The 54,561-nt window shown below is 63.9% G+C and carries 62 protein-coding genes and 1 tRNA gene (2 of these 63 running past the window's edge); 34 read left to right on the top strand and 29 right to left on the bottom strand.

From position 1 onward, the window contains the following. Positions 1-735: the 3' portion of a sugar ABC transporter permease gene (locus GN330_RS02795; RefSeq protein WP_156711146.1), read on the top strand. The gene continues 576 nt to the left of window position 1, outside the view; 735 of the gene's 1,311 nt are visible here — the last part of the coding sequence; its start codon lies beyond the left edge, outside the window; it ends in the stop codon at positions 733-735. A gap of 10 nt (positions 736-745) precedes the next feature. Next, positions 746-1,534: an ATP-binding cassette domain-containing protein gene (locus GN330_RS02790; RefSeq protein WP_156711145.1), complete on the top strand. Its 789-nt coding sequence runs from the start codon at positions 746-748 to the stop codon at positions 1,532-1,534. Positions 1,535-1,631: 97 nt separating this feature from the next. Here GN330_RS02790 and GN330_RS02785 read toward each other — a convergent pair whose 3' ends face one another. Together GN330_RS02785 and GN330_RS02780 are read right to left on the bottom strand one after the other, a co-directional pair. After that, positions 1,632-1,889 (bottom strand): glycine zipper domain-containing protein, encoded by a 258-nt coding sequence (locus GN330_RS02785; protein ID WP_156711144.1) that lies wholly within the window; start codon positions 1,887-1,889, stop codon positions 1,632-1,634. Positions 1,890-1,965: 76 nt separating this feature from the next. Then, a complete protein-coding gene (locus GN330_RS02780) occupies positions 1,966-2,298 on the bottom strand; it encodes a hypothetical protein (protein ID WP_156711143.1) in 333 nt (110 codons plus the stop codon). A gap of 259 nt (positions 2,299-2,557) precedes the next feature. Between GN330_RS02780 and GN330_RS02775 the strand changes: the two genes are divergently transcribed. The 3 genes from GN330_RS02775 (at position 2,558) to GN330_RS23370 (ending at position 3,681) form a co-directional block, all read left to right on the top strand. Next, positions 2,558-2,899, top strand: coding sequence for a DUF883 family protein (locus GN330_RS02775; RefSeq protein WP_156711142.1), 342 nt, complete (start codon positions 2,558-2,560; stop codon positions 2,897-2,899). Between the two features lie 17 nt (positions 2,900-2,916). Next, entirely contained in the window at positions 2,917-3,375 is a 459-nt protein-coding gene (locus GN330_RS02770) for a hypothetical protein (protein ID WP_156711141.1), read from the top strand. Between the two features lie 129 nt (positions 3,376-3,504). Continuing rightward, positions 3,505-3,681, top strand: a complete 177-nt coding sequence (locus GN330_RS23370; RefSeq protein WP_197435002.1) for a hypothetical protein — start codon at positions 3,505-3,507, stop codon at positions 3,679-3,681. Positions 3,682-3,728: 47 nt separating this feature from the next. On the opposite strand, the gene GN330_RS02765 is transcribed toward GN330_RS23370, so the two are convergent. Further along, positions 3,729-4,646: a diacylglycerol/lipid kinase family protein gene (locus GN330_RS02765; protein WP_156711140.1), complete on the bottom strand. Its 918-nt coding sequence runs from the start codon at positions 4,644-4,646 to the stop codon at positions 3,729-3,731. A 244-nt stretch (positions 4,647-4,890) separates the two neighbouring features. On the opposite strand from GN330_RS02765, the gene GN330_RS02760 reads away from it, so the two are divergent. Together GN330_RS02760 and GN330_RS02755 are read left to right on the top strand one after the other, a co-directional pair. Continuing rightward, entirely contained in the window at positions 4,891-5,196 is a 306-nt protein-coding gene (locus GN330_RS02760) for a GNAT family N-acetyltransferase (RefSeq protein ID WP_156711139.1), read from the top strand. Then, positions 5,196-5,498 carry a GNAT family N-acetyltransferase gene (locus GN330_RS02755; RefSeq protein ID WP_156711138.1) on the top strand — a complete coding sequence of 101 codons (303 nt, stop codon included), beginning with the start codon at positions 5,196-5,198 and terminating at the stop codon, positions 5,496-5,498. The genes GN330_RS02760 and GN330_RS02755 overlap by 1 nt, the downstream gene beginning before the upstream one ends. Positions 5,499-5,532: 34 nt before the next feature. On the opposite strand, the gene GN330_RS02750 is transcribed toward GN330_RS02755, so the two are convergent. The 5 genes from GN330_RS02750 to GN330_RS02730 form a co-directional block, all read right to left on the bottom strand. Continuing rightward, positions 5,533-7,047, bottom strand: coding sequence for a malonate--CoA ligase (locus GN330_RS02750; protein WP_156711137.1), 1,515 nt, complete (start codon positions 7,045-7,047; stop codon positions 5,533-5,535). Between the two features lie 76 nt (positions 7,048-7,123). Next, positions 7,124-8,230 carry a sn-glycerol-3-phosphate ABC transporter ATP-binding protein UgpC gene (gene ugpC, locus GN330_RS02745; RefSeq protein ID WP_156711136.1) on the bottom strand — a complete coding sequence of 369 codons (1,107 nt, stop codon included), beginning with the start codon at positions 8,228-8,230 and terminating at the stop codon, positions 7,124-7,126. Between the two features lie 11 nt (positions 8,231-8,241). Then, positions 8,242-9,141 carry a sn-glycerol-3-phosphate ABC transporter permease UgpE gene (gene ugpE / locus GN330_RS02740; RefSeq protein WP_156711135.1) on the bottom strand — a complete coding sequence of 300 codons (900 nt, stop codon included), beginning with the start codon at positions 9,139-9,141 and terminating at the stop codon, positions 8,242-8,244. A gap of 7 nt (positions 9,142-9,148) precedes the next feature. Then, the gene (locus GN330_RS02735; RefSeq protein ID WP_156711134.1) at positions 9,149-10,030 is read right to left on the bottom strand and encodes an ABC transporter permease subunit; all 882 of its coding nucleotides are present in this window, start codon (positions 10,028-10,030) and stop codon (positions 9,149-9,151) included. A gap of 79 nt (positions 10,031-10,109) precedes the next feature. Next, positions 10,110-11,420 carry an extracellular solute-binding protein gene (locus GN330_RS02730; RefSeq protein ID WP_156711133.1) on the bottom strand — a complete coding sequence of 437 codons (1,311 nt, stop codon included), beginning with the start codon at positions 11,418-11,420 and terminating at the stop codon, positions 10,110-10,112. Positions 11,421-11,654: 234 nt separating this feature from the next. Here GN330_RS02730 and GN330_RS02725 point away from each other — a divergent pair, with 234 nt between their 5' ends. After that, positions 11,655-11,846 (top strand): hypothetical protein, encoded by a 192-nt coding sequence (locus GN330_RS02725; RefSeq protein WP_156711132.1) that lies wholly within the window; start codon positions 11,655-11,657, stop codon positions 11,844-11,846. Between the two features lie 79 nt (positions 11,847-11,925). Here the strand turns inward: GN330_RS02725 and GN330_RS02720 are convergent. Further along, positions 11,926-12,002, bottom strand: a tRNA-Arg gene (locus GN330_RS02720). Between the two features lie 180 nt (positions 12,003-12,182). Next, positions 12,183-13,346, bottom strand: a complete 1,164-nt coding sequence (locus GN330_RS02715; RefSeq protein WP_156711131.1) for a M20 aminoacylase family protein — start codon at positions 13,344-13,346, stop codon at positions 12,183-12,185. A gap of 208 nt (positions 13,347-13,554) precedes the next feature. On the opposite strand from GN330_RS02715, the gene GN330_RS02710 reads away from it, so the two are divergent. Together GN330_RS02710 and GN330_RS02705 are read left to right on the top strand one after the other, a co-directional pair. After that, positions 13,555-14,652, top strand: a complete 1,098-nt coding sequence (locus tag GN330_RS02710) for a D-alanyl-D-alanine carboxypeptidase family protein (protein ID WP_156711913.1) — start codon at positions 13,555-13,557, stop codon at positions 14,650-14,652. A 10-nt stretch (positions 14,653-14,662) separates the two neighbouring features. Then, positions 14,663-15,775 (top strand): CobW family GTP-binding protein, encoded by a 1,113-nt coding sequence (locus tag GN330_RS02705; protein ID WP_156711129.1) that lies wholly within the window; start codon positions 14,663-14,665, stop codon positions 15,773-15,775. A 31-nt stretch (positions 15,776-15,806) separates the two neighbouring features. Here GN330_RS02705 and GN330_RS02700 read toward each other — a convergent pair whose 3' ends face one another. The 5 genes from GN330_RS02700 to GN330_RS02680 form a co-directional block, all read right to left on the bottom strand. Continuing rightward, complete coding sequence (locus GN330_RS02700; RefSeq protein ID WP_156711127.1) at positions 15,807-16,043, bottom strand: sulfurtransferase TusA family protein; 237 nt, start codon at positions 16,041-16,043, stop codon at positions 15,807-15,809. Positions 16,044-16,053: 10 nt separating this feature from the next. Then, a complete protein-coding gene (locus GN330_RS02695; protein ID WP_156711125.1) occupies positions 16,054-17,313 on the bottom strand; it encodes a L,D-transpeptidase family protein in 1,260 nt (419 codons plus the stop codon). Positions 17,314-17,566: 253 nt separating this feature from the next. Further along, complete coding sequence (locus GN330_RS02690) at positions 17,567-18,517, bottom strand: acetyl-CoA carboxylase carboxyltransferase subunit alpha (RefSeq protein ID WP_156711123.1); 951 nt, start codon at positions 18,515-18,517, stop codon at positions 17,567-17,569. Positions 18,518-18,622: 105 nt separating this feature from the next. Then, positions 18,623-19,543, bottom strand: coding sequence for a site-specific tyrosine recombinase XerD (locus GN330_RS02685; RefSeq protein WP_156711121.1), 921 nt, complete (start codon positions 19,541-19,543; stop codon positions 18,623-18,625). A gap of 145 nt (positions 19,544-19,688) precedes the next feature. Beyond that, on the bottom strand, positions 19,689-19,832 hold the full coding sequence (locus tag GN330_RS02680) for a histidine kinase (protein ID WP_106573260.1): 144 nt from the start codon (positions 19,830-19,832) through the stop codon (positions 19,689-19,691). 144 nt (positions 19,833-19,976) lie between these two features. Between GN330_RS02680 and GN330_RS02675 the strand changes: the two genes are divergently transcribed. Genes GN330_RS02675 through GN330_RS02665 form a run of 3 tightly spaced genes read left to right on the top strand, consistent with a single transcriptional unit; the run spans position 19,977 to position 22,962 of the window. Then, the gene (locus tag GN330_RS02675) at positions 19,977-20,567 is read left to right on the top strand and encodes a shikimate kinase (RefSeq protein WP_156711119.1); all 591 of its coding nucleotides are present in this window, start codon (positions 19,977-19,979) and stop codon (positions 20,565-20,567) included. Continuing rightward, positions 20,567-21,697 carry a 3-dehydroquinate synthase gene (gene aroB, locus GN330_RS02670; protein WP_156711912.1) on the top strand — a complete coding sequence of 377 codons (1,131 nt, stop codon included), beginning with the start codon at positions 20,567-20,569 and terminating at the stop codon, positions 21,695-21,697. Before GN330_RS02675 ends, aroB begins: the two co-directional genes overlap by 1 nt. Beyond that, a complete protein-coding gene (locus GN330_RS02665; RefSeq protein WP_156711117.1) occupies positions 21,694-22,962 on the top strand; it encodes an HlyC/CorC family transporter in 1,269 nt (422 codons plus the stop codon). The genes aroB and GN330_RS02665 overlap by 4 nt, the downstream gene beginning before the upstream one ends. A 12-nt stretch (positions 22,963-22,974) precedes the next feature. On the opposite strand, the gene GN330_RS02660 is transcribed toward GN330_RS02665, so the two are convergent. Further along, positions 22,975-23,277 (bottom strand): BolA family protein, encoded by a 303-nt coding sequence (locus tag GN330_RS02660; RefSeq protein ID WP_156711115.1) that lies wholly within the window; start codon positions 23,275-23,277, stop codon positions 22,975-22,977. A gap of 118 nt (positions 23,278-23,395) precedes the next feature. Here GN330_RS02660 and GN330_RS02655 point away from each other — a divergent pair, with 118 nt between their 5' ends. The 5 genes from GN330_RS02655 to GN330_RS02635 all read left to right on the top strand — a co-directional run bounded on the left by GN330_RS02655 (position 23,396) and on the right by GN330_RS02635 (position 28,383). Then, positions 23,396-24,010, top strand: coding sequence for a J domain-containing protein (locus GN330_RS02655; protein ID WP_156711113.1), 615 nt, complete (start codon positions 23,396-23,398; stop codon positions 24,008-24,010). 83 nt (positions 24,011-24,093) lie between these two features. Continuing rightward, on the top strand, positions 24,094-25,080 hold the full coding sequence (gene cobS, locus GN330_RS02650) for a cobaltochelatase subunit CobS (protein ID WP_156711111.1): 987 nt from the start codon (positions 24,094-24,096) through the stop codon (positions 25,078-25,080). Between the two features lie 11 nt (positions 25,081-25,091). Next, positions 25,092-25,439, top strand: a complete 348-nt coding sequence (locus tag GN330_RS02645) for a GFA family protein (protein WP_156711109.1) — start codon at positions 25,092-25,094, stop codon at positions 25,437-25,439. Then, positions 25,436-27,355 carry a cobaltochelatase subunit CobT gene (gene cobT, locus GN330_RS02640; protein ID WP_246188537.1) on the top strand — a complete coding sequence of 640 codons (1,920 nt, stop codon included), beginning with the start codon at positions 25,436-25,438 and terminating at the stop codon, positions 27,353-27,355. Before GN330_RS02645 ends, cobT begins: the two co-directional genes overlap by 4 nt. 62 nt (positions 27,356-27,417) lie before the next feature. Continuing rightward, a complete protein-coding gene (locus GN330_RS02635; protein WP_246188473.1) occupies positions 27,418-28,383 on the top strand; it encodes an esterase-like activity of phytase family protein in 966 nt (321 codons plus the stop codon). A 13-nt stretch (positions 28,384-28,396) separates the two neighbouring features. Here GN330_RS02635 and GN330_RS02630 read toward each other — a convergent pair whose 3' ends face one another. Together GN330_RS02630 and rpmB are read right to left on the bottom strand one after the other, a co-directional pair. Then, positions 28,397-29,017, bottom strand: coding sequence for a VUT family protein (locus GN330_RS02630; RefSeq protein ID WP_156711104.1), 621 nt, complete (start codon positions 29,015-29,017; stop codon positions 28,397-28,399). Positions 29,018-29,111: 94 nt separating this feature from the next. Next, entirely contained in the window at positions 29,112-29,411 is a 300-nt protein-coding gene (gene rpmB, locus GN330_RS02625) for a 50S ribosomal protein L28 (RefSeq protein WP_156711102.1), read from the bottom strand. Between the two features lie 269 nt (positions 29,412-29,680). Here rpmB and GN330_RS02620 point away from each other — a divergent pair, with 269 nt between their 5' ends. Further along, entirely contained in the window at positions 29,681-30,469 is a 789-nt protein-coding gene (locus GN330_RS02620; RefSeq protein ID WP_156711101.1) for a DUF3108 domain-containing protein, read from the top strand. 374 nt (positions 30,470-30,843) lie between these two features. After that, positions 30,844-31,617, top strand: coding sequence for a histidine utilization transcriptional repressor HutC (gene hutC, locus GN330_RS02615; protein WP_343040198.1), 774 nt, complete (start codon positions 30,844-30,846; stop codon positions 31,615-31,617). 109 nt (positions 31,618-31,726) lie between these two features. Here the strand turns inward: hutC and GN330_RS02610 are convergent, their stop codons facing one another. From GN330_RS02610 to GN330_RS02580, 7 genes are all read right to left on the bottom strand, one after another. Next, a complete protein-coding gene (locus GN330_RS02610) occupies positions 31,727-32,107 on the bottom strand; it encodes a Rid family hydrolase (RefSeq protein WP_156711098.1) in 381 nt (126 codons plus the stop codon). 88 nt (positions 32,108-32,195) lie between these two features. Further along, the gene (locus GN330_RS02605; RefSeq protein ID WP_343040196.1) at positions 32,196-32,990 is read right to left on the bottom strand and encodes an ABC transporter permease; all 795 of its coding nucleotides are present in this window, start codon (positions 32,988-32,990) and stop codon (positions 32,196-32,198) included. Then, complete coding sequence (locus GN330_RS02600) at positions 32,987-33,844, bottom strand: ABC transporter permease (RefSeq protein WP_156711097.1); 858 nt, start codon at positions 33,842-33,844, stop codon at positions 32,987-32,989. The genes GN330_RS02605 and GN330_RS02600 overlap by 4 nt, the downstream gene beginning before the upstream one ends. A 4-nt stretch (positions 33,845-33,848) precedes the next feature. Continuing rightward, positions 33,849-34,934, bottom strand: a complete 1,086-nt coding sequence (locus GN330_RS02595) for an ABC transporter ATP-binding protein (RefSeq protein WP_156711095.1) — start codon at positions 34,932-34,934, stop codon at positions 33,849-33,851. Between the two features lie 97 nt (positions 34,935-35,031). Further along, on the bottom strand, positions 35,032-36,054 hold the full coding sequence (locus GN330_RS02590; RefSeq protein ID WP_156711093.1) for an ABC transporter substrate-binding protein: 1,023 nt from the start codon (positions 36,052-36,054) through the stop codon (positions 35,032-35,034). A gap of 106 nt (positions 36,055-36,160) precedes the next feature. Continuing rightward, entirely contained in the window at positions 36,161-37,867 is a 1,707-nt protein-coding gene (locus GN330_RS02585; protein WP_156711091.1) for a thiamine pyrophosphate-binding protein, read from the bottom strand. A gap of 15 nt (positions 37,868-37,882) precedes the next feature. After that, positions 37,883-39,373: an aldehyde dehydrogenase gene (locus GN330_RS02580; protein ID WP_156711089.1), complete on the bottom strand. Its 1,491-nt coding sequence runs from the start codon at positions 39,371-39,373 to the stop codon at positions 37,883-37,885. Between the two features lie 338 nt (positions 39,374-39,711). On the opposite strand from GN330_RS02580, the gene GN330_RS02575 reads away from it, so the two are divergent. The 8 genes from GN330_RS02575 to GN330_RS02540 all read left to right on the top strand — a co-directional run bounded on the left by GN330_RS02575 (position 39,712) and on the right by GN330_RS02540 (position 46,563). Next, positions 39,712-40,458 (top strand): histidine utilization transcriptional repressor HutC, encoded by a 747-nt coding sequence (locus GN330_RS02575; protein ID WP_343040354.1) that lies wholly within the window; start codon positions 39,712-39,714, stop codon positions 40,456-40,458. A 21-nt stretch (positions 40,459-40,479) separates the two neighbouring features. After that, positions 40,480-41,805: a UbiD family decarboxylase gene (locus GN330_RS02570; protein WP_156711087.1), complete on the top strand. Its 1,326-nt coding sequence runs from the start codon at positions 40,480-40,482 to the stop codon at positions 41,803-41,805. A gap of 2 nt (positions 41,806-41,807) precedes the next feature. Beyond that, entirely contained in the window at positions 41,808-42,401 is a 594-nt protein-coding gene (locus GN330_RS02565; RefSeq protein ID WP_156711086.1) for a UbiX family flavin prenyltransferase, read from the top strand. Further along, a complete protein-coding gene (locus tag GN330_RS02560) occupies positions 42,398-43,120 on the top strand; it encodes an aspartate/glutamate racemase family protein (RefSeq protein WP_156711084.1) in 723 nt (240 codons plus the stop codon). Before GN330_RS02565 ends, GN330_RS02560 begins: the two co-directional genes overlap by 4 nt. Then, positions 43,117-44,232, top strand: coding sequence for an NAD(P)/FAD-dependent oxidoreductase (locus GN330_RS02555; RefSeq protein WP_156711081.1), 1,116 nt, complete (start codon positions 43,117-43,119; stop codon positions 44,230-44,232). Before GN330_RS02560 ends, GN330_RS02555 begins: the two co-directional genes overlap by 4 nt. Then, positions 44,117-44,530: a (2Fe-2S)-binding protein gene (locus GN330_RS02550; protein WP_425487154.1), complete on the top strand. Its 414-nt coding sequence runs from the start codon at positions 44,117-44,119 to the stop codon at positions 44,528-44,530. Before GN330_RS02555 ends, GN330_RS02550 begins: the two co-directional genes overlap by 116 nt. Further along, a complete protein-coding gene (locus GN330_RS02545) occupies positions 44,527-45,903 on the top strand; it encodes an FAD/NAD(P)-dependent oxidoreductase (RefSeq protein ID WP_156711079.1) in 1,377 nt (458 codons plus the stop codon). The genes GN330_RS02550 and GN330_RS02545 overlap by 4 nt, the downstream gene beginning before the upstream one ends. A 132-nt stretch (positions 45,904-46,035) precedes the next feature. Further along, positions 46,036-46,563, top strand: a complete 528-nt coding sequence (locus GN330_RS02540; protein WP_156711077.1) for a TIGR02444 family protein — start codon at positions 46,036-46,038, stop codon at positions 46,561-46,563. A gap of 61 nt (positions 46,564-46,624) precedes the next feature. Here GN330_RS02540 and GN330_RS02535 read toward each other — a convergent pair whose 3' ends face one another. Continuing rightward, positions 46,625-46,819, bottom strand: a complete 195-nt coding sequence (locus GN330_RS02535; RefSeq protein WP_343040351.1) for a hypothetical protein — start codon at positions 46,817-46,819, stop codon at positions 46,625-46,627. Between the two features lie 191 nt (positions 46,820-47,010). Here GN330_RS02535 and yddG point away from each other — a divergent pair, with 191 nt between their 5' ends. After that, positions 47,011-47,904, top strand: a complete 894-nt coding sequence (gene yddG, locus GN330_RS02530; protein ID WP_156711075.1) for an aromatic amino acid exporter YddG — start codon at positions 47,011-47,013, stop codon at positions 47,902-47,904. Then, entirely contained in the window at positions 47,904-48,572 is a 669-nt protein-coding gene (locus GN330_RS02525) for a lysoplasmalogenase family protein (protein ID WP_156711073.1), read from the top strand. Before yddG ends, GN330_RS02525 begins: the two co-directional genes overlap by 1 nt. A 9-nt stretch (positions 48,573-48,581) precedes the next feature. Here GN330_RS02525 and gloB read toward each other — a convergent pair whose 3' ends face one another. Then, positions 48,582-49,349 carry a hydroxyacylglutathione hydrolase gene (gloB, locus tag GN330_RS02520; protein WP_156711908.1) on the bottom strand — a complete coding sequence of 256 codons (768 nt, stop codon included), beginning with the start codon at positions 49,347-49,349 and terminating at the stop codon, positions 48,582-48,584. Between the two features lie 107 nt (positions 49,350-49,456). On the opposite strand from gloB, the gene GN330_RS02515 reads away from it, so the two are divergent. From GN330_RS02515 to GN330_RS02500, 4 genes are all read left to right on the top strand, one after another. Continuing rightward, positions 49,457-50,257: a class I SAM-dependent methyltransferase gene (locus GN330_RS02515; protein WP_156711071.1), complete on the top strand. Its 801-nt coding sequence runs from the start codon at positions 49,457-49,459 to the stop codon at positions 50,255-50,257. Beyond that, entirely contained in the window at positions 50,244-51,326 is a 1,083-nt protein-coding gene (locus tag GN330_RS02510; RefSeq protein ID WP_156711069.1) for an NAD(P)H-dependent flavin oxidoreductase, read from the top strand. The genes GN330_RS02515 and GN330_RS02510 overlap by 14 nt, the downstream gene beginning before the upstream one ends. A gap of 205 nt (positions 51,327-51,531) precedes the next feature. Then, complete coding sequence (locus GN330_RS02505) at positions 51,532-52,620, top strand: multicopper oxidase domain-containing protein (protein WP_156711068.1); 1,089 nt, start codon at positions 51,532-51,534, stop codon at positions 52,618-52,620. After that, positions 52,620-53,759 (top strand): ZIP family metal transporter, encoded by a 1,140-nt coding sequence (locus GN330_RS02500; protein WP_156711066.1) that lies wholly within the window; start codon positions 52,620-52,622, stop codon positions 53,757-53,759. The genes GN330_RS02505 and GN330_RS02500 overlap by 1 nt, the downstream gene beginning before the upstream one ends. Positions 53,760-53,762: 3 nt before the next feature. On the opposite strand, the gene metW is transcribed toward GN330_RS02500, so the two are convergent. Next, positions 53,763-54,377, bottom strand: coding sequence for a methionine biosynthesis protein MetW (gene metW / locus GN330_RS02495; RefSeq protein WP_343040190.1), 615 nt, complete (start codon positions 54,375-54,377; stop codon positions 53,763-53,765). Then, a protein-coding gene (gene metX / locus GN330_RS02490; protein ID WP_156711064.1) for a homoserine O-acetyltransferase MetX crosses the window boundary here: on the bottom strand, positions 54,374-54,561 show its 3' end. 994 nt of this gene lie beyond the right edge of the window; 188 of the gene's 1,182 nt are visible here — the last part of the coding sequence; its start codon lies off the right edge, out of view; its stop codon occupies positions 54,374-54,376. Before metX ends, metW begins: the two co-directional genes overlap by 4 nt.

The raw sequence follows: 54,561 nt of genomic DNA, 5'->3' as shown, positions 1-54,561 counted from the left end.
TCGATCGGGGCGACCTGGAGCTGGATCATCGGCATAGTTGGCTGTGTCGCCGTGATGCTTGTGCTGGTCAACGGCCGTATCCAGCGCAAACGTTTCGCGTTTCCGCTGCGTCCGGTCTGGGCCGAGATTTTCCTCGGTGTCGTCGCCTCGGCGCTGATCCTCGGCGCGGTCTGGATCGTCAATTCCTACCCGTGGCCGATCGGTATCGTGCGCCGCCATTTCGAGGGGCTGGGTCTGCCGGTTCCCGAGGACGTCTTCATCGCCCACGGTATCGCCATACCGGTGCTGATCGCGCTCGGCGCCGGACTGGCTATGACCTTCATCGCGACGCGAACCCGCTTCGGCCGCTATGTCTTCGCCATTGGCGGCAATCCCGAGGCGGCGGAACTGGCGGGCATCAATACGCGCTGGGTTGTGATGAAGATCTTCATCCTGATGGGCGCTCTGGCCGCGGTCGGCTCGGCTATCTCGACCGCACGCCTCAACGCCGCGACCAACGCCCAGGGCACGCTCGACGAACTCCTGGTGATCGCGGCGGCGGTGATCGGCGGCACGTCGCTCGCCGGTGGGGCCGGCACGGTGGCCGGCGCCATGCTCGGCGCGGTTTTGATGCAGTCGCTCCAGTCCGGCATGGTGCTGCTCGGCGTCGACACCCCACTGCAGAACATCGTGGTCGGGCTCGTGCTGGTCGTCGCGGTGTGGGTCGACACGATCTATCGCCGCCGGGTTCAGTAGGGAGGAGACGATGAGCGTTACGCAAACGCCGCTGGTCGAGATGAACAATGTCTCGATTGCCTTCGGTGGCATCCGCGCCGTCGACGACGCGTCGGTCGATCTCTATCCGGGCGAGGTGATGGCGCTGCTCGGGCACAACGGCGCGGGTAAGTCGACGCTGATCAAGATCCTGTCCGGTGCCTACAAGCGCGACGCGGGCGAGATCCGCGTCGACGGCAAGCCGGTCGCGATCAACAATCCGCGCGATGCCAAGCATTACGGCATCGAAACGATCTACCAGACGCTGGCGCTGGCCGACAATGTCGACGCCGCCGCCAACCTGTTTCTGGGTCGCGAGCGCCTGACGCCTTGGGGCACGCTCGACGATGTCGCCATGGAGGCGGAAGCGCGCGAGGTGATGGGACGGCTCAATCCGCGTTTCGAACGGTTCAAGGACCCGGTCAAGGCGCTCTCGGGCGGTCAGCGCCAGTCGGTCGCCATCGCGCGGGCGATCCTGTTCAACGCGCGCATCCTGATCATGGACGAGCCGACCGCAGCACTCGGCCCGCAGGAAACTGCCCAGGTGGCCGAACTGGTCAAACAGCTCAAATCCGAGGGGATCGGCATTTTCCTGATCAGCCACGACATCCATGACGTGTTCGATCTCGCCGACCGCGTCTGCGTGATGAAGAACGGACAAGTCGTGGGGACCGCCGGCACCGGCGATGTCACCGAGGACGAGGTGCTGGGCATGATCATCCTGGGAAAATGCCCGGCCGGCGCCACGCCGGGACCCGGTGCGCTGAGCGCTGTGGCCTGAACCGTTCGGGCTATGGTGTTGAAAGGCGGTTTATGGACGAAAAAACCGGCCGCGCGTCACCACGCGGCCGGTTCGCGAATGTTGTGCCGGGTAGGTCTTAGAGGCCGCGACAGCGGGCTTCGTAGAGACGGCCGCGACGATCGCGATAGACGCACCAGCCGCGCCGCGTCGCCTTGCCGATCAACACGCCGCTCGCCGCTCCGACGACACCGCCGATGACCGCACCGGACGCAGTTCCAGAGGCCAGTCCGCCGATCGCGGCACCCGCCGCCCCGCCCAGCGTGGCGTCGCGCTCGGCCGTGGTGCAGCCGGCAAGCGTCACGACAGCCGCCGCGACTAGCAACAATTTCCTCATTCCATTCTCTCCATTCTTCGGTGAAGTCCCTTCAAACCCTTACCCTCGCATCGGGGGCGATGCCAGCGCGATTGCTTCAGAATTCCTTTGCGATTGCAAGCCCCTCGCTCGCGCGATGGGTATTAAACGCCGTCAGGACGTCGGCTCGCTCCAGGGCGGCTTCGAGGCGGCCGTCGGCAGCAACATGCCAGACCAGCTCTGCGTCGTCGTAAACCAGGGCGGGATCGACATTCACGCATGTCGCCATGATCCGAGGCGTTTCCTGATTGCCCTCTTCGGGAACCTCGCGCAAAGCATCACGGCATTCCTCCCGCGTTTCGAAAATCGGTACGTCCACCGGGATTTCACGGCAGTCGCCAAGATCACCGGAACATCCGATAACGAGAAGTAAGGCGGCAATGTGTTCCATGGTGCGTTCCTTTCGCCTATGGAAACGATGCTAGCGCCCTTCAGTTCCGACATATGTCAAATAGCGCACTCAGGCCGGCACCGCATCGCGGTTCCGGTGCCCGTTGGACGGGTGCGTTGCCGGTCGGCGTCATGGCGACGAGATTGCGGCTGGACTCGGCCGGCGAAACCGATTTTCATGGCTCTCACGATTTTGGGGAACGACCGTCGGCTGTATGCGTTCGGTCCATGCCATGCATGAACAAGACAGGGAGCCAAACATGAACGCTGCACGGACCGCAACCGCCAAATCGGCCGCCGCCGGGAAGACTGAGGCACAGGCGGAATTCGAGGCGCAGATCGAGGCGCTGAAAGAGGAACTGGCGGCCGTCAAGGCACAGCTTGCCGGCTCGGGCGAGCGCTCGGCGAAAGCGGCACGCAAGGCGGCGGCTAGCGGCCGTGATCATCTGCGCGAGCAGGGCGAGGCCGCGCTCGAGGAATTGCGCGCCAACGCCAAGGATATCGAAACCCAGCTGGTGGAGAATGTCCGCCGCAAGCCGGTTACGTCGCTGGCGATCGCCGCCGGCGTCGGTTTCCTGTTCGCCCTGATCGCACGACGCTAAGGTTCGGGCTGCATCACATGCTCAAATCGGCAATCGAACTGCTCGCCGGCCTCGATGCCAAGCGGGCGGCGCGGCGGTTTCGCCGGGCCGTGATCGATTTCGCGCTTGCCGGCGCGGCGCTGCTGCTCGGCCTGGGCTTTCTGGTCGCCGCCGCCTTCATCTTCGTGTCCGAGCGCTACGGCGCGCTCTACACCACGACCGCTTTCGGCGTCGGCTTCATCGTGCTCGCCGGGCTGATCCTGATCGTGCATCGCATGATCGTGGGGTTGCGGATACGGCGGCGTGCGGAAGAAAAACGGGCCGAACAGGTCAAGTCTTTCGCCGTGACTGCAGCGCTTGCAGCGCTGCCGTCGATCATTCGGTCGCGTAGCCTCGTTGGACAGATCGCCATTCCGCTAGCGGCGATCGCAGCCTATGCGATCTATCGCGAAAACCTCGATGACGACGACGAGCCGCTTTCCGACGACGAGTTATAGCGTCACGAACAGGTGCTTTTTGGAACGATGCCGGTTCGGAGCCGTTAGGCTCGGGAGCGCGGTTGCTGTGAGTGCAGATGCCGTCGCCGCCAAACGTGACAAAATTCCTGAAGGACAGCGTTCGAGCCCATGCCCACTCCGCTTGATCCCGAAAAGGCTCGTCAGGGCCGTCGCGGCCTTCCGGTGCTGATCGTTCTCGTCGTCGCCCTCATCCTGGCCAGCGCCGTATGGATCGGTGCGGAATGGTGGGGCGAGATTACCGACGCAGACGTCGACACCGGTGCTCGGATCGAGCAAACCGACTGAGTATTCAGGGGACCTGCTTGGGCGAAGCGTCCCGGCTGTGTCGGTCGTCAGCTTTTGCTGCCGGCCGCTGCTGCGGGCACCATGACACGCAGCGCCTTCGGGTGGATGCGCAGGGTGGTTTCGTTGCCGACGGGCACCAGTTCGCCGTCGATCACGCAGGCCTGGTTGCGGCGACGCGAACGGATGCGCAGCACCACCTCTTTTGACTGGTGGATGTCGACGGTTTCGAACTCCTTCCAGCGGCCGAGCGTCATGGCCAGAAACAGAATGGCGATCTCCAGGCGCCGCGCGGTGCGGAAGACATAGATGCCGAGCAGCCCGCCGTCCGGTTTTTCGGCGATCGGCAGCGGACCGTCGCCGAACAGATTGTTGGAAATGCCGATGCCCGGCGTCCTGGCGCGCACCACCGTCTCGCCCATGACCAGTTCGGCCTCGATGGTCGAGGGTTTGGCGAGCGCGGCGAATGCCGCGCGCAGCGAGGCAAGCATCTTTCCCAGTCGGGAGGTGTATTCGAAGCGCGAGCGCATCAGTACCATGCGCGCGTGCAGACCGACCGAGAACTGGTGAACGAAAGGCCGTCCGTCGGCGGTGGCGATATCGACCTCTCGCTCGACGCCGCCCGACAGCGCGTCAACGGCCTTGTGGAGGTCCATCGGCAGGCCGAGCGCGCGGGCGAAGAGATTCATCGTGCCGGCCGGCAGCACCAGCAGGGTCTTGCCGGACCCCATCAGCGCCGCGGCCGCGGCCGATACCGTGCCGTCCCCGCCGCCGGCCAGAACCGCGTCATGGTCCGGGCTCCCGGCGGCCGCTTCGAGTTCGCGGCCGACCGCCTCGCCGTCGATGAAGCGAATGTCGATCGTGTGTCCGGCCGCCCGCATCGTTTCGCGCAGATGAGCCTCCAGCGCGTCGAGGTCGGCGGTGCGGAGCGTGCCGCCGCCACGGTTCAGGAGGGCTAATATGCGCATGATCGTCCGATGCCGGTGAAACCAGAGAAGAGAACGGCAAACGCATGTCAAGCCGATTCGATCCGTTTCGACGTTCCAACCCGCTCTGTCTGCCGGTGCGGATCAACCGATCGGAAAGCCGTTTGCAGACGGCCTGCGGTGATGTCACCATGTATCGCCGTGAGGGCGGCTATCAGTCCGTCCTTTGGAGCTTGAGACCAGAAAGCCTGTTAACCAGCCCATTCGTTGCCAGGGAGCCCCGTTCATGACCGAGCCGTCGCAAGACATCGAAATCGAGGAGACGGACTCAAAAGGGCGCTATGTCCTGCGCGGTGAGAGCGGGGACGAGGCGGAACTGACCTTCTCCAAGATCGGGACGCGCCAGATCATCATTGATCATACCGGCGTTCCCGACAGTTTTCGCGGCCAGGGCGCGGGCGCGCGCCTCGTTGCGCGGGCGGTTGAGGACGCGCGCGCCGCGGGCAAGACGATCATTCCGTTGTGCCCGTTCGCCGCGTCGCAGTTTCGCCGGCACCCGGAATGGGCGGATGTTTTGAAAAAGGCCAAGTGATGGGCGAAACACAACCGCAAATCCGCGAGGCGGAAACGCAGGCTGGCGGACACTATGTCGTCGCCATGCCCAATGGCGAGGACTCGCGCCTGACCTGGCGTCATCTCGGCGACGGGGTGATCGAGGCCAACCACACCTTCGTCCCGGTTCCCTATCGCGAGCAGGGCATCGCCGAGGCGCTGGTCGAACGGCTGGTCGCCGACGCGCGGGCGGCGGGCCGGACGATCGTGCCGAGCTGCTGGTTCGTTGCCGACGAGTTCAAGCGCCATCAACCCGATTGGGACGACGTTCTGGCCCGGTAACGGCGACGCAGGGCGCCGTGGTTCCGTACCCGGATCAGACCGCGAAAATCGTCGCGTAACGCTCGCGCAGCACGTTCTTTTGAACCTTGCCCATGGTGTTGCGCGGCAGTTCGTCGACGATGACGATCCGGCGCGGCTGCTTGAAGCGGGCAAGCCTGTCGCCCAGGCCGGCAAGCAGGGCTTGCTCGTCTATGGCGATACCCGCCCTGGCGGTGACGACGCCGACGACGCCTTCGCCGAGATCGGGATGCGGCACGCCGATCACGGCCGATTCGGCCACGCCCTTCTGCTCGTCGAGCACAAGCTCGATTTCCTTCGGATAGATGTTGTAGCCGCCGGAGATGATCAGGTCCTTGGCGCGCCCGACAATGGTGACGTAGCCGTCGGCGTCGATCGTTCCGAGATCGCCGGTGATGAAGAAGCCGTCGTCGCGGAATTCCGCGCGGGTCTTTTCCGGCATGTTCCAATAGCCCTTGAAGACATTGGGTCCGCGCACCTCGATGACGCCGATCTCGCCTTGCGCCAGCGCCTTGCCGGTTTCCGGATCACAGACGCGCAGTTGCGTGCCGGGCAAGGGAAACCCGACCGTGCCGGCGCGGCGCTCGCCGTCATAGGGGTTGGAGGTGCCCATATTGATTTCGGTCATGCCGTAGCGTTCGAGAATGCGCTTGCCGGTGCGGGCCTCGAACGCGGTATGGGTTTCGGCAAGGAGCGGCGCGCTGCCGGAGATGAACAGCCGCATATGGGCGACCAGATCCCGCGTCAGGCGCGGATCGGCGAGCAGGCGGGTGTAGAATGTCGGCACGCCCATCATCGCCGTCGCGCCCGGCAGGCCGGCGATCAGGTCGTCGACGTCGAGCCGGGGCAAAAAGATCATCGCGCCGCCCGAAAGAAGCATGACGTTGGTGGCAACGAACAGGCCGTGGGTGTGAAAGATCGGCAAAGCGTGCAGCAGCACGTCGTCGGCCGAAAAGCGCCAATAGTCGACCAGGACCTGTGCGTTGGACAATAGATTGTCCTGGGTCAGCATCGCCCCCTTGGAGCGGCCGGTGGTGCCTGACGTATAGAGAAAGGCGGCCAGATCGTCCGGCCCGCGCTCGGCTGGATCGAAGTGCCCGGGCTTGCCGTCGGCGGCGGCCGCGAAGCTGCCGCCTCCGGCGGCATCGAGCGTCGCCAGTGCCGCGCCGGCGGCTTTGGCGACCGGCGCCAGCGTTGCCGCGGCCACCGGGTCGCAGATCAGGAGCTTTGCCTGCGCGTCGGTGACGAAATACTCCACCTCGGACGCCGTGTAGGCGGTGTTGAGCGGCAGGAAGACCGCGCCGGCAGCCACACAGGCGGCATAGATCGCGAGCGCCTGTGGTGATTTCGCCGCTTGCAGCGCGACGCGGTCGCCGACCTCGATGCCGGCCGCGCGCAGCGCATGGGCGAAGCGTGCCGTCATTGCCAGAAAATCGCCGTAGCTCAACCGCTCGCCGGTCTTGAGGATCAGGAACGGCCGGTCGCTGCCCTGATGCGGGTGGAGGAGAGCGTCGTAGAGCGGGTTGGGCATGGCGGTCTCGAAACGGAAGGAGTCTGACGGATCCTTCCGTTTCCCTACCTTATGCGCGCCGCTTCCGCGACCCCTCTCATGTGGCGCGGGTCTTGCGCATGGCGGTGCCGGCGTCGCCGACTGCGTCCGGCGTGCGCCAGCCTTCCAGCCGGCGGCCGTCGGCGTCGAAGGCGTGCAGCCGTTCGGACGGCACGGCGATGCCGATCCTGTCGCCTTCGCGATGCGGCGCCCGGCCGTCGATGCGCACGACAACGCGTTCGGCGCCAACCTTGCCGTGCAGATAGCTTTCCGAGCCGACCGGCTCGACGGCATCGACGACAAAGCGCAACGACAGGCCGTCGCCGTCCTCATTGTCGTTGGCGACCTCGATGATGTCCTGCGGGCGAAAGCCGATCGTTGCGACCGTGGCGTCGCGCAGGCCCAGCCGGCCGTCGTCGCCGAGGGCTGAGAAGGGGATGAGGTTCATCGCCGGCGCGCCGATGAAGCTGGCCACGAACGTGCTGGCCGGGCGTTCATAGACGTCGAGCGGCGCGCCGATCTGCTCGACCTTGCCGGCGTTCATGACCACCAGCTTGTCGGCCAGCGTCATCGCCTCGAGCTGGTCGTGGGTGACGTAGACCGAGGTGATGCCGAGCGAGCGCTGCAGATGCTTGATCTCGACGCGCATGTGGCTGCGCAGCTTGGCGTCGAGATTGGACAGCGGCTCGTCGAACAGGAAGGCGGCCGGGTTGCGCACGATCGCCCGGCCCATGGCCACGCGCTGGCGCTGTCCGCCCGACAATTCGCGCGGCTTGCGTTCCAGGAGCGGGCCCAGTTCGAGCGTGGTCGCGGCCTCGCGCACGCGCCTGTCGATCTCGTCCCTGGCGATGCCGCGGTTGCGCAGCCCGTAGGCCATGTTGTCGTAGACCTTCATATGCGGGTAGAGCGCATAGTTCTGGAACACCATGGCGATGTCGCGCGCGGCCGGGTCGAGGTCGTTGACGACGCGCTCGCCGATGGTGATCGCCCCCTCGGTGATCGCCTCGAGCCCGGCGATCATGCGCAAAAGCGTGGACTTGCCGCAGCCGGACGGACCGACGAGCACGAGGAATTCGCCGTCGTCGACGTCGATCGATACCGCGTCGACGGCGCGTTGTGTGCCGGTATAGATCTTGGAAACCTGGTCGATATGCAGCCGGGCCATCTGTGTTGCTCCTATTTGTCGCTCTCGGTCAGGCCCTTGATGAACCAGCTTTGAAACACCACCACGACGATGACGGGTGGCAGCATGGCGAGGACGGCGAGCGCCATCGCCTGACCGTATTCGGGAATTTGCGATCCGACCCAGACCTGGATGATCTGCTTGATGCCGCGCACGAGGGTGAAATAATCCTCGTTGGTGGTGATCAGGGTCGGCCACAGATATTGGTTCCAGCCGTAGACGAACATGATGATGAAGATGGCGGCGATCATCGTGCGGCTGAGCGGAAGCAGAATGTCGAGGAAGAACTTCAGCGGTCCCGCGCCGTCGATGCGCGCCGCCTCGATCAGCTCGTCGGGCACGGATTTGAAGAACTGGCGAAAAAAGAACGTTCCGGTCGCCGAGGCCACCAGCGGCACGATCAGGCCGGTATAGGTGTTGATCAGCCCCATCGACTGCACGATCTCGTAGGAGGGCAGGATGCGCACCTCGAGCGGCAGGAGCAGGGTGACGAAGATCGCCCAGAAGGCGAATTCGGCCAGGGGGAAACGGAAATAGACGATCGCGTAGGCGGCCATCATCGAGAGCACGATCTTGCCGACGGCGAAACCCAGGCCGAGGATCAGCGAGTTGAGCATCATCGTGGTGCCGTTGACTGCGCCGGAAAAGCCGAGACCGTCGAACATCACGGTCGCGTAATTGTCGACCAGACTGCCGCCGGGCAACGCCTGGACGCCGCCGGTGTGAACCGTCACGGCGTCGTGGGTCGAGGTCATGAAGGCGAGGTAGACCGGCACGAGCATGAAGGCCGAACCGGCGATCAGGATGGCGTGGTCGAAGACCGGGCCCCATTTGAAGGTCGGCCTGCGGGTGACTGGCGCAAGCGGTCGGGCGGCGGAGACGGCGTTGCTCATCTGGGCCTCACGCATAATGCACGCGGCGTTCCATGAAGCGGAACTGCACGAGGGTGAGTGCGAAGACGACGATCATCAAAATGACGGACTGCGCCGAGGAGCCGCCGAGATCGTTGCCGCGGAACCCGTCCAGGAACACCTTGTAGACCAGTGTTACGGGGTTGTTGCCCGGCTCGTTCTTGGTCATCAGGTCGATCAGCCCGAACGTGTCGAACAGCGCGTAGGTGACGTTGATCACCAGAAGGAAAAAGGCGGTCGGGGTCAGTAGCGGCAGCGTCACGGTGAAAAACCGCCGCAGGCCGGACCGACAGTCGATCAGGGCGGCCTCGCGCACCGCGCGCGGGATCGACTGCAGGCCGGACAGGAAGAAGATGAAGTTGACCGCCACCTGGTACCAGACCGCGGTCGCGATCATGGCGAAGGCGGTGTCGTAATAGTTGACGCCGATGCGCAGGTTCCAGCCGAACCAGGACGCGATGTCGACGAACGGGCCGACATGCTGGTCGAACAACAAGATGCCGAGCAGCCCGGCCACCGGGGGCGCGATGGCGTAGACCCACATCAACAGCGTTCGGTAGGTCTTGGCGCCGCGCAGCACCGTGTCGGCCTTGACGGCGAGCAGCAGCGCGATGGCGAGCGCGAACAAGGCGACCAGAACGGTGAACCAGACGGTGAAGATCGCCACACGGCGATACTCCGTGCTCGACAGCACATCGGCGTAGTTGTCCAGACCGACAAAGGTGGAGCTGAACCCGAACGGATCCTCCAGGAAGAAGGACGAGCGCACCGCCTCGCCGGCGGGCAGGTAGAAAAACACCGCAACGACGGCCATCTGCGGCAGCAGAAACAGATAGGGGACGATCGAATGGCCGAACCGGACCTTGTCCATGGCGCGGGGCTCCGTTGCCGGGAAGGGTAGGGGCGCAGCCGTTGCCGGATGCGCCCCGCTGTCGGGAAGGAAACCGTGCCTAGCTGCCGGTCTTGGCGAAACGCTCGAGAAGCTGGTTGCCTTCGGCCTCAATCGTCTTGAACGCCTCGTCCACGGTGGTCTCGCCGGTGAACAGCTTGCCGTACTCGCGGTTCATCACGTCGCGGATCTGGACGTAGAAACCCATGCGGTAGCCCCTGGTCCACTCGCCGGCTTTCATGTTGAGCTGCTGGATGCCGATTTCGGCCTGCGGCGTCTCCTCGTAGTAGCCCTGCTGCTTGGCGAGCTCATAGGCGGCGTTGGTGACCGGCACGTAGCCGGTGCTCTTGTGCCACATCAACTGCACGTCCGGCGATGTCAGGTATTCGAAGAACTTGGCGGTGGCCTTGTTTTCCTCCTCGGATTTTCCGGCCATGGCAAACAGCGCCGCGCCGCCGATGAAGGACTGGTAGCCGTCCTCGCCGGCGATCGCTTCCCAGTAGGGCAAGGGCACGGCGCCGAAGGGCATGGTGGCCGATTTGGTCAGGCCGCCGAAGGAACCCGACGAACCGACCCAGAGCGCGACCTTGCCCTGCTCGAACGGGGTCTGGTTGTCGCCCCAGCCGGTGCCGTACCATTCGAAATGGCCGTCCTCTTTCCACGCGGCGAGCTTGGCGAACATCATCTTCAGCCCGTCGGTGTTGACGAGCAGCTTGGTGCCTTCGGCGCCGTCATAGCCGTTATTGTTGGTGGCGAACGGCAAATTGTGGCGGGAGAAGAAATTCTCGGTGAATTCCCATGTCAGATGCGACTGCACCAGCGGGATGTAGCCGGCTTGCTTGAGCTTTGGCGCGATCTGCTCGAACTCTTCCCAGGTCTTGGGCGCTTCGACGCCGGCCTTTTCGAGGGCCTCTTCGTTGTAATACATGATCGGCGCGGACGAATTGAACGGCATGCCGATCATCTTGCCGTGGCTGTCGGCGTAGAAATAGCGCACGCCGGAGATGTAGTCCTCGATATCGAAGGACGCGCCGGCGTCCTCGAGCAGATCCTGCACCGGCTTGACCGCGCCCTTGGCGCCGATGACGGTGGCCGCGCCGGCGTCGAAGACCTGAAGGATGTTGGGCTGTTCGCCGGCGCGGAAGGCGGCGATGCCCGCGGTCAGCGTTTCCTCGTAGGTGCCCTTGAAGACCGGGGTCAGGACGATCTCGTCCTGCGAGGCGTTGAAATTGGTGGCGATCTCGTTGACGGTCTCGCCGAGCGCGCCGCCCATCGCGTGCCACCACGAAATCTCGGTGACGGCGAAGGCTGAATTGACGGAAAGGAGCGACAGTCCGGCCGCGAGACCGGCTGCTATACCATAGGGCTTCATGATGCTCTCCCTGGATTGGGTTGGCGAAAGTTCCTGCACTTTCAGCCAATCGCCTATCGGCAGCGCATGACAGTCCGGCTACGGTTTTGTTGCGGCGTGATGAAATCCACCGTCGACGCGGCAGGACGTTGGTGCCGAAAGGACGCCTGCCGAGCCCGTGTTCACGAAAAATTAGTGTCTGTCAGATTTCGGCCAATTTCTGGGTCTTCAATGCCGGGCAAGGAGGAGGTTTCGATGCAGGCCCAGTCTCGGAATATTCCCTACAGCGCCTTTCTGGCCGCCAAGGCGGCCTGCGAACGGCCGGGCGAGATCAAGCGCTTCCTGGAAAACAAGCGGCTTCCGGCGGCATGGCATCTGGATTTTGACCCGGTCGCGCGAGCGACCGAAGACGACGACGATGACGCTGTCGTCATGACGATCAACTGAGCGCGATGACCCCCCAAGACTAGCGGCGCTGTCGCGCCGTTCCGGATCCGGCATGATCCTGGAATGGACCTTGAGAAAATGGTGATCCCGGCAGGATTCGAACCTGCGACCCTCAGATTAGGAATCTGATGCTCTATCCTGCTGAGCTACGGGACCCCGTCGCCCTCATAGCGGTTTCGCGCCGCTTCGCCAACCGCGTTTTGGCCATGCCGGCATCGGCCATAGCGTCGCCGTCATCGCCGCTGCCGGGCTTCCGGTTTTGCGATGGAGCCGGCGGCGTCGACGTATGCGCCGTGGCGTCAGCGGCAGCCCGCGCCGGCCGGCGCGGATCCCGGTTCAGGCGGCGAGCGCCTTTTCCGTCAGCCGCACCCAATAGGAAATGCCGTGCGGGATCGCCTCGTCGTTGAAGTCGTAGGCGGGGTGGTGAAGATTGGCGGTGTCGCCATTGCCGACGAAGACGAACGATCCGGGACGGGCCTCCAGCATGTAGGAAAAATCCTCGCCGCCCATCATTGCGGGCATCTGCGGATCGACCTTGGCGTCGCCGGCGATGTCGCGCGCCACGTCGACGGCGAAATCGGTCTCTTCGGCATGGTTGAAGGTGACGGGATAGTTGCGGTCGTAGTGGATATTCGCCTCCGCCCCGCTCGCCACCGCGATGCCGGTCACCAGCGCGCGGATGCGCTCCTCGGCCAGGTCCGCGGTCTCGCGGCGCAGCGTGCGCACCGTGCCGGCGATCTCGGCCGTCTCGGGAATGACGTTATAGGCGTCGCCGGCGTGGAATTTCGTCACCGACACGACCAGCGGGTCGACCGGGTCGGCGCTGCGCGAGGCGATCGACTGCATGGCGCCGACGATCCGGCTGGTGATGACGATCGGGTCCACCGTCTGGTGCGGAAAGGCCGCGTGCCCGCCCTTGCCCTTGATCGTGATGGTGAATTCGGCGGTCGAGGCCATGATCGCGCCGGGCCGGGTCGCGAACTGGCCGACCGGCAGGCCGGGCGCATTGTGCATGCCGAAGACGCGCTCGATACCGAAGCGCTCCATCAGCCCTTCCTTGACCATGACGCGGCCGCCGCCGCCGCCTTCCTCCGCCGGCTGGAAGATGACCGCCACGGTGCCGTGGAAATTACGGGTCTCGGTCAGATATTTGGCCGCGCCGAGCAACATGGCGGTGTGGCCGTCATGGCCGCAGGCGTGCATCTTGCCGGGATTTTCCGACGCATGCGGAACGCCGCTCGCCTCGTTGATCGGCAGCGCGTCCATGTCGGAGCGCAGCCCGATCGTCGGCCCGTCGCCCAGCCGCCCGCGGATGAGGCCGACGACGCCGGTCTTGGCGATCCCGGTGGCGACCTCGTCGCAACCGAACTCACGCAGCTTGTCGGCGACGAAGGTCGATGTTTCGAACAGGTCGAAGTTCAGTTCGGGCTTGCGATGCAGATGGCGGCGCCACCCACTCACTTCCTCCTGCAGTTCGGCCGCCCGATTGAGAATTGGCATTCCTTTGGCTCCCACTCCACATCAAGGCGCAAATCCGCTCTGTCGCGCCGGTTTCGGTCGGCTTTGCCATCATGGCGTCACATGCGCTAAATAAAACCCGCCGACGCTCGGCCAGGCGCCCCGATCCGCCTTCCGGGCCAGTTGGGGCCGGGCGAAGGTAGCGCAAATCCCTGGAGAGGCCATAGTGAAATCGACACGGAACTGGGCGATGCGTCTCTGGAAGCCGGCGTGGCTGGTGGCGGTGGCGATCGTGTGTGCGGTATCGCCGGCGGAGGCCGGCCCGTCGATCGTCGTCGACCTGAAATCCGGCAAGGTTCTGTCCCAGGAGGAGGCGTTCCGGCGCTGGTATCCGGCATCGCTGTCGAAGCTGATGACGGCCTATGTCGCCTTTCGCGCCCTCAAGGCCGGCGAAGTGACGTTGAAATCGCCGGTGACGATCTCCAGGAACGCGGCCAAGGAGCCGCCGAGCAAGATGGGCTACAAGCCCGGCTCGGTGCTGACCCTGGACAATGCGATCAAGATCATCATGGTCAAGTCGGCCAACGATGTCGCCACGGCGATCGCCGAAAGCATCGCCGGGTCCGAAAAGGCGTTCGCGGCGCGCATGAACGCGGAATCGCGGCGCCTGGGCATGAGCGGCTCGCACTGGGTCAACGCGCACGGACTGCACGACGACGAGCAGTACACGACGGCGCGCGACATGGCGCTGCTGGCGATGACGATCCGCGGAGAGTTTCCCGAACATGTCGGTTATTTCGGGATCGAGGGCCTGGCGGCCGGCAAGGTGAAACTGCCCAACCATAATACGCTGATCGGCCGGTTCGACGGCGCCGACGGCATGAAGACCGGCTTTACCTGCCCGGCCGGCTTCAATCTCGTGGCCTCCGCCACCCGCAAGGGACGCACGATTATCGCCGTGCTGGTGGGCGAACCGTCCGTCTCGCAACGGGCCGAAAAGGCCGCGCAGTTGCTGGAGGACGGGTTCCAACGCAATCAGTCCTTCGCCTCCTCGCTCGCCATGCTGCCGGTCGGTGGCGGCATGCTCGCCGAGGCGACGAATATGCGCCCGGTGATCTGCAACGAGGAAGCGCGCAAGGAACGGGCCGAAAACCGCGACGAGGACGGCCGCATGATCATCCGTTCGCCCCACATCCGCGATCTCGATCGCGAGCCGCGTCTGGTCACCGTCGGCCTCGGCGGCGCGACGGGGCCGAAATCGCCGGCGGCGGCGGTCGAATACGCCAACGTGCCCATTCCGACGCCGCGTCCGGATTACAGGCCGGCCAAGCAGACGGCGGTGCAATAGCGGCTTGGACATGGCCTTTCAGACCGCTCCCCGCCAGCCCGTTCCGGTCAGCGTTCTCACCGGATTTCTCGGTGCGGGCAAGACGACGTTGCTCAACCGGCTCCTGAAGGCGCCGGACATGGCAGGAACCGCTGTCATCATCAACGAGTTCGGCGACGTGCCGATCGACCATCTTCTGGTCGAGCAGGCCTCCGACGGCATTATCGAGCTGTCCGACGGCTGCCTGTGCTGCACTGTGCGCGGGGAACTGGTCGACACGCTGGCCGATCTCGCCGACCGGGTGCAGACCGGCCGGCTCGCCCCGCTGGCCCGGGTCGTCGTCGAGACCACCGGTCTGGCCGACCCCTGTCCGGTGCTGCAGTCGATCATGGCGCACCCGGCGCTGTTGGCCGCCTATCGGCTGGACGGCGTGATCGCGGTCGCCGACGCCCTCAACGGCGAGGCCACGCTCGACGCGCATGAGGAGGCGGTGCGCCAGATCGCCGTGGCTGACCGGATCGTGCTGACCAAGTCGGATCTGGCTTCCGCCGAAGCGGTGGCGTCCTTGCGCGCGCGTCTGGCGCGGCTCAATCCCGGCGCGCCGATCCTTGATGCGGCTGGCGGGAAGGCGGATGTCGGGTCATTGTTTGATTGCGGGCTCTACGATCCGTCGACCAAGAGCGTCGATGTCGAACGATGGCTGCGCGCGGTCGCGGCAGATGATCACCACCACCACGACCACGATCATGCCAACCACGGGCACCGGCATGACCATCGTTTCGAGACGTTTTCGCTGACGTTGGACCGGCCGATCGCCTTCGCGGCGGTGGCGAATTTTCTCGACCTTCTGCGCTCAACGCATGGCGAGGGCCTGCTGCGCATGAAGGGCATCGTCGAGACGGTCGAGGAGCCGGAACGGCCTTTGGTGATCCACGGCGTGCGGCGTTTTCTGCATCCGCCGGTGCGACTTGCCGCCTGGCCCGACGGCAGGCGTGGGACGCGGCTGGTGCTGATCACCAAGGATGTGCCGCAGGATTATGTCCGCCGCCTGTTCGACGCGTTCGCGGGCCGGCCGGGGATCGATACGCCCGATCGCACCGCGCTGGAGGACAATCCGCTTGCGATCGGCGGATACCGGCCCTGAGCCGAACGGCGGCCGTCACCGGCGCCCCGTCTTATCGTCGCCGTTCGATCAGGAAACGATGGCCGCCGCCTTCGGCCGCCTCGCTCGACATTAACCGGTGGCCGACCTCGGCGCAGAAGGCGGGAATGTCGATCACGGCGAGCGGGTCGGTCGTCTCGACCCACAGATGCGCGCCGGGGTGCATTGCCTCCAGCCGCTTGCGGGTGCGCAGAACGGGCAGGGGGCATTGCAACCCCCTCAAATCGTAGAGGTCCGTGGTGGCGGGCATGGCCGCGGTATCAGCTTCCGAAAAGATTGGTGAAGCGCTTGCGCACCGAGCCGAGCATGCCGGGGTCGTCCTCGGGCTTGACCTCGACCGGGGCTTCGGCGGCGCGCGTGGCCGCTTCTTCCTCCGCCTTCTTGGCGGCTTCGGCGGCGACCTTGGCCTCGGCGGCGCGGCGCACGGCGGCGGCCTTATCCTCTTCGGCCTTGCGCTTGGCGGCCTTTTCGGCGTCGATCGCGGCCTGGCGACGCCCGGCGGGCGAATCGATGCGTCCCATCACCGAGGTGCTGACGACCGTGCCGTCTTGCGACAGCGATGGCGGCTCGACCGGTACGCGTTCGCCGCGGGCGCGGCGACGGGTCCAGTCGGCAACGAGATCGGCCTCCTTGAGACCGGCGATCGAGGGTTTCGGCGCTTCGCCGCCGCCGCGGGCGGCATGGGTGGCGAACGCGGCGTCGAAATCCGAACGATAGCTCTGAAAAGCCGTCATCAGCGCTTCTGGCTGGGCGCTCGGCGGGCACGAGCCGGTGGGCGAGAAGGCGGCGCCATCCTCGGTGGTGCGGTTGAATACGTAACGCTTCTCGCACACGTCGACCTTGGGCGGCACCTTGGTGATCTCGAAATGATCGTAACCTTCCTTCAGCATCTTCCAGAACGCGTAGTTCGGGTCGTCGCGATAGCGCGCCATGTTGCGGGCGGTCATGCGGAACGGGAAAGCCTGGATCTGGAATTCGCGCTGTCCGCCACGGAAGGCGTCCCGTGCGAGCGCATAGATCTCCTCCATCTCCTTGTCGTTCATCGAATAGCAGCCAGCCGACGAACAGGCGCCGTGCACCATCAAATGCGACCCGGTGCGGCCATTGGCGCGGTCATAGGTGTTCGGGTAGCCCATGTTGAAGGCGAGATGATAGTTCGAGCGCGGGTTCATCTGCGCCGGCTTGACGGTGTAGAACCCTTCCGGCGCCTGCCGGTCGCCCTCGGTGAATTTCGGCCCGAGCTTGCCGGACCATTTGCAGATCTCGTAGGTGGCGAGCAGATCGTAGCGGCCGTTGGATTTCTGCTTCCAGACCTCGAGCTCGCCTTCTTCCTTGAAGACGCGGGCCATGACCGGCGAATTGCGGTTCATGCCCTTGGTCCTCATTTCGGAGACGAGGCGGGCCGGCACCGGTCTTTCGGCCTTGCCGCTCGCCGATTGCAGGGTCGATTCCGTGCAGCCGGCCAAGGCCAGCGCCATCGCCGCGACCAGCAGTCCCCCACGCATCAGGTTCGAGATCATCGGTGTTCGGCTACCTACAAGCATCGCTTCGGGTGTGGCCGCGCCCGGCGCGGCTCCGCATTCGGCGTACGTTATGGTCGTTAACCTTGAAAAAACCTTACCACAAGGTTCGTCCCGCTTGCCTCACGCGCTTGTCATTGACGGCCAAGACTTGGCGATTTTGTGGCGAACGAGGTCCAAATCGCGTCGTTGGCGGTTCCGGATGGCCCGATTGCCGGTCCGTCCGCGGTCTCGGCTTGCCGCCGACCAACGGTCAGATCGACCGGCCGATGGCCAGGAACTTTTCGCGCCGGTGTTCGCGGCAGTCCATATTGGCGCCTGCCAGTTCCTCCAGCGCGGCGGCGATCTGCTTTCCGGCCGCTGCGATGACGGTCTCGGGGCCGCGATGCGCGCCGCCCACCGGCTCTTGGATGATACCGTCGATGATCTTCATTTCGAGTAGGTTCTGCGCGGTGATCTTCATCGAGGTGGCCGCATCCTTGGCGCGAGTGGAATCGTGCCACAGGATCGAGGCCGCGCCCTCGGGCGAGATCACAGAATAGATCGAATGCTCCAGCATGTAGACCTTGTTGGCCGTCGCGATCGCGATCGCGCCGCCCGACCCGCCTTCGCCGATCACGACCGACACGACCGGCACACGCAGCGCCAGCGAGGCGGAAATCGAACGTGCGATCGCCTCGGCCTGGCCGCGCTCCTCCGCGCCGACGCCCGGATAGGCGCCGGCCGTGTCGACCAGCGTTACCAGGGGCACGTCGAAGCGGTCGGCGAGTTTCATGATACGCACCGCCTTGCGGTAGCCTTCCGGCCGCGCCGAGCCGAAATTGTGCTTCAGCCTGCTTTTGGTGTCGGCGCCCTTTTCCTGGCCGAGGATCGCCACCGGCTGGCCATTGAAGCGGGCGAATCCGCCGATGATGGCGTTGTCCTCGCCGAAGCTGCGGTCGCCGGCCAGCGCCGTGAAATCGGTGAACAGGTGCTTGACGTAGTCCAGGCAATGCGGCCGGTCGGGATGGCGCGCGACTTGGGTCTTCTGCCAGGGCGTCAGGGCGCGGTAGGCATCGTTCAAAGCCTCGGTGGCGCGCTTTTCCAGGCGTGCGATCTCGTCGGCCACGTCGACGGCCTCGCCGCCGTCGTTCAGCTTTTTCAGTTCGAGGATCTTGCCCTCGAGATCCGCGACGGGTTTTTCGAAGTCGAGATAATTGTACATTCGCTGTGGATCAGCCGTGTTCACGATACGCGAAAAGGGCGCCGGACCGGTCGTCGTCGACCGCCTCCGGGCGCCGGACAGTGCCCTCACATAACGTTCGCCGTCCTAATCGGCAAGCGGGTGATGGTCGTTGACCAGCCGCACCAGTCGCTCTTCCAGCACATGGGTATAGATTTGGGTCGTTGAAATGTCGGCATGGCCGAGCAATTGCTGGACCGCGCGCAGATCGGCGCCGTTCTGTAGCAGATGGCTCGCGAAGGCGTGGCGGATCACATGCGGCGATACTTTCGACGGAGCGATGCCGGCGCGCGCGGCCAACGCCTTCAACTCGCGGGCGAATGCCTGTCGGGGGAGATATCCCGTGGCGGAGGCGGCCGGAAACAAAAACGCGCTTTCGGCCGTGCTTTGGCTGGCAGCGCGCGCGTCGAGCCAGGCTTTCATCGCTTGGCGCGCGCCGTCGGTCAGCGGCACCATGCGCTGCCTGCCGCCCTTGCCGCGAACCATGAAGAGCCGGTCGTCGCGCAGTGCCACGCTGACCGGCAGCGCGACCAGCTCCGAAACCCGCAGGCCGGTCGCGTAGAGTGTCTCGACGAGGGCATGCAGGCGGATCGCGGCGACAGGTGCGATACCGGGCGGCGGGCTTGCCGCCTCGGATGCGGCGAGATCGAGCAGCTGTCCGGTCTCGGTCTCGCTGAGGATTTTGGGCAGGGCCGTGGTCCTGCGCGGTGCGCTCGCGGTTCCGGTCGGATCGTCAGCGCGCCATCCCTCACCATAGAGGAAGCGGAAGAACTGACGCAGCGCCGAAAGCTTGCGGGCCTGGGTCGAGGACGCGAACCCCCGGGCCGCGACCGATTCCAGATAGGTATGAATGGCGCCGGCATCCGCGCCGGCGAGGCCGCCGGTGGCCGTCATCTCGTCATGGGCTTCCTGAAGGTCGCGCCGATAGGCGTCGAGCGTGTTGGCGCTCGCTCCGCGTTCCGCACTCATCATTTCCAGGAATGTCTCGATCGCGGTCTGGCTGTTCATCGCCTTTCGTCCCGGGAGATCGCCAAGTTCCGGCCCCAGAGCATGATCCCGAAATGCGGTTGCCGGTCCTCAAAAGAGATCACGCTGCGACAAGAACACAGATCAGGCCAGCCAACCAGCAAAACGCCATCGCCGTCCGCAGGCCCTAGGGGTTGAGCTTTTCGGGCGGAATCCTGACCGACATCTCGCCCTTCCTGGGCTCCACGAACGTGGCCAGCGCAAACATCGCTCCATACGCGATGCCAACCAGTACCGCGATGGTCACCAAGAACCGGAAAAGGGTCGGCATTCGCCTTGAAATTCCCCAAAAACTGCGCCCGCTCGCCTACTTATGCGTTGGCGAGGGGGCGAATTCAACCCCGACCGGGCGGTGTGCAAGCGCTTGACGCCCTCGTGATTTTCATGTGCATACGCGCGGCGAAGGAACTGTTTCATGACGACCGCGCCGAATGCCGTCGAAACCAAGCTGCGCGAACTGCTCGGCAAGAAGACGATCGTTTTCATAGGACTGATGGGGGCGGGCAAAACGGCTATCGGGCGAAAGGTCGCGCAGATGCTCGATCTGCCCTTCATCGACAGCGACCACGAGATCGAAGCCGTTTCGCGTCTGTCGGTGGCCGATCTGTTTACGCTTTACGGTGAAAACGAATTCCGCTCACTCGAACGCAGGGTGATCGCGCGGCTGCTCGACGGGGGCGGGCGGGTCGTGTCCACCGGCGGCGGCGCCTTCATGAACGAACAGACGCGACAGGCGATCGCGGAACGCGCGATCTCGGTCTGGCTCAAGGCGGATATCGACGTGTTGATGGAACGGGTTATGAAAAACAGGAACCGGCCGCTACTAAAAAACCCCGACCCGAGGGCGGTGATGGAACGGCTGATGGCCGAGCGTCATCCGGTCTACGCCCTGGCCGACCTCACCGTCCGGTCGCGCGATGAGCCGAAGGAGGTGATCGCGCAGGAAGCGCTCGAGGCGCTCGTGCGTCATCTCGAAGCCGGAAAGGACAGTGAGGGTGCGCAATGATGCAGGACGCCGCGGACATGCCGGTTACGCGCGTTGAGGTCGGCCTCGGCGCGCGCGCCTACGACATCCTGATCGGGCCGGGGCTGGTCGCGCGGGCCGGTGACGAGATCGCGCGCAGGATGGCGGGGGTGCGCTGCGCGGTGGTCACCGACGAAAACGTCGCTGCCGTTCATCTCGATGCGCTTGCCGATAGCCTGGGCCGGGCTGGGGTCGAACATAGCGCGATCACGCTCGACCCGGGCGAAAAAACCAAGAGTTTCGGGCCGTTCGAGCGGGTCGTTGACGCCTTGCTCGGCGCCCGCCTCGAGCGCGGCGACCTGGTGATCGCGCTTGGCGGCGGTGTGATCGGCGACCTGGCCGGTTTTGCCGCCGGCGTCGTGCGGCGTGGAATGGGGTTTGTCCAAGTGCCGACCTCGCTGCTGGCGCAGGTCGATTCCTCTGTCGGCGGCAAAACCGGTATCAACACCACCCACGGCAAGAACCTGGTCGGCGTGTTTCACCAGCCGCGACTGGTGCTTGCCGACACGGCCGCGCTCGACACGCTGCCGGCGCGCGAATTCCGTGCCGGCTATGCCGAGATGGTCAAATACGGGCTGATCGACCGGCCGGGCTTCTTCGACTGGCTGGAGCGGAACTGGCGCGACGTCTTCGCGGGCGGGGCGGCGCGCGTCGAGGCGATCGCCGAATCATGCCGGGCCAAGGCGGCGATCGTGGCGCGCGACGAGACCGAGGCCGGCGAGCGGGCGCTGCTCAATCTCGGTCACACTTTCGGTCATGCGCTGGAGGCCGCCACCGGTTATGACGGCCGAAGGCTGGTGCATGGCGAAGGGGTCGCGATCGGCATGACGCTGGCGCATCGCTTTTCGGTGCGGCTCAACCAGTGTAGCGCCGACGACGCCGAGAAGGTGGAGGCGCATCTGGCAGGGGTCGGCCTGCCGACGCGCATGGCCGATATTTCCGGGCAGCTTCCGGGCGCCGAGGCATTGCTCACCTATATTATGCAGGACAAGAAGGTCTCGCGCGGCGCGCTGACCTTCATCCTGACCCGCGGCATCGGCCGGTCCTACATCGCCAAGGACCTGCCGGCCGCGGAGGTTCTGTCCTTTCTTAGGGAGAATCATCCCGGATGATGTTCGAACTGTGGGTGACCGGTGCCGTCATCCTTTTCCTGATCATGCTGTCCTTCCTGTTTTCGGGCAGCGAAACCGGCATGACGGCGGCTTCCAAGGCCCGGCTGCACTCGCTTGCGGCCGGAGGTGACGTCCGCGCGGGCGTCGTCGAAAAGCTGATCGAGCGCAAGGATCGCCTGGTGGGCGCGCTGCTGATCGGCAACAATCTGGTCAACATCCTTGCCTCGGCGCTCACGACCAGCCTTTTTCTCAGGCTGTTCGGCGATGCCGGGGTGGTCTACGCCACGCTCGTCATGACGGTGATGCTGGTGATTTTTTCGGAGATCCTGCCCAAATCGCTAGCGCTTTTTCGTCCGGAGCAGTTCGCGCTGAAGGTTTCGCCTTTCGCCCGCGCGATCGTGTTCCTGTTCGGCCCGGTTTCCTCGGCGGCCAATGTCGTCGTGCGCGGTATTCTGGTGTTGTTCGGCATCAATCTGGCTCGCGACGCGCCGATGGTGTCGGCGCATGACGAACTGCGCGGCACGGTGGAGGTGCTGCATCGCGAGGGCGCCTTTATCAAGCAGGAGCGCGACCGCGTCGGCGGCCTTCTGGATCTCGCCGAACTGGAAGTCTCCGATGTCATGATCCACCGCACCGGCATGCGGCTCGCCAATGCCGACGATCCGCCGGACGTGGTCGTGCGCGAAATCCTGCAAAGCCCCTACACCCGCATCCCGGTCTACCGGCAATCGACCGACAATATCGTCGGCGTGGTCCACGCCAAGGATCTGTTGCGCGCCCTGCACGAAGTCGACAACGACCCGCGGCGCGTCGACATCCTCAAAGTGGCGAGCAAGCCGTGGTTCGTGCCCGACACCACGACGCTGCACGATCAGCTCAACGCCTTCCTGCGCAAGAAGGCGCATGTGGCAATCGTGGTCGACGAGTATGGCGAGGTCGAAGGGCTGGTGACGCTGGAGGACATCATCGAGGAGATCGTCGGCGAGATCGCCGACGAGCACGATGTCGACGTTCAGGGCGTCAAGCAGGAAGCGGACGGCTCGGTCGTGGTCGACGGTTCCGTGCCGATCCGCGATTTGAACCGCGCGCTCGACTGGAACCTGCCGGACGAGGAGGCGACGACGATCGCCGGGCTGGTGATCCACGAGGCGCAGTCGATCCCCGAGGAAAAGCAGGCATTCACCTTCCACGGCAAGCGCTTCATCGTCATGAAACGCAACAAGAACCGGATCGTGAAGCTGAGGGTACGCGACGCGGAGAAATAGCGCGCCTGGGTTTTAGCGCCGTGTGTTTTCGCCCGGCGCTGTCGGCTCGATGGCGAGCGCATGCAGGCCGGCGCTCAGTTCGTCGGCCAGCGCCTGGTTGACGGCGCGGTGGCGCTCGACCCGGCTCATGCCGGCAAAAAAATCCGACACGATGCGGACCCGGAAATGAGTTTCGCCGCTGCCGTCGAAAACCGCCTCGTGGCCGCCGTCGACGTGATGATGGCCGGCATGAAGATGGCTTTCGTTGATTACGGTCAGGCTTTCGGGCGAAAAGCGGGCGCGCAGCTTGGTTTCGATCGCGGATTGAAGGCTCATGCGGGGTCTCCTGTGCGACCTGTTTCGGGCCGGAATGCGCAAATCACCGGGGTAGGGGGAACGTTGTGCAAATGTCAATTCTTGTTTCCGGGGCGGAAGCCCCCATAATCGGTCGGGCATGAAACTGGATTCGAAACTCTTTGACCGCATTCGCGTTCGCCCCGATCCCCAGGCGAAGGTGAAGTCGGGTGCGCCGGACTGCCAGTGGGACGGGTGCGGCGAGGCCGGCCTGCATCGCGCGCCGGTCGGGCGTTTGCGCGAGGGCGAGTATTTCTGCTTCTGCCTGGATCACGTGCGCCAATACAACAAGGGTTACAATTATTTCTCCGGCCTCGCCGACAGCGAGGTCGCGCGTTATCAAAAAGAGGCTTTGACCGGCCATCGCCCGACCTGGGCCATGGGCGCCAAGTCCGCGACCCGGTCCAGCCCCGACATCGCGGACAAGCGCTCCGGCCGGGCGGGCTATTATCGTCGGGTGCGCGATCCGTTCAACCTTTTCGGCGACGCCGAGCCGTCTCGTCCGCGTGCGCGCAAGGCCAAGCCGCTTGAGGCCAAGGCGCTGGAAACGCTTGGGCTTGACGAGAAAGCGACTGGCGCGGACATCAAGGCGCGCTATAAGGAACTCGTAAAGCGCCACCATCCGGATGCGAATGGCGGCGACCGGGGTTCGGAAGACCGGTTCCGCGACGTGATCCAGGCCTACCGGGTGCTCAAACAATCCGGTTTCTGTTGAAGCCAAGGTCTGGTAAGCACTGCCCCCGAATTCGTAAGAAACAAACGGCGACGCCCGAAGGGTTCCGGCGCGCTGGAGGCATGATGAACAAGATCGATCGCGACATCGCCAATCTTCCCGACACGACCGTTTCGGTGAAGGATATGTTCGGCTTCTCCTCGGACATGGTCGTGCCGGCCTATTCGGCCGCCGATCAGCACGTCCCGGACGTGGATCCCGATTATCTCTTCGACCGGGACACCACGCTCGCCATCCTGGCCGGATTCGCCTTCAACCGCCGCGTCATGATCTCGGGCTATCACGGTACCGGCAAGTCGACCCATATCGAACAGGTCGCGGCCCGGCTCAACTGGCCGTGCGTGCGGGTCAACCTCGACAGCCATGTCAGCCGTATCGACCTCGTCGGCAAGGACGCGATCGTGCTCAAGGACGGCAAGCAGGTGACGGAGTTCCGCGACGGTATCCTGCCCTGGGCCTACCAGCACAATGTCGCGCTGTGTTTCGACGAATACGATGCCGGCCGCCCGGACGTTATGTTCGTGATCCAGCGCGTGCTGGAATCGTCCGGACGCCTGACCCTGCTCGACCAGAGCCGCGTTATCCGCCCGCACCCGGCCTTCCGCCTGTTCGCGACCGCGAACACGGTCGGCCTTGGCGACACGACCGGACTCTATCACGGCACGCAGCAGATCAACCAGGCGCAGATGGACCGCTGGTCGATCGTCACCACGCTCAACTATCTGCCGCACGACAACGAGGTCGAGATCGTGCTCGCCAAGGCCAAGCACTATCGCAATGACAAGGGCCGCGACATCGTCAACAAGATGGTGCGGGTGGCCGACATGACGCGCTCGGCCTTCATGAATGGCGACCTGGCAACGGTGATGAGCCCGCGTACGGTGATCACCTGGGCCGAGAACGCCGAGATTTTCGGCGATGTCGGTCACGCTTTCCGGCTCACCTTCCTCAACAAATGCGACGAGTTGGAACGGGCTCTCGTGGCCGAGTTCTACCAGCGCGCCTTCGGAGAGGAGTTGAAGGAATCGGCCGCCAACGTGGTTTTGGGCTAAAGGAGAAACCGATGCGTTATCAGGGTGGATGCCATTGTGGCGCGGTGCGCTACGAGGTCGAGGTCGATCTCTCCAGCCCGATCACCTGCAATTGTTCCTATTGCAGCAAGCGCGGCAGCGTCCTCGCTTTCACGCCGGCAGACAATTTCACGATCGAGAAGGGCGCCGACAACCTGACGGAATATCGCTTCAACGCGAAGAAGATCGAGCATCTGTTCTGCTCCACCTGCGGTATGCAATCCTTCGGTCGCGGCGCGATGCCCGACGGAACGCGGATGGTGGCGGTCAATGTGCGTTGCCTCGACGGGGTTGATGTGGGGGCGATCAACATTCATGAAGTCGATGGCCGTTCGCTCTGAATGGCCAGAAAAACACGCCTGTGAGCCAATCGAACCGTAAGCCAGGACAGCCCCACACAGCGTCGCTTGATCCGTTCAAGCGCGCCGTTTCGGTGTGCATGCGCGCGATTTCGGGCGATGGCGAGCTCGAGATCGCGTTCGCAAAGGATAAGCCGGCGCTGGCCGGCCACAGGGCGCGGTTGCCCGACCTCACCAAGCGGCCGACGGCGAACGAGCTGTCGGTGACGCGGGGTATCGGCGATTCGATGGCGCTCAGGCGCGCCTGCCACGATAATGCCGTGCACTCCCGCCTGGCGCCCGAGGGCAAGCAGGCGCGCGCGGTGTTCGACGCGGTCGAGCAGGCCCGGGTCGAGGCGATCGGCGCGCGCGCCATGACCGGCGTGGCCGACAATCTGGCGCTGATGCTGGAAGACAAATATTCCAAGGCCAATCTGGGTGCGGTCGTCGAGCAGGCCGATGCGCCGATCGAGGAGGCGATCGCGCTGGTGGTGCGCGAGAAACTGACCGGTCGCGTGACGCCGCAGAGCGGCGAACGCCTCGTCGATCTATGGCGCGATTGGATCGAGGACAAGGCCGGCGCGGATATCGAGCGGCTCGCCGGCGATCTGGAAGACCAGACGGCGTTCGCCCGCACGGTGCGCGACATGCTGGTGTCGATGGAAATGGCCGAGGAACTGGGCGACGAGGAGGAAACCCAGGACAGCGAGGACAATGAGGACCCGCCAGAGGGCGAGGATCAGAGCGACGAGGGCGACGACCAGGACCAGGGCAGCGAGGATTCGCAGTCCGACGACAGCGAGGCATCCGAGGAGGATCAAGAGGCCGGCGAGAGCGAATCGACCGACGCGTCCTCAGACGACCTGTCTGACGAAGATGTCGACGACGCCGAAACGCCCGGTGAGGCGAAGCGGCCGGATCTGCCCTATACGTCGCTTCCGCCCGATTTCGACTACAAGGTGTTCACCACCGCCTTCGACGAGACGATCGGCGCGGAGGATCTGTGCGACGAAGAGGAATTGGAGCGGCTGCGGGCCTTTCTCGACAAGCAACTCGCCAATCTGCAGGGCGTGGTCGGCCGGCTTGCCAACCGCCTGCAGCGGCGGCTGATGGCACAGCAGAACCGCTCCTGGGATTTCGACCTGGAGGAAGGTTATCTCGACACGGCGCGGCTGATGCGCGTGGTGATCGATCCGATGCAGCCGCTGTCGTTCAAGCAGGAGCGCGACACCAATTTCCGCGACACGGTCGTCACGCTGCTTCTGGACAATTCCGGGTCCATGCGCGGGCGGCCGATCACGGTTGCGGCGACCTGTGCCGACATTCTCGCACGCACACTGGAGCGGTGCGGCGTTTCGGTCGAGATCCTCGGCTTTACCACGCGGGCCTGGAAAGGCGGGCAGGCGCGCGAGAAGTGGCTGAAGGACAGCAAGCCGGCCAATCCGGGCCGGCTCAACGATCTGCGCCATATCATCTACAAATCCGCCGACGCGCCGTGGCGGCGCGCGCGCCGCAATCTCGGCCTGATGATGCGCGAGGGCCTGCTGAAGGAAAACATCGACGGCGAGGCGCTGTTGTGGGCGCATAACCGCCTGATTGGCCGGCGCGAGCAGCGCCGCATTCTGATGATGATCTCCGATGGCGCGCCGGTCGATGATTCCACGCTGTCGGTCAATCCGGGCAATTATCTCGAACGGCATCTGCGCGGCGTGATCGAGATGATCGAGACGCGCTCGCCCGTCGAGCTGATCGCGATCGGCATCGGGCACGACGTCACGCGCTACTACCGCCGCGCCGTCACCATCGTCGATGCCGAGGAACTCGCCGGCGCAATGACCGAACAGCTTGCCTCGCTGTTCGAGGAAGAGACCGGCCAGGGTGATCGCCGTGGCGGGGCCGCGATGCGGCGGGCGGGCTGACCGCGTTGGCCAGACGCTGGCTTCGGACGGTCCGGTTTGCGGTCGGCGTCGCGGTCGCCGGATTGACGCTTTCCACCGACGCCCAGGCGCAGCCGGCGCCGGTGGAACAGGCCGAGATCAGCGCACGGCCGATCCATCAATTCAAGCTCGGTTCGAGCGAAACCCGTTTCGGCCCGCTCGAATTCGTCGGCGGGCTGGAACTCGGTTCGGACTCCTGGAATTTCGGCGCCATGTCGGCGATCCGTTTCCTCGACGCGGGCCAGCGGTTCGCGGGCGTTACCGATACCGGCTTTTGGTATTTCGGCCGTGTCATGCGCGACGAGGCGGGCCGGCCCTCCGGCTTCGCCGATTTCACCCTGCAGCAGATGGTCGACGACAAGGGCGATGTCATCGGCCGCAAATGGACCACCGACGCCGAGGGGCTGGCGGTAAAGGGCGACGAGGCGACGGTCGGCTTCGAACGGGCGCACCGGATTTCGCAGTTCCGCCTGACCCCGAGGGATATGACGGGACCGCTGGGCGACCTCGATTTTCTGGTGCCGGCCCACGAATTGAGGCGCAATCGCGGTTTCGAGACCGTGCTTTACGCGCCGGCCGAAGGGCCGCATGCGGGCGCGCGCATCGTCATTTCCGAAAAGAGCCTCGACCGGAACGGCGACATCTTCGCCGCGATCCTCGAAGGGCCGACCAGCGGCATTTTCACTGTCCGGCGCAGCGGCGATTTCGACATCACCGACGGCGCCTTCCTGCCGGATGGCGATCTGTTGCTGTTGGAGCGCAGCTACTCGGTCGCCAAAGGCGTGGCGATCCGGCTGAAGCGCATCGACGGCGACAGCATCCGCAAGGGCAGGGTGGCCGACGGGCCGGTGCTCTTGGAAGCCGATATGGGCTATCAGATCGACAATATGGAAGGGCTCGACGTGTGGCGCCGCGCCGACGGCGCCGTCATGGTGTCGCTGATTTCCGACGACAACCACTCCATCTTGCAGCGCAATCTCTATCTGGAGTTCCGCCTGCACGACAAATGAGGGCGGGGTGTCCCTATCGTGTGGCGGGGGCGGGCTTCAGCACCGAAAGCAGTGCGCCGTAGGGCGCCAGCATGACAAGCCCGACGCCGATCTTCACGCCGAAATCGCCGACCGCCAGCGACACCCATAGCGGCACCTGCGCGCCCAGAAAGGCGACGGGAAAGGCCAGCGAACCGTCCTCCATGCCGAACACGGCGTCGAGGCCGGCGAAGACCCCGGCAAAGGCGATCGAGAAAAACAGCAGCGTGTCGAGCACCGAGCCGAGCACGGTGGAGACGAACGGCGCCTGCCACCAGGCATTTTTGCGTAGCCGGTCGAAGATCGCCACATCGAGGAACTGGGCGGCCAGGAAGGCGCTGCCTGAGGCGATCGCGATGCGGGGCGTTGCGAGCCAGACCGACAGGGCGACGGCGAGCACGAAGCCCGCAAGCACCACCTTGCGCGCGGCGACCGGGCCGAAGCGGCGATTGGTCAGATCGTTGACCAGGAAGGCGACGGGGTAGGTGAAGGCGCCCCAGGTCAGGATATCCGCGAGCCCGAAATGGGCGAAGGGAAACTGGACCAGATAGTTGGAGGCCGCGACGACGGCGGTCATCGCGAGCACGAACGGGGCAATGGAGGCAAAGCGTGTCATTTTTTTAGCCTGGGTGATGGAACCAGTGGGCGCCGCGGCGGCTTGCGTCACGGCGCCCGGGTAAGGCGGTTGTCCCCCGCCTCGAAAGACTATGTCAGGCCGGTACGGGCGTTTCGTCGAGCTTCTTGACGATCTGCTTTTTCAGCAGGCGCGCCTTGGGCGACAACTCGCCGGAATCAGCCTTGAGCAGGAAGGCATCGAGGCCGCCGCGATGTTCGACGGTGCGCAGCGCGCTCGCCGACACGCGCAGGCGCACATTGCGGTTCAGCGTCTCCGACATCAGCGTCACATTGACGAGATTGGGCAGGAAGCGACGCCGCGTCCTGTTGTTGGCGTGGCTTACATTGTTGCCGTAAAGCACGGACTTGGTGGTCAGTTCGCAAGCGCGGGACATAATTCGTACCTTCGGTTCGACACCGGCCAAAGTCCGAACCGCACCATCAACATGTGGCGCGCGGACGTTTCAAGGCGGCCTCTCGGAAAAGTCGGCCTCCCATAGTGGGATTTGCGCTGACCGTCAAGCGCCAGCGCGCATATGAGGCAATTACCGGTCCGTTTACCCAATACCCACGCGGCCCGTTCACAGATAGGCCCGATTCGTGGTGTTAGGACATTGAGGGGGATGCGGGCCGTTCGTCCCGGCCGAATTGCGGAGTGGGTCATTTGCGTCCCCAGACCTGGCTGTTGCCGATCGTTTTCGCCGCACTTTTCAGCGCGGCGACCGCGCGCGCCGAAAAACCGCATTCGATGCGCGTCGAGCAGATCGTGACGATCTATGGCGTCGTGATCGCGCGTTCGAGTTTTTCGTCCTCGGTCAGTCGGGACAGTTTCAAGGTCGAGGGGCGCGTGTCGAGCGCCGGGCTGGCCAGGATTTTCGACGACACGCGGGGCACGATCACGGCGGTGGGCCGCTTCGACAACGACAGAGCGCGTCCGAAAGGGTATGTCGCCGACTATGAAAGCGGCAAGAAGAAGAAACGCACCCAGATTTCGTTTGCCGACGGGCGGGTCTACAAGGCGGTGAACGCGCCGCCGGTCAACACCAAGCGCGACGACTGGGTACCGCATGGCGCGACCGATCTGGTCGACGTCGCCGACCCGCTGTCGGCCACGCTCGTGCCGGCGGATCGCGAGGCCGATGTGTGCAACCGCACCATCAGCGTTTTCGACGGCGCGCTGCGGGCAGATCTGCGCCTTTCGCCCGCCGGGCGCGGTACGCTGTCGGCAAAGGGGTATCAGGGCGACACCGTGGTGTGCCGGGCGCAGTTCGTTCCGGTGTCCGGCTATCGTCGCGACAATCGTTCGCTGCGCTACATTCGCGACAACAGCCAGATCCGGATCGCCTTCGCGCAGATCGGTGCCACCGGCGTCTATGCGCCCGTCGGCGTGACGGCGCAGACCAAGGTGGGCACGCTCACTCTTGAAACGAAGCGCTTCGAGCTCCTGGACTAAATGTGGAGCCTCACCGGGACAAATTGTTGCGGCTCCACGGCGACGATGCAACAGGGGGTGTCCGCGTTCTCGAAAGCGCGTCCAACAAGGAAAATGCAAAGAGATTCCTGGGATTGTGTCTGAAGCCGGAGATTGCGGCGCTCACGTCGAGCAGCGATTGAACGGCACGCCCAGCGTTCTAGTGCGTGCGTTATCCCGGCGGATATCGCCGGCTGCTCGCGCCCATCGGCAACATCCCGTCGGCCGAAGCCGAGGAACGCTATTACGCCACGCTGGATCAACCGGCCGTGGCAGCATAACTTAAACCAAACAGCCTCCGGCAAATCCGGCGCGGTTCAAGCCCTTTGGGAACATGATTTCTACGGAGTAACGACGTGAGCCAACCTGGTCAGCCGCTTTACGAGCAGATCAAAACGGTGATTGAGAAGCGCATCCAGCAACAGGAATGGCCCGCAGATTTTCAACTCCCGGGAGAAGAGATGCTGGCAAAAGAGTTCGGCGCTTCACGGCTGACGGTCCGGCGGGCTTTGCGTGAACTCCAGACCGAAGGCATGCTGGTCCGCATCCAGGGAAGGGGCACTTTCGTGATCGGCCCGCGCATGCAATGCGCAATCTTCAACCTCCAGGACGTATCCGAGGAAATCGAGGAAGGCGGCGGCGTTCACCTGAGCAAGGTGGTGTCCCTGGGGGTGCTCCCCTCCGATAGTTCACTCGCCAACCTTCTACCCACAAGAACTGGCCTCGACGTCTTTCATTCACGCCTGCTGCACCTGGAGGACGGCACCCCGATCCAACTCGAGGACCGCTTCGTCAACGCAGCGATGGCACCTGACTACCTCAAGCAGGACTTCACGCGCGTCACGCCGCATGCGTATTTGCTGGGCACAACCGAAGTCACTTTCGTCGACAACACGATCCGCGCCGTTCGTCCGGACGAGGAAGCACGCGCACTTCTGCAGATCGATTCCAACCAGCCGTGCCTGCTTCTAGATCGGCGCACATGGTATGGGGACGTTCCCGTCACGCGCAGTCGCTTTCTTTATCCCGGGGATCGCTATCGACTGCGCAGCGCCCACGAGGCAAGCGCGCCCCAAGGCTCACTGCGCCCCGCCGTCACGCCATCGAACTCGTCGAGAAGAATCCGCTAAGAGGCCATACTTCATACCCTGGGCCATCGACCCGCAATGCGGACGAACAACGAGGTTGCCGCCCGGCGTCGCGAAGCCGACGGCGACCCAAACCGCCGCACCTTGCCGGTCACGAAGCGGTTGAGGCCGTAATCTCGATCTCCACCTTCGCGCCTGCGGCCGGAATCTGGCAGATCAGCAACGTGTTCGTCGGTCGGATTTCGCGAAAGACCTCGCCCAATACGGGCGTCACCGCCGCCGCACTGGCCAGATCGACGACATACACACGGCAGACTACCGCGTTCGCAAGGCTCGCACCTGCCCGCTGCAACGAAGAGTCGATCGCCGCGAGACAGTTCCTCGCCTGTTCGACCGCATCCTCAGGAAAAACACCCGAAACTGGGTCGCGGCCTGTGGTGCCGGAAACATGGATCGTGGTACCGTCGACCACAGCATTGGCGTAGCCAGCAAGTTCTTCAGAGGGAACGCCGGCAAATATGCGGTTCTTCAAAAAAACCTCCTTTGTCGCAGCCACTTATGGGCGCGTGCTGCGTGAGAGTTCGAGATATCTGTCCAGCGGCCCTGCTTCATAACTCCATTCAGGAGCGCAGCACGCGTCGCAACCCCGCCAACCGGTCAATGATCACGATCGCCAGGGCCGACAGCAGGATCAACGAGCCTGCAAGCGCTGCCGCGACGGCATCGTATTGGAACTTGATGTAGGAGAAGAGTTCCACCGGCAGAGGCGTCCAGCCGGGTGGGGCGAGGAAGACCGAAATCGGGAAGTCGTTCCAAGAGAGAATGAAGCAGAGGGCAAAGCTTGAGATCAGCCCCGTGCGGATGACCGGAAGCGTTACGGAGAACAGCGTTCGTATGCGCCCGGCCCCAACAATGCGCGCCGCCTCTTCATAGGAAGGGTCCAGATTGTGTAGGCTCGCGGTCAGAATGCGCAGGGCATAAGGCATGATATGTACCGTGTGGCCCACCAGCAGCGGCAGAAGGCCTGAACCGTAGCCGATACGCACGAAATAGATATAGAGCGCGAGACTGAAGATCGTAGTTGGAATAAGCAGCGGCGACATCAGGACGATATTGATCGCCGCCTTACCGAAAAAATTGTTGCGCACCAGCGCCATGGCGGCCGGCAACGCGAGCACATTCGCTAGGAAGGCCGCCGCGATCCCGAGAACGAGACTCACCCCCATGCCACGTAGGAAGGTTTTCGAACTCCACGCGGCTTTGAACCAATCGAGCGTGAATCCGTTCGGCGGAAGGATGAATTCCCGCGGATTGACCGCCACGATGAGGGTCACCGCGATCGGAAAAACCAGGAACGTCATCATGAGGAGCGTGATCAGCCGCAGCGCGACCGTACCGAAGTCGAAACGGGTCACCGTTTTACCTCCAGTCGATTGAGGATAAGGCGACCGAAGAGCACTGCCATTCCCATGAGGATCAGCGCGTTCACGACTACCATGATCACCGACAGCGCTGAAGCAAACGGCAGGTCGTTGTTGAGCAGCGCCTCGCGATAAACGATCAAGCCGATCATCTGCGTATTGCTGTCGCCGATCATCAGCGGCACCGCGAAGGCCGAGAAATTCAAGGCGAACACGATGACGACTCCGGCATAGAGCCCGGGCATAGTCAGGGGGAAGACGATCTTCCAGAAGGCCGTCCAGCGGCTGGCGCCGACATTGCGCGCGGCTTCCACCAGGAAGGGACTGATGCGCTCGATGGAATCGAGCAGAGAAAGCACCACATAGGGCGCGCCGATGTATACGAGGAGGATCACCACCCCCTTGATGTCCCACATGTAGCGAACGGGCTGGTCGTAGACCCGCAGCGTGATCATCAGCGAATTCAAAAGTCCGCCGCCTCGAAAAATGACGATCCAGCCATAGACCAGGGTCACCAGGCCAATCAGCAGAGGCGCCATGATCAGCGCCAGAAGGATATTGCGCTGGAGGCCCGAGGTCCGGGTGACATAGAGCGCCACCGGATAGGCACAAACCACCGAGATCAGCGTGGCAATGAGGGCGATCCGTATCGAGAACCACAGCGTGTTGATAAGATACCAGCTGTCCCCAAGGAAACGCGTGTAGTTGTCGAGTGTCATCGCATCGACGATATAGGCTCCTGCCTCCAGTTCGTTGAAACTGGTGCGCAGCACCCACAGCATCGGAAAGGCAACGAAGATCAGCAGCGCGATCAAGGCCGGTGCGAGAGGAGGAAGAACGCGGCGCATCTTGTCAGCCCTGCCCTTCCTGCGAAATAACCCGCAGGTGCTGCGGCAGAACACATATCCAAACCTTGGCGCCCGTCTCAACGAAACTGTCGAAATTGTGCACTTCCGCGCGCAGGATTTCGCCACCGTCGAGCCGCACGGAGTACCGCAGCACCGCGCCGAAATATTCCGACAGGATGAGCTGGCCCGCCAGAATATTTTCTCCTTCGATGGGCGTCGTTGTCAGCGTCACCCGCTCGGGCCGGATCAGCGCTCGAACCTCGGCACCCGGCGTGACGGCAGTTTTCGCCGCGGCACGCAGCACCTGGCCGGAACGCAACCTGACCCCCATCGACCCGCCATCCACACCGACGGCCGAGCCTTCCAGGAAATTGGTTATACCTACGAAATCGGCGACGAAGCTTGTGGCCGGGTTTTCATAAAGCTCGTAGGGCGCAGCGATCTGCTCGACCCTGCCTTTGTTCATGATCACGACACGGTTGGAAAGAGACAGCGCCTCCTCCTGATCGTGGGTCACATATAGCGTGGTCATCTTCATCCGCGCCTGCAGCTCCTTGAGTTCGCGGCGCATGGTGACGCGGAGGGCGCGGTCCAGATTTGAGAGCGGCTCGTCCATCAGCAAAACCTGCGGCTCCAGTGCGAGGGCGCGTGCGAGCGCTACGCGCTGCTGCTGGCCGCCCGAAAGCTGACGCGGCAGCCGATCCTCGTAGCCCGAAAGGCCCGTTACGAAGAGAGACTCAGCAATCTTGTCGGCGATGAACGCACGGCTCTTCTTTCGCAGTTTCAGGCCGAAACCCACATTTTCAGCCACCGTCATGTGCGGCCAGAGCGCATAATTTTGAAAGACGAAGCCCAACTCGCGCTTTTCAGGCGGCAGACGGGTAACATCGCGGTCGTTGACGCGGAAAGTGCCGGCGGTGGGTTCGGCGAACCCCGCGATCATCCTCAGCGTGGTGGTCTTGCCGCAACCACTGGGGCCAAGCAGCGAAACGAATTCACCCTGGGCGACATTGAAAGAGACATTGTCCACCGCAGTAGCCGCACCGTAGCGCTTCACGACCCCGGAGACTTGAATGGCATCATCAGACATGGCTGCGTTTATCCCGGTCCTGCCTGGTCGTTGCGGACTATCGTGACGTATGTGCGAAGTCGGCGGCCCGGCTTGCGGGCCGCCGGGCATTAGCCGATCAACGCTTTGCTTTCTGGTTCAGGCGCTGCTGCCAATCCGCCTTGTTGGCGGTGATTTTTTCCTGATCCGGCAGGAACAGGCGGCCGAAGGCCTCGTTACGCACGAGCAGTTCGCGATACTCGAAGTCCTCGGGCACTTCGGCGTTCTTCACGGTCGGCGCGTAGAGATTGCGCGTGGCGAAGGCTACTTGAACTTCAGGGCTCAGAATGTAGTTGACGAAGTTGGCGGCCATATCCGGATTGGTCGCATCCTTGTGAATGTTGACACTGGTGATCAACGGGAAGGTGCCTTCTTCCGGACGCACGAAACTAATATTCTTGGCGCCCTTCGACAGCAGATCCTTCATGCGGCCGGTGGCCAGCATGCCAAGCGCGGCATCCCCGGTTTCAAACAGGGAAACCATCTGGCTTTCCACGTCGAGCATACCGATCAGATTCCCGCTCTTGATCAACTCGGCCATGCGGTCGATGCCCGGCTCCATGTTGTCGATGCCGCCGCCGTTCTGCTCGGCTTTCATCACCATCAGGCTGAGCGTGGGGATGTGATCGGCGCCATAGATAACGACGCTGTTTTTGTAATCGGGTTTCCAGAGGTCCTCCCAGCTGGCCGGCGCTTCGGAGAGCTTGTCTGAATTGTAGGCCAGAACGTAGTCGCCCACATTCGCGAAGATCGTATTCTTAGAATAAATCGCGTTCTCATAGAGATTGGCCATGTTGGGGATCTTGGCCGGATCCAGAGGAAGCCATAGCCCCTCCTTTTCACCCGCAATCGAATTCAGCAGGGTGTTCGTCACAACGTCAACCTGGCCGAGACGGGCCTTGATCAGATGGTCGGGGCTTGCGCCCACCACCCACTCGATCTTGCAGTTGTACTGTTCCTCGAACTTCGCCGCTACGGATTCGTAGGTGCCCTGATAGCTGCCGCCCCACGTCGTAACGCGCAGCATGCAATCGTCTGCGGCCGCCATTCCGGACCAGGAGACTGTCAGAGCGAGAGTTGCAAGAATATGTCTAGTTTTCATCGTTAGCTCCTCTGGGGTGATAAATCGAGCGGAGGCTTCCGCCCGATCTCGCGCCGACCCGTTTCTGCGCCGGGTTCGGCAAATCGGTTGGTACGCGGCGACGCCGTCAGGTTTCTCCCTTTGCACGCGCCTTCGCTTCGCGCCTTGCTCGAAGGTCGCTCAGCGAGTAGCGGCAGTGGATCGCTTCAGGATCGATCACCATTTCAATGAGCGCAGGCTTGCCGGCGGCGAGGCAACGCTCGAAAGCGGGCGCAAATTCCTCGGTCGTGGTCACCCGCTCGCCGTGGGCGCCATAGGCCCTGGCAAGCATGAGGAAATCCGGGTTCACCAGATCGGTGCCGTTGGCACGCCCCTCCAGCCGGTTTTCCTCGTGAATGCGGATCGTGCCGTAAAGCCCGTTATTGTAGAGGACGATGATGACGTTGGCCCCGTATTGAACGGCGGTCGCCAACTCCTCGCTGCTCATCTGGAAGCAGCCATCGCCGACGAAATCTACCACCACCCGTTCGGGATGGGTGAGCTTGGCCGAGATCGCCGCCGGCAGGGAATACCCCATCGAACCGCTGATCGGCCCCAACTGCGTGTGCAAGCGATAATGGGGAAAATAGCGCTGACTCCATGTGGCATAGGCGCCGACACCATTTGTGACGATTGCTTCGTCGGGCAACCGAACCCGCAGCCAATTCATGACCCCCGGCAGGTCGATCTTGCCTGGGCAGGGCTGCGGTACACGTTCTTCCATCAATGTCGCGCGCAGCTTTGCGCTCCATTCCCTGTGTTTGCTGCGCGGCGTGGCCGGATATTCGGCCAGGGCCCGCGCACAGCTCTCGTTGTCTGCGACAAGCGCCAGATCGACCTGGAACACCCGATTCAGATCGCCGTCGTCGGCCATCACGTGAACAATCTTTTGCCTGGGATGCGGAATGGAGAAGAGGGTGAAACCCTCCATGTAGCCCGCACCGATGGTGTTCACGTCGCTCAGCGCATCGTTGAGCGTCAGGATGAAATCGGTCTCGCGGATGTTGGCCAGCAAAGCCGGGTTGGAGCCGATGCCGATCTCGCCCACATAACAGTCGAGCCGGTGATCGATGATGTCGCGCCGCCGGAATGTGGTCACGACCGGCAGGCCAAGGGCTGTGGCAAACTGCTGAATGCTTTCACGCGCGGCCTCGCTCCAGTCCGAGCCGCCGACGATCACCAGAGGCTTTTCCGCTTCGGCAAGCATGGAAAATATCCGCTCAAGATCTTCTGCTGCCGGTGTGCCGGCGTGCGAAGGCCTGGCCGGTCGGACCGAAGACGCAACTTCAGTTCGTTCCTCCATGACATCCTCAGGGACGACAAGCACCACGGGCCCCTTGCGCCCGGAAAGGGCGGTTGCCCAGGCACGCTGAACGAATTCGGGAATGCGCGCCGCATCGTCGATCTGCGCAACCCATTTCGCCATCGGTGCGAACATCGTGCGGAAATCGTAGGACATGAAGGCCTCGCGCTCGAGGATCGAGCGCTTGACCTGACCTACGATCAGAACCATCGGGGATGAATCCTGAAAGGCGGTGTGCACCCCGTTCACCGCATTGGTGGCACCGGGGCTGCGCGTGACGAACGCGACACCCGGCCTGCCGGTCAGCTTTCCGTGCGCTTCCGCCATCTGCGCCGCGCCATTTTCGTGGCGACAGCTGATGGTGCGGATGTCCGGGTGACGGGTAGACAGCGCGTCAAGCGCCACAAGAAAGCTCTCGCCGGGCACATGATAAACGATCCCCGCTCCGTTCAGAGCAAGCTCGTCGGCAAGAATCTCAGCACCTGTTCTCATCACTTCACCTGGGCCTCAGCCGATGACAAAGGGGTTTGCGATCTCGTCGGCGGTCGAAAGCCAGACAGCCTTCGTCTGCAGATATTCATAGATACCGGCGACGCCGTTCTCCCGGCCGATACCGCTCTTCTTGTAGCCACCGAAGGGGGTGGTGTAGGAAATGTCGCGATATGTGTTGACCCAGACACTGCCGGCCTCCAGCCTCTCCGACATCTTCAGCGCAAGCCGCATGTCCGCAGTCCAAACCCCCGCCGCGAGGCCGAACTCGCTATCATTGGCAATGGCAAGCGCTTCTTCGGGCTCGTCGAAGGGAATGGTTGCCAGGACAGGTCCAAAGACCTCCTCGCGGGCGATACGCATGTCGTTGTTTACGCTCGCAAAAATAGTCGGCTCGATAAAAAAGCCGTCTTTGCATTCTTCCTGATCGGGACGTTTGCCGCCGAGGATCAGCTCGGCTCCCTCATGGCGGGCGGTGTCAATGTAGCCAAGCACGCGGTCATACTGCATCTTGTTGGCGATGGGACCAATCTGGGTTTCGATCTTCCGCGGATCGCCGAGGCGGGCCGTCTTTGTGAAGGCCACGAGCTTTTCCAGGAACCGGTCGTGAACCGACCGGTGCACGAGAAGCCTCGAACCGGCGATGCAGGTCTGCCCCACCGCACCGAAAATGCCACCGACTACGCCGCGCACAGCATTGTCGAGATCGGCATCGGCGAACACGATGTTCGGGGACTTGCCGCCGAGTTCGAGGCTGACCCGCTTAATGTCCTTCGCCGCGAGCGAATAGAGATGGGAGCCAGTTTTTGTCGAACCGGTGAAGCCGAGATGCCGGGTCAGCGGATGCGTGACAAGCGGCTCTCCTACCTCCGGGCCATAGCCCGTTACTACGTTGATGACACCCTTCGGGAAGCCGGCCTTTTCGACCAGTTCCATCAGCTTGAGTGCTGTCGCCGACGTGACTTCGGCGGGTTTCATCACCAGTGTATTGCCCGCTGCAAGCGCCGGCGCCGCCTTGAGCGAGAACAGGAGAAGAGGCGCATTCCACGGCACGATCCCGACGCATACTCCAAGCGGTTCATGACGCGAAAAGCTCAGTGCCGGCTTGTCACAGGGATGAACGGTGCCCTCGATCTTGTCGGCATAGCCGGCATAATAGTGATACCACCGCGGGATGTAGCGGATCTGATGCTTCATCTCTTCGAGCAGGCGGCCATTGTCGCGCACCTCGATCTCAGCGAGAGAATCGGCATGTTCCTCGATAAGGGTCGCAAAGCGCTGAATGATACGGCCGCGCTCGGTGGGATGCATCTGCCTCCAGGGCCCTTCGGTGAAGGCACTGTGTGCTGAACGGACAGCCCTGTCGGCATCCTCGGCGTTGCCCCGCGGAACCAAAGCCCAGGGCTTGCCCGTGAAAGGATCGACCGTCTCGATATAGCTGCCGGAGGCCGGGGGAACCCATTCACCGCCGATATACATGGACAATTTTTGCAAGTCTTCAGCAGGCATGATCGCTCCCTATCGCAGCGCCGGTGCAGGTGGGAGCCTAAAGCCGTATCAGGCTGCCCGCCATCACTGATGTGTTTTCACATACAAAATGATATGTGTTATCTGTGTCAAGCGATATATTTATTATCGGCATTGCCATCAAAGCGTCCCGAAAAATCATGGTTCTTTCGCGCCAGATTGCCAATCGCGGTTAAAAATCGAGCAGCATAGTCCTAAAATGGCTTTGAAAATGCACGCGTATTTCGGCCAAGAGCCAAATCGTCAAAACGGCCTTGATTTTGGAAGGGATATGATATGTGAATGCGCAGAAGGATAATGATATCATTTTGGATACAAAAGTGCAGCCTGATTTACCCCTCTATGAGCAGATCAAGACCGCGATCGACCGACGGATCGAAACCGAGGAATGGCCTGCCGACTTCCAACTTCCTCCCGAGGACGAACTGGCGGAAGAATTCGGCGCTTCCCGTCTTACGGTGCGCCGCGCGCTGCGTGAATTGCAGTCCGACGGAGTGCTCCTTCGAACCCAGGGCCGGGGTACGTTCGTCATCGGGCCACGGATGCAGTGCGCCGTTTTCAACCTCTCCGACATCTCGGAGGAAATCACGCTATCTGGCGGTGCGCACAACTGCCTTGTGCTGGAACACGGGATTCTCGACAAGGACGGTCTCGGTCGCAACATGCTCCAACTTCCGCCCGGCGAAGTGGTGTTTCACTCCCGCCTCCTGCACCTGGAGGACGGCACGCCGATCCAGCTCGAAGAACGCTACGTCAACGCCGCAGAGGCGCCGAGCTACATAGATCAGGATTTCAGCCAGAACACGCCGCATGCCTGGCTGCTGCGCGAGACGGTCGTCACATCGGTCGACAACACAATCCGTGCGATCCGTGCCGATGAGAAAATCCGCCGGCATCTTCAGATCGACGGCAGCCAGCCCTGCCTCCTGCTCGACCGATATACCTGGCGCGACGGGATTCCCGTCACCCGCAGCCGCTTCATCTATCCCGGCGACCGCTATCGGCTCCGCTCGACCCATGAAGCGCGCACCAATCGCATTATAACCACCCCCCGCAAGGGCAGATAAGCCCGCCGCAAGGAGCCCAGCATGAGAGAGTTCGTCCGGAAACTGCAGGAACAGGGCGATCTTCTGGTCGTCGAGCGTGAGGTGGATCCCGCGCATGAACTGGCCGCCGTCACGCATCTGGCCCAGAAGAAATGGGCGAAGCCTGTGATGTTCACCAATGTGAAGGGCTCGCGTTTTCCGGTGGTTACCAACGTCTACAGCACCCGTGAAAGACTGGGCGATGTGATCGGAATCGACGCAAGCGATTTCTGTCGCCAGTGGAGCCGCCTTGCCTCACTCGCTACCGCCGAGATGAAGGAACCGCTCGTCTCCGCCAACGAGCTTCCCGAGTACGAAGAAGTCAGGCTCTCCGACCTGCCCCTGATCACCTACTCCGATCGCGACGGCGCGCCCTACTTCACCTCGGCAATGTTCATCGCAAAAGACCCCGAGACGGGTGTGGGAAACCTCTCCTATCACCGTTCCATGTTTGTCAGCGACAACGAGTTGAGGTGCCGTCTCGCGCCGCGCCATCATCTGACAATCTATCACGAAAAGGCCGAGAAGATGGGCAAGCCGCTGGAGGCGGCCATGCTGATCGGCCCGCCCGCCCAGGCCTTCCTGACAGCGGCCGCACCGCTGCCCTATGATGTGGACGAGTTGGAAGTCGCCGCCCGCCTGCGCGGACGCCCGATCGCCATGCGCAAGTGCAATCACATCGATCTTGAGGTTCCTGCCGAGACCGAGGTGGTGATCGAGGGACGTTTCCTACCCGATGAACGCCGCCCGGAAGGGCCGTTCGGCGAATTCATGGGCTATTACGTTCCCGTCGGCCCCAACGCTGTTTTCGAAGTGCTTGGCGTGACCGTGCGCAAGGATGCACTGTTTCACTCGATCCTCTGCGGCTCTCCCGAAGAGGTGCTGACGCTGGAGCTTTCCGTTTCGGCCAATATCTATCAACGGCTCAGCGCTGCACTTCCTGGCATCGTCAACGTCACCTGCCAGCCCTTCGTCAATCATGCGATCGTGCAGATCGAACCGCAGTTCGAGGGCCATGCCCGACAGGTTATGCTCGCCACCATCGGCGCCGAGCCGATCTGGGCGAAGCAGATCACCGTCGTCGATACCGACGTGAACCTCTACGACATGGACGATGTTCAGTGGGCGATCCTGACCCGTTGCCGCCCGGACAAGGACATGATGATCATTCCCGAAACCCCGTCCTTCTATCGCGACGAGGCAAAGGACCATTGGGGCCGGCTTCTGGTCGACGCGACCAAACCATGGGGACGCGAGGAGGAGTTCGAGCGCAAGCGGCTGCGCATGGTGAACGACATCCGTCTTTCCGACTGGTTCGGAGGCGTCTGACCATGGGCAAACGGCGGCTGATCATCGGCATATCGGGTGCTTCGGGTGCGGCCTACGGGCTGCGCGCGCTCGACCTGGCGAAGGCAGCGGACGTGGAAACGCACCTGATCGTCAGCCGGTCGGCGCTCCTCACACTCAGGCAGGAACTCGATCTGCGGAAAGCCGATATCGAGAAGCGCGCCGACGTCGTCCATTCGCCCGCCGAGATCGGAGCCACCATCGCCAGCGGTTCGTTCCAGACCCTGGGCATGCTGATCGCGCCATGTTCGGTGAAGACCATGTCCGAAATCGCGACGGGCGTTACCTCGACACTGATGAGCCGCGCAGCCGACGTGGGGCTGAAGGAGCGTCGGCGCCTTGTTCTCATATTGCGTGAAACGCCCCTGCATCTGGGGCATATCGAAACCATGGCGGCGCTCACCCGCATGGGCGCCATCATCATGCCGCCGGTTCCTGCCCTTTATGCAAAGCCACAGAGCATTGAGGAGATGATAACCCATTCAATGGCCCGCGCCCTCGATCTCTTCGATATCGACACCGGCGCCATTCGCCGCTGGAGCGGGCTGAGAGACAGCCTTGCCGGAGAGGCCATATGACTTCGCACGCACCGCGCCGCCGCGTGGCCCACGGTACTATGGTCGGCATCATCGTGCTCGACACTGGCTTTCGCCGACTTCCCGGCGATGTCGCCCATGCAGGCACATGGCCCTTTCCCGTGCAGTTCCGGGTTGTAAGCGGCGTGCGTCCGGCCGATGTGATCGAGGGCGATCCTCGCCATTCGCTCGACGCCTTTCGCATCGCGATAGACGATCTCGTTGCACTTGGCTGCACGGCGATCACGACCAGCTGCGGCTTTCTTGCTGCCGTGCAGGACGAGCTTGCCCGTCATTCGTCCGTGCCCTTTCTTTCCTCAGCCCTGCTGCAGATCCCGATGGTGGAACGCATCCTGCCCGCTGGGAAAAAGCCCGGGTTGATCGTTTCCGATTCGCAAGCGTTGAGCGAGCGCCATTTTCGCGGCGTCGGCGCTATGTCCGGTCTACCGACAACGGCTCTGCCTCCGGACGGGATCCTGCTGCGCAATATGCGCGAGCAAGCGACGGAGGTGGACGCCGCTGCGCAGGAAGCCGAGGTGATCGCCACGGTGGCTGAACTGCTGGCTCGCCATGACGATGTGGGCGCGCTGGTGTTCGAATGCGCCAACCTGCCGCCTTATTCGGCCGCTGTTTCGCGCCGTTTCGGCCTGCCCATCTACGACATTGTGACCCTGGTCCGCTGGATGCAACTGTCGCTGGCGCCACCGGATTATCCCTTATGACATCCGGCAGCGATCTGATCGTCATCGGCGGGGGGCTGATCGGTTCCGCGCTTGCGTGGGGCGCACAACGCAGGCGCGCACGGGTCATCCTGCTCGACGAAGGCGATATCGCCTACCGTGCCTCTCGCGGAAATTTCGGTCTCGTCTGGCTGCAGGGAAAGGGGCTCGGCCATCCAGACTACATGCATTGGTCGATACGGGCGGGACAGCTCTGGCCTGAATTCTCTGCGGTCCTTCAAGAGGAGACAGGCATCGATATCGGCTGGCGCGGTGGCGGCGGGCTCCATTTCTGCCTCTCCGAGGATGAGATGGAATCACGCCGGTTCCTTATCGCCCGGTCGCGGGAACAAGGCGCGGCCATTCGGATCGACCTTCTCGATCGCGAGTCCCTGCGCGAAATCGCCCCCGGAATCGGGTCCGACGTCTGCGGCGCATCGATTTCCGACCTCGATGGCGAGGTGAGCCCGCTCCTCACTCTACGTGCCTTGCAAAGCGGGTTTCGACATCATGGCGGCCGGATGGCGGTGAACTTTACCGCCGAGCAGATCAGCCATGACCGGCATCGCGGTTTCGTCGTGAAGGATGCTAAAGGCAACGAATTCACCGGACGGCATCTTGCCATTGCCGCTGGCCTCGGGACCACCCGGCTCGCGAGTCAGCTTGGGCTGGAACTCGGACTTTGGCCCGAACGCGGCCAGATTGTCGTAACGGACCGTGTCGCACCTTTCCTTCACCATCCCAGCAACGTGATCCGGCAGACGCGGGAAGGGACGGTGCTGCTCGGGAGTTCGCATGAAGATGCGGGTTTTTCCACCGGCACCGACATGGAGACCGTCGCCCAGCTTTGCAGGGCAGGAACACGGATTTTTCCGGCCTTGCGCGCTGCTCGGCTGGTACGCGCCTGGGGAGCGCTGCGGATCATGAGCGCCGACGGTTTGCCGATCTACGACGAGGCACCGGAAACGCCGGGCGCCTTTGTTGTCACCTGTCATAGCGGTGTTACCCTTGCCAGCCTTCACGGGCTCGAGTTGGGCCCGGCACTGGTCGAAGGCCACCTTGGCCCCGCTCCTTGTTCGATGCGGAGTAAGCGCTTTGCCGTTCATACGTCTTGATGATGATTCCTCCGAACACGGGGCTGCAGAGTTCCTGTTCGAGGGGCGCCCTATCTCTTTCCGCCCTGGCGAAACTCTCGCTGGCGCGCTCATGGTGGCAGGGGTTGTGGATTTTCGGCAGACACCGACCTCGGGCACCGTGCGGGGCCCATGGTGCCTGATGGGTATCTGCTACGAATGCCTGCTGCGCATCGACGGACGCGACAATCAAAGAGCGTGCATGACAGATACAAGACCGGGAATGACGGTCGAGCGCCAGATCGGGGCGCGCCGCGATGCCGCGGGGGATGGGGGATGAACGAATGGGATGCGATCGTCATCGGTGCCGGGCCTGCGGGAATAGGCGGGGCGAGTCTTCTGGCCGAGAGCGGCGCCCGGGTCCTCGTCGTCGATGAAGCGCCCGGTCCGGGAGGCCAGGTATGGCGCGGAATTGAGACCGTTCCGGAAAGCCGCGTGCGCATTCTCGGACCGGACTATCTCTCCGGCAAGGCTGAAGCCGCCCGCCTGAGAGCAAGCAGCGCGCATCTCGCTTTTGAAACCGGCGCCTGGCGGGTTGAGGCCGACGGAACGGTCTGGCTGAAGGACAAGCTGGGCATTCGCCGGGAACGGGCGCGCCACCTGCTGATCGCCACCGGGGCGATGGAACGCCCGGTTTCGCTACCCGGCTGGACGCTGCCCGGCGTTACCACGATCGGTGGCCTGCAGATACTGCTCAAACGCGAGGGTCTTCTGCCCGAGGGCGAGCTCGTTCTGGTCGGGACCGGGCCGCTCGTTTATCTTTACGCCGCGCAATGTCTTGCTGCGGGCAAGCAAGACCTGACGCTCGTCGATACTGCCGAGCGCGGTGCATTGATCCGCGCCCTGCCGCATCTCCTTGGAGCCCTGCACGGGCGCGGTCCCTCCTACCTCCTCAAGGGACTGAAGCTTTTATGGAAGCTCCGGCGCGCCGGCATCAGGTTCCACGAATGCCCCCAGGATCTCCGCATTGAGACGACGGGTGACAGGCTGGAAGTCCGCTTCCGCAAGGGCGGTGACGGGCACTGCCTCCCCGCCGACCATACAGGCCTCCATGAAGGGGTGGTTCCCGAAACCCACATGGCGCGGTCCCTGGGCTGTCAGATGGGGTGGTCGGAAGCTGGCGTAGCCTTCCATCCGCTGCGCGATACCCGCCTGCAAAGTTCGATCGATCGCGTGTATATCGCAGGCGACGCCGGGGGTATCGGCGGAGCCACCGTAGCATTGCTTGAGGGACGGCTCGCAGCCATGTCCATTCTTGAAGAACTCGGACGTCCGGTTGACGAACGCCTTCGCAGCACGACGCGGCGCTTGCGGCGCGCCCATCTCGCTGCTCGTCCCTTGATCGACAGGCTTTATCGGCCCCGTTCCACATTGCTGTCGCCGCCGGACGAAGTCATCGCCTGCCGCTGTGAAGAGGTCACTTGCGGCGAAATCCGCGAGGCGCTCGGCGCAGACAGCGCCGGACCGAACCAGGTGAAAGCGTTTCTACGTTGCGGCATGGGGCCCTGCCAGGGGCGGATTTGCGGCATGACCCTAACCGGCCTCGCCGCCGCCACGCGCGGTCTCTCCATGGACGAAGCCGGCTATCTCACGATTCGTCCGCCACTCCGCCCGGTCGCGCTCGGAGAGATTGCAGATCTCTGCCAGTCGTGATTGCGAAAGCTCCGATAGGGGACACGATTGCTCTCGGTTTGGTACGCTCAACAACCGCACATCCGCGCCGGGCACAGCGTAGCCCTATGACGTAGCACCCTGCAACCGGGAGCAATTTGGAGGTTAGCACACATGCGGGACGCCCCCACCTCTCAGCTTGATTTGGATGGTGACATCTGGCGTTTCGCTCTCCGTCTTTATGGCGCGCCGGGGTGCTCCGACGCATGTCTTCGCCTTCAGGATGAGGCCGGAATCGACGTCGTCAACATGATCATCGTCCTCTATGCGGACGCGAAACTGAACCGCCGCCTGTCCGGCGATCAGGTGAACCTACTCAAGGCGGAGATGAAGCGCTGGCGCGATGAGACCGTTCTGCCATTGCGCCGGCTGCGTCGGAGGCTGAAAGCCCCACCCGCCGCGTTTCCGGCGGAGGAAACGGAAGCGCTGCGGAACCTAATCAAGAAAGCCGAGCTCCGGTCGGAGCAAATCCAGCTGGCGATGGGCGAACGCTGGCTTTCAAGAACCATGCCAGCCGACGGTCTGACCGTGGAGACGGCGCTTCTCATGCTGTGCGAGGAAATGCCGGATGTCCCGCCAGCGAATATTCGGGTATTGATTGAAGAACTGGCTACCGCCGCCAGAAGGGGACCACCTCTGTAGCGCACCAACCTGTCGGGTTACGGGCAGTCGATCCCGTGCCGACCTTGCATGCGGTTCCTCTTCAAAGGCCACTGCGCCGCTCATGACGCTTGCACCGCTGCGGCGGCCCAGGGATGCGGCACGCCCGAAAGATCGGCGTAGAAGGATTTCTGTGCCATGTAGGCCCTGATGCCGTTGCAACCCTTCTCGCGCCCATGCCGCTTTCCTTCTCACCACCGAACGGCGTGGAGATGGAGAACTGCTTGCAAGTCTTGATCCATACCGCGCCTGCGTGGATAGCGCTGCCGAAGCGCGGTAACTCCAGCCTCCCCGGTCCGGCCCGAATGGACGCTCTTCTGAAAGCTCACAGCCAGCGTGCGATTTGGTCTTGCCATCCGGGTTCGGGGGCGGATAGGTCCAGTCTCGCCGCGGGAGCCTTACCTCCTGCCGGGCAGGAGGAGACACGCGATGGGGCGGGCGACCCTGATCGGATTCTCGGCCGTGGTGATGTGGGCGCTGCTGGCGCTGTTCACCGACGCATCGGGACGGGTGCCGCCGTTCCAGCTTGCGGCAATGGCGTTCGCAATCGGCGCCGCGCTGGGCTTTGTGGCCCGGGGCGCTGGCCTGTCGCCCGCACAGCGTGCGCCGATACCGCCGCTTGCCTGGGTGGTCGGCATCGGTGGCCTGTTCGGCTATCATTTCTTTTACTTCACCGCCCTGCGAAACGCGCCCGCGGTCGAGGCGAGCCTGATTGCCTATCTGTGGCCGCTGCTGATCGTGCTCGGTTCGGCGCTCATGCCGGGCGAGCGGCTCGGCTGGCACCACGTCGTCGGCGCGCTGATGGGGCTCGCCGGCACGGTGCTGATCGTCGCTAAGGGCGGCGGGCTCGGCTTCGACGCCCGCTACGGTTTCGGCTACGCCATGGCGGCTCTGTGCGCGCTGACTTGGTCGTCCTATTCGCTGTTGTCACGCCGTTTTCCCGCCGTGCCGACCAGCGTGGTCACCTGGTTCTGCCTGGCCGCCGCCGGGCTGTCGCTCGTATGCCATCTGGCGCTGGAGCGCACGGTGTGGCCCGAGGGCGTCGGACAATGGCTGGCTGTCGCGGGTCTCGGCCTGATGCCGGTCGGCGGCGCCTTCTACGCCTGGGATCACGGGGTCAAGCGCGGCAATATCCAGGTGCTGGGGGCGGCAAGCTATGCCGCGCCGCTGTTGTCGACCCTGGTGCTGATTACGTTCGGTTTCGCCGAGCCGACATGGCGTATCGTCGCTGCCTGCCTGCTGATCACCGCCGGTGCGGCCCTCGCAGCCAAGAATCTCTTATCCCGCCGCGCGGACGACGCGGCTTTCGGGGGTGACGCGTGATGATGCCGTTCGAAGGCGGATTGGCCGGCACGGCCAATGGAACGTTCGTCCTGTCGGTCGTGGCGGCAGCACTGTATCTGCCGATGACGGCGCGGCCGCTTTCCTGGCGCCGCATGGTTGCCAAGACGGCCGGCGTGGCGCTGTTGGCGGTACTGTCCTTCGTTGCCGGCGGGCCGTGGCTGCTCACGCTCGCGCTGGCGCTGAGCGCGCTCGGCGACGCCTGCCTGGCGCGGGAGGGCGAGGGCGCCTTCATGGCCGGCCTGGCGTCGTTTCTGGGCGCGCACCTGGCCTATGCGGTGCTGTTTGCCGGTGCGGGCAGCGCGGATCTGTTTGCCGACGAACTGTGGCGGCTGCTGGTCGCGCTCGCCATGATAGCGTTCGCCGGCTTGTTTTACCGGCGCCTGCGCCCGGTCCTTCCGGCCGGAATGGCGGTGCCGGTTGCCGTCTACGTCGTGGCGATCCTGGCCATGGGTGTCACTGCGCTGTTCCTGCCCGCGCTGGTGGTGATTGTCGGGGCGGTGCTGTTCATGGCGTCCGACGCCATCCTGGCCACGGAGCGCTTCCTGCTTGCCGAGGCGTCCGCCCACCGGCGCTGGAGCAGGCCGGCCGTGTGGGTGCTTTATTATGCCGGCCAACTGGCGATCACGCTCGGCGTGCTGCTCGCCTGACCCGGCGGGTCAGAAGATATCCTTGCGCTTGCGGATTTCGGCGAAGACGGCCTCGTCGCTGGCGGTCTCCATGCCGAGATTGCGGCGGATGACGGGATCGTGCGCGCGCAGGAACGGATTGGTCGCCATCTCCTCGATCAGCGTGGTGGGCAGGCTCGCCTGATCGGCCGCGCGCCTGGTCTGGACGAGGGCGGCGCGTTCCTTGAGCGCGGAGTTGCTCGGATCGACCGAAAGCGCGAACCGGGCATTGGCTTCGGTATATTCGTGGCCGCAATAGATCACCGTTTCCAGCGGCAGTGCCGCGAGCTTCTTCAGCGAGGCGAACATGTCGGGCGGCTTGCATTCGAACAGCCGGCCGCAGCCGAGCGCAAACAGCGTGTCGCCGGTGAAGGCGACGCCCGATCGCGCGAAGTGGTAGCAGACATGGCCGGCGGTATGGCCCGGCGTCGAGATCACGTGGACCTCGTCCGAACCGAAGGCGAAGCGGTCGCCGTCCTTGACGGTCTCGTCGATGCCCGGGATCCGGTCGGCCTCGGATCGGGGGCCGACGATCTTCAGGCCGAAACGCTGCTTGAGATCGAGATTGCCGGCGACGTGGTCGCCGTGGTGATGGGTGACCAGCAGAACGGTCGGAGTCCAGCCCGTGCGCTCGACCGCTTCCAGGATTGGCGCGGTTTCGGGCGCGTCGACGATGGCGGTCTCGCCGCTTTCGGGATCGCGCGCCAGCACGCCGAAATTATCGCTGCGGCACATGAATTGGTCGATTTCCAGGGCCATGGGCATCCTCGCTTTCCGCGGCCGGACGATAAGCCGGCCGACACCGAGTTGTCACCCCGTCGAAGGGATTTCTTGCCGTGCCGTCCGGGCGCGGATACCGTCCGGCAATGTATTCGGACATCGTCGATCTCAGGTCGTTTTATGCATCGGTGCTCGGGCGCCTGGCCGATCGCTCGATCGCTATGGCGCTGTCGAGCGTATGGGCCAATATTCCCAACGAACGCCTGGTCGGCCTCGGCTATGCCGTGCCCTGGCTCGAGCGGTTCGGGGCCGACGCCGAGCGGGTGTTCGCCTTCATGCCGGCAACGCAGGGAGCGGTGAACTGGCCGCCGGGCGGCCCGTCCAGCACCGCGCTGGTATTCGATGAGGAACTGCCGCTGTTTGATTCCTCCATCGATCGCATCTTGATGGTGCATTCGCTGGAACATGCGGAAAACCCGCGCGAAACGCTGATGGAGTTGTGGCGGGTTCTTGCCCCCGGCGGGCGGCTCGTGATCGTGGTGCCGAACCGGCGCGGCGTGTGGGCGCGCTTCGAGCACACGCCCTTCGGCACCGGAAGGCCCTGGTCGCGCGGGCAGCTCACCAGCCTTTTGCGCGATACCAATTTCACGCCGGGACAGTGGAGCGAGGCGCTGTTCTTTCCGCCGTCGCGCAGGCGCTGGATGCTCAGGTTCCATCGCCTGATCGAGCAGACCGGGCGGCGGTTCTCGCCGATCTTTTCAGGCGTCACCATCGTGGAGGCGCAAAAGCGTCTCTATCAGGGGCTGCCGGTGGCGCAGCGCAGTTCGCGGCGCGTCTTCGTGCCTGTGCTGACCCCGCAGGGCGCGACGCGATCAATGACCGGCATCGATGCGGCGCACGCGCGGCGGCGCGGAATCAAGGAGGGACAGGCCGATGTGGCCCAATAACGGCATTGTTGAGCTTTTCGACATCGAGGTGCCGATCCTGCAAGCGCCGATGGCCGGCTCCTCCGGGGCCGAACTGGCCATCGCCGTCAGCGCGGCGGGCGGCCTCGGCGCCCTGCCATGCGCCATGCTCGGGCCCGAGCAGATCCGCACCGAACTCGGGGTGATCCGCCAGCGTACCAACCGGCCGGTGAACCTCAATTTCTTCTGCCATTCGCCGCCAAGCCCCGACCGGGCACGCGAGGCCGGCTGGCGCGCGCGGCTTGCGGCCTATTACGCCGAGTTCGGCATCGACCCCGACGCGGTTCCGCCTGGCGCGGGGCGCAATCCCTTCGACGAGGCGGGTTGCGCGGTGGTGGAGGAGTTTCGCCCGGAGGTGGTGAGCTTCCATTTCGGCCTGCCCGACCCAGCGCTGATCGAGCGCGTGAAAAAATCCGGCGCCCGCATCATCGCGTCCGCCACCACGGTCGCCGAAGCCCGCTGGCTGGAAAAACGCGGCTGCGACGCGATCATCGCGCAAGGGGCGGAGGCGGGCGGCCATCGCGGCATTTTCCTTTCCGACGACGTCGCCGCCCAGCCCGGCACGATGGCGCTGGTGCCGCAGGTGGTCGATGCCGTCGCGGTGCCGGTGATCGCCGCCGGCGGCATCGCCGATCCGCGCGGCGTCGCGGCGGCCTTCATGCTGGGGGCGGCGGCGGTGCAGATCGGAACCGCCTATCTGCAGTGCCCCGAGGCGCTGACGGCGCCGGGTCACCGAGCCGCGCTCGCGGCGGCGCGCGACGACCAAACGGTGCTGACCAACGTGTTTACCGGCCGGCCGGCGCGCGGGCTTCTCAACCGGATCGTGCGCGAGGTTGGGCCGCTCAGCGCCGAGGCGCCTGCCTTTCCGCTGGCTGCGGCCGCCGTCGGTCCGCTGCGGGCGCGGGCGGAAAAGACGGGTTCGCGCGACTTCTCGCCTTTATGGGCCGGTCAGGCCGCGGCACTTGGCCGGGCGATGCCGGCCGGTGACCTGACGCGCGACCTGGCCGACAGGGCGGGAGAGCTTCTGGCACGCGGCGCCCGTGCGTCCTGAATTGGAACGGCTGTAGCGGCGACCAACCGCCTTTGTCACGCGCCGCCCAGTTTTGTCACGCGTGAACTTCGACCCCTGAACGATGCCTTGTCGAAGCCTCGTGGGTACCCGACGAGCGGCTGGTTGATGCGGACGCGACAAAAACTTGTCTCCATAATCGGCGCGTGCTATTGGTAATGCAAGTCATTTGCAACAAGGATCGATTATGGGTTTGGGACCGTTCGGACGCATTCCCAGACGCGGCCTGCTGCGGGCCGGGGCGGTGCTGGCGGGTGCGGCCTTCGGAATGGAGCGTTCGGCAGCGGGCGAACAGGATGGCGAAGGCGCGCCCTCCACTGGCCACGGCATGGCCGGCCGGCATGGTCAAAACCGCGTCGTTGGAACGGTGGACGCCGATCGCAACGGCTTCGATCCGATGGAATTCCTGACCGAATTCGACACCGGTGTCGTGACGACGGACCCCGACGGTCGGCAGGTCCGCGAATGGACAATCACCGCCGTCGATCGCGAGGTGGAGATCGCGCCCGGCGTGTTCTTTCCAGCCTGGACCTACAATGGCCGGATCCCGGGGCCGACCCTGCGCTGCACGGAGGGCGAGCGTCTGCGCATCCGCTTCCTCAACGCGGGTTCGCATCCGCACACCATGCATTTCCACGGCATTCACTCGGCACGCATGGATGGCGTGCCCGGGGCGGGCGAGATCGGGCCGGGCGAGGCGTTCACCTACGAGTTCGCGGCCGAGCCGTACGGCTGCCATCTCTACCACTGCCATTCGATCCCGCTCAAGCGCCACATCCACAAGGGGCTCTACGGCGCCTTTATCGTCGATCCCGACCCGGACCGGCACCCGCTGTCGCGCGAGGACGCCGCGGCGCGGAAGCTGGGCACGCCACAGAACGCGGACTGGCAGGAACTGGTGATGGTGATGAACGGCTTCGACACCAATTTCGACGACGAAAACGAATTCTACGCCGTCAACACCATTCCGTTCGCCTATTTCGACAGACCTATACGGATCGACAGGTCGAGGCCGGTCCGTATCTACCTGATCAACATTACCGAGTTCGATCCCATCAATTCGCTGCATGTGCATGCGAATTTCTTCGATTATTACGATCACGGCACCACTTTGACGCCGACCCATCGCCGGATCGATACCGTCATGCAGTGTCAGGCGCAGCGCGGCATCGTCGAGCTGAGCTTCGCCAACCACGAACCCGGCCTCTATATGTTCCATGCCCATCAGACCGAATTTGCGGAACTCGGCTGGATGAGCCATTTCGAGGTGGTGTGATGGTCCGTTTCGTCTGGCTGGCGCTTCCGCTTCTGATTCTGGCTGCGATCGTTGCCTATGTGCTGGGCGCGCGCCCGCTCGACCGGATCGGGGCCGCCGCGCCGCCTGTCGAACAGGTCGTGGTGGAAGGCACGCGCCTGCGCCCGGGCGTGATCGAGCTCGGCATCCGCGCCGACGGATCGCAGCCGGTCGCCATCGCCCAGGTCCAGGTCGACGGGGCCTATCGTGCTTTCGACCTGATGCCGGCCGGACCGGTCGGGCGTCTTGACGGCGCCCGGGTCACGGTTCCCTATCCTTGGGTCGAGGGCGAAGCGCATCATATCGTGCTGGTGACCTCGACCGGGGCGACGTTCGAACACACGGTGGAGGTCGCACAGGCTACGCCGGGGCTCGATGCCGGCTCGCTGTGGCGGCTTGCCGTGGTCGGGCTCCTGCTCGGCGTGGCGCCGGTGGCAACCGGCATGCTGGCCTTTCCCGCCATGCGCGGGCTGTCCGCCGGCACGTTCGATTTTCTGCTGGCGCTGACCGTCGGGCTTTTGGCCTATCTTTTCCTCGACACGCTCAGCGAGGGGCTGGAGGCCGGTTCGGCCGCCCTGGAGCGTCTGCGCGGCCAGACGGCGGTATGGGTGGCGGCGGCGTTGACGGCGCTGGCGTTGTTCGTGGCCGGGCGCTGGCGCGGCGCCGCGCCGCAGGGCGCCGCGCTCGCCGGCTTCATCGCGCTTGGCATCGGGCTGCATAATCTTGGCGAAGGTCTGGCGGTGGGCGGCGCGCTTTCGGCCGGCGCCGGCGCCTTGGCGACCTTCCTGGTCGTCGGTTTCATCATTCACAACGTGACCGAGGGTATCGGCATCGCGGCGCCGCTCGTACGCGCAAAACCGCCTTTGTCGTTGTTCGTCCTGCTTGCCGGGCTCGCGGGCCTGCCGGCGGTCGCCGGCGTTTGGGCCGGAACGCAAGCACCGGGGCCCTATTGGCTGGCTTTGTGTTTCGGCGTCGGTGCCGGGGCGATCTTCCAGGTGATGGTCGAGGTGACGGCTCTAACGGTGAGAAAGGGCGGGTTCGCTGCCTTGGGCGGCTTGAACTACGCCGGCGGTGTCGCGGCCGGTCTGTTGATCATGTACGCGACCGCCTTGTTGGTGTGAGTGTCATTTCCTCAGCAGAAACACCGCCTGCTGGCCAAAGAAATTCCAGAACCACCATGGCAGCGAGACGCCGATCTTCTGACCGTTGCCGTCGAGCGCGGTTGCGCTCTCCACGGTCGCGCCAACCTCCTCGCACAGATTGACGAAATCGCGGATCGTGCAGAAATGGATGTTGGGCGTGTCGTACCAGCTATAGGCCAGGTCGCGTGTGACCGGCATGCGGCCGCGCAAAAGCAGCGAAAGGCGCACGCGCCAATGGCCGAAATTCGGGAACGAGACGATCGCATGCCGACCGATCCGCAGCAATTGTTCGAGCACTTCCTTGGGATTGCGTGTGGCCTGCAGCGTCTGCGATAGGATCACGTAGTCGAAGCCCTGGTCGGGATAATGGCTGAGGTCGGTGTCGGCATCGCCCTGGATCACCGACAGGCCACGCGCGACGCATTCGTTGACGCCGCGCTGCGATATCTCGATGCCGCGGCCGTCGATCTGCTTGTCGGTGATCAGGAGGTCCAGAAGCGCCCCGTCTCCGCATCCGACGTCGAGCACGCGGGCGCGCGGGTCGATCAGGCCGGCCACCATGGCGAGGTCGACCCGGGCGTCGTGGTTCACACTCACGGCGCATCCTCCAGGCCGCGGGCGCGCGCGGCGGAGTCCAGAAATCCGCCGACGGCGGCGAAGAATTCCGGTTCCTCGAGCAGGAATGCGTCGTGGCCGCGATCGGTCTCGATCTCGACGAAGGAAACCGAGGCGCCGGCGGCGTTGAGCGCACGCACCACGGTGCGGCTTTCCTCGGTCGGAA

The organism is Nitratireductor arenosus (genome assembly GCF_009742725.1).
Taxonomy (GTDB): domain Bacteria; phylum Pseudomonadota; class Alphaproteobacteria; order Rhizobiales; family Rhizobiaceae; genus Mangrovimarina; species Mangrovimarina arenosa.
This window is presented reverse-complemented; position numbering and strand designations above follow the sequence as displayed.

What these genes read in the sequence shown, in the direction of transcription:
- GN330_RS02790 (WP_156711145.1), top strand. Translation starts at nt 746, where the DNA reads ATGAGCGTTACGCAAACGCCGCTGGTCGAGATGAACAATGTCTCGATT.
- GN330_RS02785 (WP_156711144.1), bottom strand. Translation starts at nt 1,889, where the DNA reads ATGAGGAAATTGTTGCTAGTCGCGGCGGCTGTCGTGACGCTTGCCGGC.
- GN330_RS02780 (WP_156711143.1), bottom strand. Translation starts at nt 2,298, where the DNA reads ATGGAACACATTGCCGCCTTACTTCTCGTTATCGGATGTTCCGGTGAT.
- GN330_RS02775 (WP_156711142.1), top strand. Translation starts at nt 2,558, where the DNA reads ATGAACGCTGCACGGACCGCAACCGCCAAATCGGCCGCCGCCGGGAAG.
- GN330_RS02770 (WP_156711141.1), top strand. Translation starts at nt 2,917, where the DNA reads ATGCTCAAATCGGCAATCGAACTGCTCGCCGGCCTCGATGCCAAGCGG.
- GN330_RS23370 (WP_197435002.1), top strand. Translation starts at nt 3,505, where the DNA reads ATGCCCACTCCGCTTGATCCCGAAAAGGCTCGTCAGGGCCGTCGCGGC.
- GN330_RS02765 (WP_156711140.1), bottom strand. Translation starts at nt 4,646, where the DNA reads ATGCGCATATTAGCCCTCCTGAACCGTGGCGGCGGCACGCTCCGCACC.
- GN330_RS02760 (WP_156711139.1), top strand. Translation starts at nt 4,891, where the DNA reads ATGACCGAGCCGTCGCAAGACATCGAAATCGAGGAGACGGACTCAAAA.
- GN330_RS02755 (WP_156711138.1), top strand. Translation starts at nt 5,196, where the DNA reads ATGGGCGAAACACAACCGCAAATCCGCGAGGCGGAAACGCAGGCTGGC.
- GN330_RS02750 (WP_156711137.1), bottom strand. Translation starts at nt 7,047, where the DNA reads ATGCCCAACCCGCTCTACGACGCTCTCCTCCACCCGCATCAGGGCAGC.
- ugpC (WP_156711136.1), bottom strand. Translation starts at nt 8,230, where the DNA reads ATGGCCCGGCTGCATATCGACCAGGTTTCCAAGATCTATACCGGCACA.
- ugpE (WP_156711135.1), bottom strand. Translation starts at nt 9,141, where the DNA reads ATGAGCAACGCCGTCTCCGCCGCCCGACCGCTTGCGCCAGTCACCCGC.
- GN330_RS02735 (WP_156711134.1), bottom strand. Translation starts at nt 10,030, where the DNA reads ATGGACAAGGTCCGGTTCGGCCATTCGATCGTCCCCTATCTGTTTCTG.
- GN330_RS02730 (WP_156711133.1), bottom strand. Translation starts at nt 11,420, where the DNA reads ATGAAGCCCTATGGTATAGCAGCCGGTCTCGCGGCCGGACTGTCGCTC.
- GN330_RS02725 (WP_156711132.1), top strand. Translation starts at nt 11,655, where the DNA reads ATGCAGGCCCAGTCTCGGAATATTCCCTACAGCGCCTTTCTGGCCGCC.
- GN330_RS02715 (WP_156711131.1), bottom strand. Translation starts at nt 13,346, where the DNA reads ATGCCAATTCTCAATCGGGCGGCCGAACTGCAGGAGGAAGTGAGTGGG.
- GN330_RS02710 (WP_156711913.1), top strand. Translation starts at nt 13,555, where the DNA reads ATGCGTCTCTGGAAGCCGGCGTGGCTGGTGGCGGTGGCGATCGTGTGT.
- GN330_RS02705 (WP_156711129.1), top strand. Translation starts at nt 14,663, where the DNA reads ATGGCCTTTCAGACCGCTCCCCGCCAGCCCGTTCCGGTCAGCGTTCTC.
- GN330_RS02700 (WP_156711127.1), bottom strand. Translation starts at nt 16,043, where the DNA reads ATGCCCGCCACCACGGACCTCTACGATTTGAGGGGGTTGCAATGCCCC.
- GN330_RS02695 (WP_156711125.1), bottom strand. Translation starts at nt 17,313, where the DNA reads ATGATCTCGAACCTGATGCGTGGGGGACTGCTGGTCGCGGCGATGGCG.
- GN330_RS02690 (WP_156711123.1), bottom strand. Translation starts at nt 18,517, where the DNA reads ATGTACAATTATCTCGACTTCGAAAAACCCGTCGCGGATCTCGAGGGC.
- GN330_RS02685 (WP_156711121.1), bottom strand. Translation starts at nt 19,543, where the DNA reads ATGAACAGCCAGACCGCGATCGAGACATTCCTGGAAATGATGAGTGCG.
- GN330_RS02680 (WP_106573260.1), bottom strand. Translation starts at nt 19,832, where the DNA reads ATGCCGACCCTTTTCCGGTTCTTGGTGACCATCGCGGTACTGGTTGGC.
- GN330_RS02675 (WP_156711119.1), top strand. Translation starts at nt 19,977, where the DNA reads ATGACGACCGCGCCGAATGCCGTCGAAACCAAGCTGCGCGAACTGCTC.
- aroB (WP_156711912.1), top strand. Translation starts at nt 20,567, where the DNA reads ATGCAGGACGCCGCGGACATGCCGGTTACGCGCGTTGAGGTCGGCCTC.
- GN330_RS02665 (WP_156711117.1), top strand. Translation starts at nt 21,694, where the DNA reads ATGATGTTCGAACTGTGGGTGACCGGTGCCGTCATCCTTTTCCTGATC.
- GN330_RS02660 (WP_156711115.1), bottom strand. Translation starts at nt 23,277, where the DNA reads ATGAGCCTTCAATCCGCGATCGAAACCAAGCTGCGCGCCCGCTTTTCG.
- GN330_RS02655 (WP_156711113.1), top strand. Translation starts at nt 23,396, where the DNA reads ATGAAACTGGATTCGAAACTCTTTGACCGCATTCGCGTTCGCCCCGAT.
- cobS (WP_156711111.1), top strand. Translation starts at nt 24,094, where the DNA reads ATGAACAAGATCGATCGCGACATCGCCAATCTTCCCGACACGACCGTT.
- GN330_RS02645 (WP_156711109.1), top strand. Translation starts at nt 25,092, where the DNA reads ATGCGTTATCAGGGTGGATGCCATTGTGGCGCGGTGCGCTACGAGGTC.
- GN330_RS02630 (WP_156711104.1), bottom strand. Translation starts at nt 29,017, where the DNA reads ATGACACGCTTTGCCTCCATTGCCCCGTTCGTGCTCGCGATGACCGCC.
- rpmB (WP_156711102.1), bottom strand. Translation starts at nt 29,411, where the DNA reads ATGTCCCGCGCTTGCGAACTGACCACCAAGTCCGTGCTTTACGGCAAC.
- GN330_RS02600 (WP_156711097.1), bottom strand. Translation starts at nt 33,844, where the DNA reads ATGCGCCGCGTTCTTCCTCCTCTCGCACCGGCCTTGATCGCGCTGCTG.
- GN330_RS02595 (WP_156711095.1), bottom strand. Translation starts at nt 34,934, where the DNA reads ATGTCTGATGATGCCATTCAAGTCTCCGGGGTCGTGAAGCGCTACGGT.
- GN330_RS02590 (WP_156711093.1), bottom strand. Translation starts at nt 36,054, where the DNA reads ATGAAAACTAGACATATTCTTGCAACTCTCGCTCTGACAGTCTCCTGG.
- GN330_RS02585 (WP_156711091.1), bottom strand. Translation starts at nt 37,867, where the DNA reads ATGAGAACAGGTGCTGAGATTCTTGCCGACGAGCTTGCTCTGAACGGA.
- GN330_RS02580 (WP_156711089.1), bottom strand. Translation starts at nt 39,373, where the DNA reads ATGCCTGCTGAAGACTTGCAAAAATTGTCCATGTATATCGGCGGTGAA.
- GN330_RS02570 (WP_156711087.1), top strand. Translation starts at nt 40,480, where the DNA reads ATGAGAGAGTTCGTCCGGAAACTGCAGGAACAGGGCGATCTTCTGGTC.
- GN330_RS02565 (WP_156711086.1), top strand. Translation starts at nt 41,808, where the DNA reads ATGGGCAAACGGCGGCTGATCATCGGCATATCGGGTGCTTCGGGTGCG.
- GN330_RS02560 (WP_156711084.1), top strand. Translation starts at nt 42,398, where the DNA reads ATGACTTCGCACGCACCGCGCCGCCGCGTGGCCCACGGTACTATGGTC.
- GN330_RS02555 (WP_156711081.1), top strand. Translation starts at nt 43,117, where the DNA reads ATGACATCCGGCAGCGATCTGATCGTCATCGGCGGGGGGCTGATCGGT.
- GN330_RS02545 (WP_156711079.1), top strand. Translation starts at nt 44,527, where the DNA reads ATGAACGAATGGGATGCGATCGTCATCGGTGCCGGGCCTGCGGGAATA.
- GN330_RS02540 (WP_156711077.1), top strand. Translation starts at nt 46,036, where the DNA reads ATGCGGGACGCCCCCACCTCTCAGCTTGATTTGGATGGTGACATCTGG.
- yddG (WP_156711075.1), top strand. Translation starts at nt 47,011, where the DNA reads ATGGGGCGGGCGACCCTGATCGGATTCTCGGCCGTGGTGATGTGGGCG.
- GN330_RS02525 (WP_156711073.1), top strand. Translation starts at nt 47,904, where the DNA reads ATGATGCCGTTCGAAGGCGGATTGGCCGGCACGGCCAATGGAACGTTC.
- gloB (WP_156711908.1), bottom strand. Translation starts at nt 49,349, where the DNA reads ATGGCCCTGGAAATCGACCAATTCATGTGCCGCAGCGATAATTTCGGC.
- GN330_RS02515 (WP_156711071.1), top strand. Translation starts at nt 49,457, where the DNA reads ATGTATTCGGACATCGTCGATCTCAGGTCGTTTTATGCATCGGTGCTC.
- GN330_RS02510 (WP_156711069.1), top strand. Translation starts at nt 50,244, where the DNA reads ATGTGGCCCAATAACGGCATTGTTGAGCTTTTCGACATCGAGGTGCCG.
- GN330_RS02505 (WP_156711068.1), top strand. Translation starts at nt 51,532, where the DNA reads ATGGGTTTGGGACCGTTCGGACGCATTCCCAGACGCGGCCTGCTGCGG.
- GN330_RS02500 (WP_156711066.1), top strand. Translation starts at nt 52,620, where the DNA reads ATGGTCCGTTTCGTCTGGCTGGCGCTTCCGCTTCTGATTCTGGCTGCG.